This is a genomic window from Filifactor villosus, from assembly GCF_042652965.1.
Classification (GTDB): Bacteria; Bacillota; Clostridia; order Peptostreptococcales; family Filifactoraceae; genus Filifactor; species Filifactor villosus.
Map to the genome: position 1 here is coordinate 1 of NZ_JBHSHL010000020.1, position 57671 is coordinate 57671.

The window sequence follows — 57671 nt, forward strand, 5'->3', positions numbered from 1 at the left end:
CCGATGGTTCCAATGTTTACGTGTGGTTTACTTCTTTCAAATTTTGCTTTTCCCATTTTTGTATCCTCCTGAAAATTTACTCAAAATTTAATCTTTTGGTTTTATACAGTTTGATAAACTCATCTATACTCTATTGAAGCAAAAGCGACAATTTCGTAAATTTATACTTACTTTCCTTCTTCCATAATCTTCTTAGCGATGGAGTTAGGAACTTCTTCATAATGGTCAAATATCATGGTATAGGTTGCACGACCTTGAGTTGCAGAACGAAGATCTGTAGAATATCCGAACATTTCAGACAGAGGTACCATAGCATTGATCGCCTGTGCTCCACCTTGTCTCGCTTCCATTCCTTCAATTCTTCCACGGCGAGAGTTAAGGTCTCCCATAACATCTCCCATGTAGTCCTCCGGTGTTACGACTTCTACCTTAAATACAGGCTCAAGCAATACAGGGTTCGCCTTCTTCATACCGTCTTTGAACGCCATGGATGCAGCCACCTTAAACGCCATCTCCGAGGAGTCAACTTCGTGGTAAGAACCGTCATAGAGTTCAACCTTAACATCCACTACCGGATAACCCGCAAGGATACCCGATTCCATAGCACCTTGGATACCTGCATCGACAGGTCCGATATACTCTTTCGGAATCGCTCCTCCGACAACGCTGTTGACAAACTCGTAACCCGCGCCCGGTTCTTGTGGGAACATTCTGATCTTGACGTGTCCGTACTGTCCGCGTCCACCCGATTGCTTTGCATATTTGTTTTCGATCTCGACATTGTTGCGAATGGTCTCACGGTAAGCGACCTGAGGTGCTCCAACGCTCGCCTCGACTTTGAACTCACGCAGAAGTCTGTCTACGATGATCTCAAGGTGAAGCTCTCCCATTCCTGCGATGATCGTCTGTCCGGTCTCTTCATCGGTTCTGACTCGGAAGGTCGGGTCTTCTTCTGCAAGTCTTGCCAGCGCGACACCCATCTTCTCCTGTGCAGCCTTGGTCTTAGGCTCGATCGCAACCGAGATTACCGGCTCGGGGAACTCCATAGATTCCAAAATGATCGGATGAGCAGGGTCACACAAGGTATCTCCCGTAGTCGTATCTTTGAGTCCTACAGCCGCCGCAATATCTCCGGAGTATACTTCCGTAATCTCTTCTCTCGAGTTCGCGTGCATTTGAAGAATACGTCCGATCCTCTCTTTTTTGTTCTTTGTGGAATTCAATACATAAGAACCTGAATTCAAGGTTCCGGAATATACTCTGAAGAATGCAAGCTTTCCGACGAAGGGATCGACCATAATCTTGAATGCCAAAGAGGAAAATGGCTCTTTATCGGAAGAATGACGTACCTCTTCGGTTCCGTCAGGCAATATTCCGTTGATCGATGCTACATCCACCGGAGCCGGCATATAGTCTACCACTGCATCCAACAGAGGCTGTACTCCCTTGTTTCTGTATGCGGAACCACAAAATACGGGGTTGATCTTCGTTTCGATAACTCCCTTACGAAGTGCATTCTTCAACTCCTCATTGGAGATCTCTTCTCCTTCCAGAAACTTCATGGTCAGCTCTTCATCAAGCTCAGCGATCGCTTCCACCATGATCTCACGATATTCTTCCGCCATCGCCTTCATATCTTCAGGGATCTCGTCCTCATGAAGGTCTACTCCCAACTTGTCGCTGGATACATAAGCCTTCATCGTCATCAGGTCGATCATTCCTTTGAAAGTATCTTCCGCTCCGATAGGAAGCTGCATAGCTACAGCGTTCGCTCCTAATCTGTCCTTCATCATTTGAACAACTCTCAAGAAGTCCGCTCCGATGATATCCATCTTATTAACGAAGGCAATTCTGGGAACTCCATACGTGTCCGCTTGTCTCCAAACGTTCTCGGACTGAGGCTCTACTCCGCCCTTTGCACAGAAGACCGCAACCGCTCCGTCCAATACACGCAGAGAACGCTCCACCTCCACTGTAAAGTCAACGTGTCCCGGTGTATCTATAATATTGATCCTGTGATCCTTCCACTGAGCTGTTGTCGCAGCAGAAGTAATCGTGATCCCTCTTTCTTTCTCCTGGTCCATCCAGTCCATCGTAGCCGTTCCTTCGTGAGACTCTCCCAACTTATGAGTTTTTCCTGTATAGAACAGGATTCTCTCCGTCGTGGTAGTCTTTCCGGCATCGATATGGGCCATGATTCCTATATTTCTGGTTCTCTCTAAAGGAAATTGTCTTGGCACGAACCTACCACTCCTTTCTCAAAAAATATTTTCAGGTTTTTACCAACGATAGTGAGCAAACGCCTTGTTCGCTTCCGCCATCTTATGAGTATCCTCTCTCTTCTTCACGGATGCTCCCGTTCCGTTCGCTGCATCCATGATCTCTCTTGCGAGCTTGAGCTTCATACCCTTCTCGTTTCTTGCACGAGTGTATTTTACCAACCAACGAAGTCCCAATGTCTCTCTACGATCAGCACGAACCTCGATGGGAACCTGATAGTTTGCTCCCCCGACTCTTCTCGCCTTTACTTCCAACACGGGCATAATGTTGTTCATTGCTTTTTCAAATACTTCCAACGGATTTTCTCCGGTCTTCTCTTTGATCTCATCGAATGCTCCATAGACAATGTCTTGAGCGATTCCTTTTTTCCCGTCCAACATCACGTTGTTAACAAGTTTCGTTACAACCTTACTTCCGTACATCGGATCGGGCAAAACTTCTCTCTTTGGAATATTACCTCTTCTTGGCACTATTCTTCCCTCCTTAATAAATTAAATTAGATCAACGGTACTCGACATCTTCACAACTATGCCGACTGTGCCTCCATACGTTCTCTATATGAATGCACATTGCAATACAAGTTACTACTTAGCCGCTTTCGGTCTCTTTGTACCGTATTTTGATCTTGCTTGTCTTCTCTTTTCGATCCCTGCCGTGTCAAGAGTTCCTCTCACGATGTGGTAACGAACCCCCGGAAGGTCTTTTACCCTTCCTCCACGGATCAGCACAACGCTGTGTTCCTGCAAGTTGTGTCCCTCTCCCGGAATATAAGCGGAAACCTCGATTCCGTTTGTCAAACGTACTCTGGCAACTTTACGAAGCGCCGAGTTCGGTTTTTTCGGAGTTACGGTCTTAACCGACGTACAAACTCCCCTCTTCTGTGGAGAATTCAGGTTTGTACTTTTCTTTCTTAGAGCATTGAACCCTTTTTGAAGAGCCGGTGCTGTTGATTTGTACTCTACAGCTTCTCTTCCTTTTCTTACTAACTGGTTAATGGTTGGCATCTGTACACCTCCTCTTTATTATATTTTTACGCCGCCAACTGTATTGCCTGTGCTAAGTATCCTTAGCCGCCGATCGATATCCATCGATCCTCTTTGCAAACGTAGAGACAGTCCTCGACATTTGCATACTTGATAAGTGTACCACTTATTCGGGTGATTGTCCAGTTTTTTGTAAATAAATTTTCACTCAATTCCCCATCCGGGAGTTTGACAGTTTAAAAGGAAAAAAATCACTATAAACATTCTAAATGCTTTGTTTTTTGTCAAATTTTATAGTTTATTGTTGCGTGATGTTGCGTAATGTATTTTTATTTAAAAATAAGCACAAATGATACCCATCCGCTTTAACCAACCCCTTACATGAAGCATTCGGGTTTCCTGCTGACTATGAAATCGTGCTGGAAAGAGAAACATGAAAAAAATTTTTAAACTCACAAAAACAAAGAAAAAAGTACGCGAAAAAATTTAAAAAACAAAACCCGCCAAAACGTTTAGTTTCAATGTGTTTGGCGGGTTTTCATTTCTAAAACTGGCAAAGACGGGATTGTATTCCGATAGGGCTGAATTATCAAGTTCTCTCTTTCTTTGCATTGCGTGATCCGTGGTTTATGATCCACTTACACTCTTTACTCATCACTTCACTTTCCCACTTAGCGATGATTTCATAGAATTTCTTCGAATCCTCCTTGTACAGATCATTCATATTATTTGCTACGCTTTTTTGGATGTATCCGTCTTTGTCGTCCTTTAAATTTGTCAGTATTTCAAGATAACGATCGAAATATTCCAAAGCCGTATATAGACGCTTTGCCCACGGAAGCCTTATCCTCAAACATTCGCTCGAGAGCCTTCGGACCCTCTCGTTCGCATCCAAGCTCCAATCCTTCAAAACCTCCAGAGAACTTTCCGGATATTTTTTGATCAACGGCCTCATACAATATTCCGAGGTAAATCTCTTTGTGAGCTCCTTGCTAAAGTCTATGCTGACATCGAAATAATCTTCTCCGTAAAGTTCCACATATTTTCCGATCGGCCACAACCACCAACCCTTAGAAAAGGCTCCGCTGTTTCCTCTAAGCTCCGGACCCAAAATCTTATAGAACATCAAAACGGTGTTTTCATAGTCCAAATCGATAGATTCGTGAAGGGATCTTGCTATTCGTTCCTGTCTTTGATTAAATTCACATTTTTCAATGGAACTTTTTGTCCCTTCGAAAAACTTTTTCTTATCAAAGTCTTTGCATTGTTTCTCTATTACGGTTGCCAAGTTTTCAAGATATTCCAAATCGTAATAATCTTTCAGTTTCTTAGCCATTTTTCTTGATCCCTTCCAACATCATCCTAATCAAAACTTCCATCTCTTCAATATCGAATGAGGAAGAAATCGAAATGTTGATCGCCAACTCGTTTAATCCGCCCGAAATAAAACTTGTCAACTTCTCAACATCCACATCCTTGATCTTTCCCTCCGCCTGCAAAATCAACAGCTGATCTTTGAGATGTGATTCCGAATGTTCGCTATCCATTTGTTTCCATCTTTGCCATGAAATGACCGAGGGTCCATCAATCAACAATATTTTCAGCGTATCCTTATCGACGGCTTTTTCTACAAAGGCTACACAACCGAGAACAAGTTGCTCCCAGGGATCTTTGCTTTTCATGGCTCTCTTCTCTACATGATCGGCAACTTCACCTTGAATGATGCCTATGAGATCGTACAGGATGTCTTCTTTGTTCTTAAAATGATGATAAAAGGCTCCTCGCGTTAAACCGATTTCCTCAACGATTTCTTGTAAGGACGTGTTGTGAAAGCCTTTTGTTACGAACTTTTTCCTTGCAATCTCCAAAATTCTGCCCCTGGTCTGAAAAGAAGCCAATTCATTTTTATTCATAATTTCCTCTATACTCTTCTGAAGGCGGAATTACTTGAATCACATCTACCAGTATTGCGGACGGTCCCTCAACGATAAAATGCCTTTGACCGAAATCCTCGCTCTTTATATCCAAAATAACATTGTCCTTCAAATCCTTTTTCAACACTTCATAAACCTTGTCAACATCATCCACCTCAACATTGAGCAGTAAGCCGGAGATCGGCGACCTGAAGTTTGAAGGAACGGTTTCGTGTCTGTAATCCAAGATAGCGAGTTCATTCTTGTTTTCATCGATCAAACTGATGTACCAATCCGCTTCGAAAGTCGTACTGAAATCGAAGTATTTTATAAAAAACTCTGCACATTGTTTGACATCCTGTGTCATAACCACCGGATAAAAGCTGTTTATCTTCATAAGAATCCTCCTGATTTTTATTTACATACAGAATAACATACATTCTGTATGTATGTCAAGTAAGAAGGTTTTCTAAAGTATTAAATAACAGTTCTCGACTCCGGTTCTATATCTCATACTGTCATATCCTTGAGGAGAATACCCTACAGAAACAATTTTTTTGAACAAAGGATAACTCACTCCGGTAACCGAAGGCTCATTTTCAAAAAAGAAACCCTTGTAGATTCCACTGCCATCTCTCCATATTCAACAACAAACCCAAACACGAACTTAAGATTCGCTGCAAACGCTACCAAAACAATACTCTGTATTCCAATCATACTTGCTGTTAATCATACAATAGACACATCCTGTTTAATCTGATTTTTTACTGTCTATTCTTTTTTTCTCCTGACGAAATTTTCCACTCTTTTGATTTATTTTGTAAATTCCAGAGTGTATGATAAAGCCCTTCTTTCTTTAACAACTCTTCATGATTTCCTTCTTCTACAATTCTTCCTTCATCTAAAACAAGGATATGATCCGCATGTTTTATTGTTTTTAATCTATGAGCAACCATAACTACCGTTTTATTTTTTATCAAGTTTGATAGTGCTTTCTGAATCAATACTTCATTCTTGGCATCTAAACTGGAAGTAGGTTCATCCAAAAGTAAAATCGGTGCATTTTTAAGAATGGCTCTTGCAATGGATATCCTTTGTTTTTCACCTCCGGATAATGTAGATCCTCCTTCTCCCACAATTGTTTCATAACCCTCCGGCAGCTTTTTGATAAAATCGTGACACCCCGCCAACGTTGCAGCACGAATCATATCTTCTTCTCCTGTATGTTCCTTTCCAAAAATGATATTTTCTCTTATTGTTTCATGAAAAAGATACACATCCTGCAAAACCATAGAAACCTGTTCTAACCAATGATCCGGATGGAGTTCGTTTAAAGGCACATTCCCTATCTTTATACTGCCTTCATCAACGTCCCAAAACCTTGCAATCAGTTTCAACATGGTTGATTTCCCTCCACCGCTCGGGCCTACAATCGCAGTAAGAGAATTTTTCTTAAATGAGCAAGATATATCACGGATGATATTTTGACCTTCCAAATATGAAAAGCGAACCTTTTCAAAGTGGATATCCTCTATATCCTCTATTTTTTTAGTTCCAAGCAAATCTTTTGTTTTCATTACATTATCAATTCTGCTTGCACTTACATAGTGTGCCCTGAGTACCGCAGTGTACCTGATCCAAGTCAGAAGAGGACTGATAATTTTAGTACCGATAACAATAATACTCAAAAACGAAATTAAGTTTATCTCGCCGCCGATCAATAGATAAGAGCCGACAAAACACATGAACGGAAGCCCCGCTCTTGCAAATGTCAGTGCCAAGCCGAGAAGAGCACCACCTGCCGTTTCGCCTTTCATACCGGCCTCCATTAAATGTCTGTATGCTGTTTGAAGTTTTGAAAAACCCTCTCCTATCTGGTTGTAGCTTCTGAGAATTTTCATCCCCGAAAGATATTCATTTAATCCCTCCGCGGTATCATCTTTTGCAGATCGGAGGTCAACGCTCAGTCGTCCGAATACATTCATTGATATAAGGATGATGAGCCCCGAAACAGGTATTGTGATATAAAAAGCAAGAGCCATCTTGGGGTTAAAATAAAACATGAATACAGAAGTAACTATACAAGAGAAAACAACCCCAAAAAGACCGGTAAAAGTTCCCACCATACTTTGTTCAATCGCCAAAAAATCTCCCGTAAAGGTATTGATCAACTCTCCCGAACGTGTTTTGGAGAAAAAACCGAGAGGCAGTCTTTTGATTTTTTGAATAAACTCTTTTTTGTTATCCGTAGAATGGATCGCTCCCGGAAGAAATATTCTTAAAAAGGTAAGGGTACTGATAACCAATTGCAATAGAAATAAACCGAACATCCATAAAGCGATGTTCCAGTATCCTTTATCAAAAATCCTTTCCGGATGTTCAAAGTGTTCTATAAAGAGATTGATGACAAAGTAAATGGCGATAGCGGGAAAAGTCATCGTAAATCCTTCCAAAAAATGCCATGTTACCGGTTCGATTACCTGATTTGGATGACCCATAGTAAATTTTCTTATGATTTCTCTCACTGTGCTTCCCCCACCTTTCTCTCTATTTCCCAGCTTTCCGCTTCAAATTGTAAGTCCCATAAACTCTTATACTCTCCGTCTTTTTCCATAAGCTGTTCATGAGTGCCTTCTTCAATTATGTTTCCTCCTTTTAAAACAATGATGTTGTCCGCCTCCATAATGCTTTTTAATCTATGGGCAATAACAATAACCGTCTTGTCCTCGATTACATTTTTAATGGCTTCTTGAATGAGATTTTCATTCTCCGCATCGGTATAAGCTAACGCCTCATCTAAAATTATAATTTTAGAATCTTTTAAAAATGTTCTGGCAATGGATATCCTCTGAGCTTCTCCGCCTGACAGCTTTATGTTCCCGCTCCCAATAAGCGTGTCATAACCATTTGGAAGATTCATTATAAACTCATGGCATCTTGCCTTCTTAGCCGCTTTTATTATTTCTTGATCTGAAACGTGTCTATTCATTGAAATATTGTTCTTTACCGTGTCAGAAAAAATATGAGTATCTTGAAAAACAAAGGCAATTTTTTCCATCAAATCATTTGTGTCAATCGCTCTTATATCCTTCCCTCCGATTCTTATACTTCCTTCATCCACATCCCAAAAACGTAAAATCAACTGTCCGATTGTAGATTTTCCACTTCCGGATTCACCGACTAAAGCTGTCATTGCTTTCTCTCTGCACACAAAAGAAACTTTGTTAAGAGCAAGCTTTTTTAACGGATCCGCTGTACTGTCATAAGAAAAGGAAACCTGATCAAATGTGACATCGCTTCCTTTGATTTCATCCAAGCTATCCTTAATTGCAAAAGCAGTTTCATTTATAATGGTTTCGATTTGAAAAAGCCCTGCTTTGGTAAGGTTTATTTGAGTTGCGTAATCAATACAAGTCAAAAGGGGTTCGTATAAAGCCGGTGCAATAATAAGAGTCATAATGACCGCTAATACGGTAGATTCCGTCGGATCATTCCATAGCAGCAACCCTCCTACCGGAACTACAAAGGTTAAAAGAGATAAAATTATACTTTTATACATACTCATCGGAAAAGACGCTTTTTTATAATTTGTGATTTCCCATCGAAGACTTTCATCAAGGTGGTTTTCAAGGCTTTTTAACATACCTCCCGATTTACCGAACAGTTTCACTTCCGCCATTCCTTTTACATATTCGGAAAAACTGCTCGTAATATTATTGGAAGCTTCCATATAACTTGCATATCTCGCTTTTGCACTCTCACTTCCAAAGATCCTATACTGAAAAACAAAGGCTAGAACAACAGACACAAGGACGGTAATTGCCATGATTATATTCAGATAAGCGATACCTACAAAGAGCAAGAGTAACACAGCAAATGACCCTATTAAGTCCGGCATCATATGAGCGATGATCCCTTCCATCTTTTCAATAGTTTCATCCATGATTTTTTGAATACTGCCACTTGTATTTTTTGAAAAAAATCCTATCGAAAGCCTTCCTAAATGCTCCATAAGCTTCATTCTATAAAGATATAATGTTTTGAACGCCATTTTATGGCAACCCACCCCACCAAAAAAAGTAAAAATAAAATTAAGAAAAATAGAAATCCCTGCTATTACGATCCATAGCATAATCGTTTCTTTATTTTCCCCTTTGGATGTCAAAAAAACTTTGCTTATAAAATAAACGGATACATAGGGCACAACATTACATACCATACCTATAACAGATAAACAAATGCTGAGTATAAGAAACGATTTTCCTTCATTCGAATAGTAAAAAATATATTCCAATATTCCTTTCGATTTTTTATTCAAAAGAACATCCCCTTTCATTTACAATATTGTTAGGAAGAACTACTGCTATTCTAACTTATTTGATATCTCTTATCAATCCAATAATTCTTCAAATATAACAGTATGTTTTTTATATATCTTGAATTATAAATGCTTTTGCAGTATAATCGACTTTAGATAGAACAGAAAAAACTTCAAAAAAAGAAGGTGTGTCTATGAGGACTCTCGAAGATTACTGGAAGGATTTTGAAAAATTCGGTTTTATAAAACACTCTAAAGTAGGAAAAACCGATTTTATCTTGTCTGATGAAAAAGGGAAGGGTGGATTTTCTATTTTAGGAGACCTTTCATCATCCATGGTAACAATTAGTGATTGTACACTATATACTCCTTTTGTGATCAGAGAATATATTAGTGAACAAATCATTGAAATCGGACAATATTATGCGGGAGCTGCATCCTACTATCAAAAAAAAGACCGAATATCTGAATTTGAATATGGACTGAATGCTTATGTAAATACCAATACTTACTGTGGGTATAAGAGGATTGAACCGGATGTGCGACTTCTTAACATCGGCTTTGCCTTTCGGGAGCGCTTTTTCTCTTCACTGCCTGTAAAATTAGAAGATGATTTTTTTGAGAGAGCAGCCATGGTGCTTAATCCTAAGCCAATTTCCATACCTAGAATAACCGCCATTTGTAACGGCATTAAAGATTGCACCTTGGAAGGAAATGCCTTGAGTCTTTATATTCACGGAAAATCATTCGAAGTCTTTTCCCTCCTGTATGATTACATTTATAAAGAAACGCCGAAACCTATCGTTCATCTTTCCGCCAAAGATAAAGCTATCTTAAATAATGTGAAATCCTTTATAGAAAATAATTATGCAAATCACTTTACGATTGCCGAACTTACCAAAATCTTTGCCATCAATCAACAGAAACTGTTATCCGGTTTTAAATCTTCTTTTAACGCAACAATAAACGAGTATACAAAAAAATACGAATGACTAGGGCTCTTGAACTTCTTTATGATGAAGAATTATCCGTTGTGGACATAGCAAGATCCGTCGGTTACTACGGAGATGGATACTTTCAAAAAGCATTCAAGGAAACTTATGGAGTTACACCAAGTCAAATGAGGAAAGACTTGTGAGCAAAATATATAGCCGACAACCTCCTGAGTTTCTGAGTCAAATGAAAAAAACAAGAATAAAAAGTTGGAATTTCAAACAAAACTTCAACTTTTTTCTTTGTCGTCATGGGACTGCTCATTGATGAACACGCCATTCCCATCACCTTCACCGTATTTCCGGGATGTATAATGGATCAAAAGACAATGAAAACATCATGATCCTCCAAATTATTTTTCAACAATTATACTATTCGTCATTTAAATTATGGATAAGACGGATTTGTACTCCGTGAAAGAGGAAACAAACGGTTTGCAGTTTCAAGACGGATATAACCACACTTCTATCGAAAAATAGTATGATATATTTTTTATACCCGACATTTCAAACGGAGAATAGTATTAACATCAATCTGACCTCGAAAAAATAAGAGGACAAAAAACAAAGAAAGAATGTCCCAATTTTATTGAAATTCCAATTAAAATGGGCATTCTTTCTGTTTTTAACTCGGAAACTCAGGAAGATAAATTTTTATATAAATCTTCGGTTACCAAAATTTTAGGCAGCATATAAAAGCTGAATCTTTCCGCATCTCGATTGTAAAAATAATCAAAGTCCATCTTTCATCTCCCTCCCTTCTTTAAAATTTGCACGAAAAAAGACGATAGTTTTCTCGCTATCGCCTTTGGTAACCATTTTTATGAAATTTTTTATATTGATTTTATGGTTTCATTGATTCCTTGTAGAAATACTATGATTACAGCTCCGATCATCGGTATTCCGTAAGGACTTACTAAAAATCCGATAATGAGTGCTTCTATTGCTGCTCTTGTGTTGTGTAGCATAAAGAACTAGCCTATCGCCACAAATACACACATCAGCATGAGCAAGTACAGTATCGCAGTCCCTATACTCAGCAAGAATGTCAGAAATGCAGTGAGGATACTTAACAATAGGCTGATTGGAAACAAGATTATTTTAATAATCCATCTTATCATTTATTCATCCTCACTTTCTAAAGCATTTTTTGTATCTCTACACACCATATCAATACAAACATTCACATCAATGTAATTTTTAAGGAGTTTTTTTCGTCCACCTTCCCCATCTTCCACAAAGACAAAATGCTTATAAAACTGCTTAAAATGCAGGATTTTCACTATTTCACTCTTTGTAGCAACGCTATGGACTCCACATGCATGCTATGTGCAAACATATCGACGGGTTGCACTTCCTTCGCTTTGTAACCGAGTTTCTGCAAGATGGCCATATCCCTTGCCAAGGTCGCACTGTTGCACGATACATAGACGATCTTAGGCACTTCCATCTTTGCAATGGTTTGCAGTACGATCTCTTCACAACCCTTTCTCGGAGGATCCAGAACTACGACATCGGCTCTGATCCCTTCCTTGTAAAGTCGAGGCAATACTTCTTCCGATTTTCCGCAGATAAACTCGGCATTTTCGACCTTGTTCCCGGATGCGTTCTTCCTCGCGTCCTCGACAGCAGATTCCACGACTTCGACCCCGTAGACTTTTCGGCAGTGCTTGGCCATGGCAAGAGAAATCGTTCCGATCCCGCAATACAAGTCGAATACCGTCTCTCTCCCACTGAGATCCGCCCTTTCGATCGCTTGACTATACAGAACTTGAGTTTGCAGAGGGTTTACCTGATAAAAGGAGAGAGGAGAAATCTCAAATTCCAAACCGAGTAACCTGTCACGGATCACTCCTTCTCCGTAAAGAATTTTGTTCTCACGTCCCATGGTCGTGTTGGAAGTCTTGCTTTGAATGTTCTGTACCACGGTTTTTAAACCGGAAACCTTCTCTTTCAGAGCTTCCAGAATCCGATCCGCATAGGGCAGTTTCTTCTCTTTTGTGACAAGAACCACCATAACTTCGTTCGTATAAAAACCTACCTTTACAACGATCCTTCTCAGGTTTCCTGTGTGAGAAACTTCATCATAGATGGGAACTCCATAGGTTTCACAGACCTTCCTCACAGTGTTTACCGCAATATCGCTGACCTCCCTATGCAGGAGACATCGCTTGACAGGTACGATCTCATGGCTCCTCACCTTGTAAAAGCCGGTTACGATCCTTCCGTCCTGACAGGCGATCGGATACTGCCCCTTATTTCGATACTCAAAGGGATATTCCATGCCCAGTACATCCAAAACTTCGATATCCGTAATCTCGCCTATCCTCCTCATATGCTCCCGCACAATGGAGCGTTTCATCTCAAGTTGAGCGACATAAGACATCTCCATAATTTGACATCCTCCACAAAACGAAGAAACTTTGCAAGGAGAAGGTACTCGAATTTCGCTAGGCTTCAACAGCTTTACAATCTTTGCTGTGGCATAGTTCTTTTTGAAGGTCAAAATTTCAGCCTCGACAAGATCTCCCTTCAATCCTCCTTCAACAAAGACAGTCAAAGTATCTATCCTTCCTATTGCTTCGCCTTTGTGCCCCATGTCTTCGATTTGGATCTTATATGTTTTTCCTATTTGTATCTCCAATGTTGTTACCCTTCCTCCTCTGTCCGTGATCGGTATCGATCGGATATTCATTTCCATACAGAACCTTCTGCACACAAAAAGGGATATCTCAAAAGAGATATCCGCCACTGTCGACCCGGTCGACCGCTACCTTGTCATCTCAATAAAATACTCAAAAATCTTTCGGATCTCTTTTCTGGCATGTATCATTCTCTCCGGATGGAATTGTGTTGCAATCAAAGGGTGTTCGTCGCAGGATTCAATTGCTTCGATCAGACCGTCCGAAGATGTCGCCGCTACTTTTAAACCCTTTGCAAGCTCCTTAATCGCCTGATGGTGGTAAGAGTTGACCAACAATCTGTCCGTTTCGAATAATTTATGCAGAAAACCGCCTTCATGGAGGAGGATGGAATGGAATCCATGTTCCAGCGTGGTCTCCGACACATGTGCATTGACGTTCTCCAGTTGTCTGTCAATGTCCTGATAGAGGCTTCCTCCAAGAGCGACATTGATGAATTGTAGGCCCCTGCAGATCCCCAGTATCGGTATTTTTTTTTGGTAAGCTTGGTGAAAAAGAGCCAATTCCGAACGGTCGCGCACGACAGAAATTTCGCCGATCCCTTTTATCGGATCCTCCCCATAATAACAAGGAAGAATATCTTCTCCTCCGATAAAAACAATTCCGTCGACAAAGGACAACACATCCTCATAAGAGACCTCTTCGTCGGTCAAAGGAAGCAAAATAGGGACTCCGCCGGCACAAACGATAGAGTCTATATACGGATAATTGGTTATCACAGACTTATCGTTGTTCGAAGTATGGTGCTCCGTAGTCAAAGCAATAATCGGTTTTTTCTTCATAATCAAACACTCCTATTTTTTGTCTTATCACAAGGACAGAGTTTTATTGTTGTTATATTGTTTTTTTGAACTGTTTCTCTCGATAACTTATTCTTTGAGCCCAACTCATTCCCAAATGGGCTTCTGAATTCAACCCACACACCACAAAACTGAAAATCAACCTATTCATCCATATAACCGGATGCTGTCTTTGACAGACAGATGACAACAAACCTTTCCATTTGCAACGTTTTTTCGAGTTTGTCATAGAGAACTCGGATCGATGAGTGATGAAACAAGCCTTCTTGGAGGCATGATCGATACAGTTCGATCAGATAGATATGACAGTCCGTGAAAAGACCTTATACAATCAACATATTGCCGCCAAAAATCTTCAAAAGAACTCCTTTAACGAGGTTTCTTCTGTGTTGTGACATTGAAGAAAGACACATCCTATCTTTATACAATTTTTCTAAAGCATCTTTTTCAACCATTCCAGGATATCTTCCATCACAGTTTCCTTCTCATACTCATTGAGAACCTCATGTCTCATATTCGGATAGATCTTACACTCGACATTGTTGATATCAAAACTCTTGTACCACCGTACCAACAAGTGTACTCCTTTGCCGAAATTTCCCACGGGATCCTTGGCTCCCGACACCATAAAAATCGGGAGATTTCTGTTGACGTGAACCATATTACGCCTTTGAAAGTTCTCGCTGATGCCCTTGTAGACATAGTAATAGGAACTGACGGTATAGGGGATTCCGAGTTGATTGTCTCTTCGATACTCTTCAATCACCCGCTCATCCGAACAGATCCAATCGTACATCGTCTTTTTGTCTTTTATATTTCTGCTCAAAACACGTTGTTGCATAAAAAACATCGGAAAAGAACGTCGGTTGGACAGACCGAGCTTCTTTAGAGAATATGCCATATTTTTGCCCAGAACGGCTGCAGCCGCCTGATCTTTTCCCCCGCTTCCCGACAACAGCAGAGCATCGATCGTATTCGGATAGATCTGGATGTATCGCTGTGCCAAAAAAGAACCCATGGAATGACCGAAAAGGATCAGTTTATGTGCGGGATGGGCAGCACGTATCTTCAAAATCATGGTCCGCATATCTCTGATCATCTTGAGGTACACATCCGCATCTCCCAAATCGCCTATGCCTCTTTGGCAGGATTCTCCGTGACCCCTGTGGTCCATACTGTATGCTCCATAGCCGTTGTCATACAAAAAATTCATAAAATGTTGATATCGTACCGCCTTTTCATACATTCCGTGAACGATATATACAACAGCCTTCATATCCCGTTGAGGAATTAAAGAGTAACAGTGGATGTTCCACCCGTCCGTTGCGGATTCAAATCCATACTCTTTGATTTTCATCTCCATCCCTTTCCCATCCTATGGTACAATTACGCTCAACACATCACTTACGACCGATACTTCCACCGGCAACGAGGGACCCTCTTCTCCGTCAATACTCAGAACCATATCTTCGGGAGAGCTGATCTTAAAATATGCCGACTTCAGGTAGACTACCTGATTCGAATCCGTGATATCTTCCTTTTTTAGTATCTTCAAAAACAGATTTGCCGTTTCCACGGGAGAGCCTTCCTTTATGAGAATCATCTCCATTTTTCCGTCTTGAATATCGGTTTGCTTCAAAAAATTCGTAAAATTACCTACACTCCTACCGTTGAGAAGAAGGAAGAGATAGACATTTTCCGTGATCGTTTCTTTGTCCGTTTCAATGGTAAGAGGAAAACTCTTAACGTTTTTCAGCTCCGAAAGAGGCTTGATATAATAAGCCAACGGTCCTAAAGTTTCCTTAAGTCCCGCATCGGTCGCAAACGAGGTCTGAACAAAAACACCTCCCGCCAAACTGGACAGGAAATAGTCCTTGTTATTTACACAGCCTACATCGACCTTTTGTATGGAACCTCCCATAATTTCAGGAATGGCATGGATAAGATTGCTGTCCACATCCAAATTTGTGGTAAAGTTGTTGCAGGTTCCTCCCCCCAACGCAATATAGGGTTTGTTTATATTGTGTTCTATCATTGTTTGAGCAACCAAACGAATTGTTCCGTCTCCTCCCGCTGCAATGACATAATCTATTTTTTCGTGGTTTAAAAACTCGGTGTCGATTTCACCGCTTTCAGGAAGCCGATAAGCAAGTGCATCGACTCCGTTTGACTGAAACTGCTCCAACATTTGATCTAAATGATTGGGAACAAATCGATCTCCCGATACGGGGTTATATAAAAAGGCCGCTTTTTTCATAATGATTCTCCTCTATAAAATACGTTTACGGTCTGTGAAGAATTCATACCCGAATCAAAACCGAGGGTCGATTTCCATGCAGACATTCAACCTCTCTTCTTTTCTCTCCGATACTTGGTGCATACGAAGTGCGGGTCCTCTTCTTCCGTTTCCGGCTACCGTGCTATGGATTCAATGATCTCAACTACGGTATCGATTTCTTTCTTTCCTACATAATAATGTGTCACAAAACGCATTAGTCCGAACTCTTCAGGGTTGATCAAGATATCATGTTTCAAAAACTCCTCGGGTGCCATTTTCTTCTTCAGATCGTCATTTGTAATCTTAAAAAAGACCATATTGATCGAAGGTTCTTCCTCCACCGGTTCTATTCCGGGTATCTGCGAAAGTTTTTTCGACAAGTATTTGGCGTTTTCGTGATCCTGATCCAACCTCAACCTCATTTCCTTCAGAGCAATCAATCCGGGTGCTGCGAGAATACCTACCTGTCTCATCCCTCCTCCGAGGATCTTTCTCTTTATTCTGGCTTTTGAAATAAACGCCTCGCTTCCAACCAGAAGAGAACCGATCGGTGCACAAAGTCCCTTCGAAAGGCAGATATTGATCGAATCCACATACTTTGCCATCTCCTCGGGTTCTGCCTTTAGAGCAACCTGTGCATTGAAGTATCTCGCACCGTCCAAGTGTACACCCAGCTTATACTTTTTCGCCAGTTCATATACCTCCCTCATGTAGGAGATATCGAGTACACTTCCGTCAGAAAACGCGTTTTCCAAACAAATCAAAGAGGTCTTCGGATAATGGATATCCTCTTCCTTTCTTATTGCTTCCTCTATCTTCTCAAGAGGCATCCGTCCGTTTTTTGACTCGATGGTTCTCAGTTGAACTCCTGCAATCACCGCAGAGCCTCCCGCCTCGTGCTGCACGATATGACAGGAATCCGAGAGGATTACCTCTTCTCCCCTGTTACAGTGAGTAAAAACAGCCAACTGGTTTGCAAAGGTCCCACTCGGTGTAAACAGAGACTTTTCCTTCCCCAAAAGTTCGGCCGCATATTTCTCCAACTCGTTGGTTGTGACATCATCCTCATAGACATCATCTCCGACTTCGGCTTTAAACATCGCTTCTCTCATCAAATCCGTAGGATGTGTTACCGTATCCGAACGCAGATCAATGTATTTCATACCCATCTCCTCCTTATCTTTTCTTACTTTTCAATCCAAAAGCTTCTCCAACTTAAAATGCAGATAATCACAGCTTACCAGACGGTAGTCTATGCCTTCTCGCCGTCCTGTAAAGGCGGTTTCGTGCGAAGCTCTTCCGTGCAGATGTCCGTAACATACGATGTCCATCTTTTCTTCTCGTGCGATCCTTGTGAAATCGGACTCTTCCTTCTGCTCATTCATCGGAGGGTAGTGTAACATCAGGATCCTCTTCTTATCTCCTTGGAATGAACAGCTGTCGATCGAATTTCTGAGTCTTCTGACCTCTCTTTCGTAGATCTTTCTATCGTCATCCGAAAACTGTTGCTCATTCGGACATAACCAACCCCTTGTTCCGAATATGATATAGTCCTTTAACTCCACATGGTTGTTATGAATAAAGTGAAGTTTCGGAAACAACGCCTTCATCTTCTTTACGCTCGTCCACCAATAATCATGGTTTCCTCTTATTATCACCTTTGTTCCCGGAAGTTCGTTGAGGATCTTCAAATCCTCCTTTGCTTCTTCCAATCTCATCGCCCACGAAATATCTCCCGCCAACAACACGACATCCTCGATATGGACTCGATCCTTCCAATCTTGAATAATGGAATCCATGTGGTTGATCCATCCGAATTTGTCCATAGGCTTGGGAAATGCCGTAGACATATGAAGATCTCCAATTGCAAACAATGCCATCTCTTCTACCTCGTTATTCTGTCCTCTATGTCGGCTTCTTTGTAGAGTCGTAAAATGTCGCTACATCCCTTCTAAGGTTCAACAACTCATCGGTCTCCCTCTCCTCGTTGTTTTCGTCCAAAAGATTTTGAAAAAACACCGCTTCTTTTTTGTACCCGAGTTCTTCTATCTTTTTGATATAGAAAGCGATCTCTTTTACTACAATGGACTTGTATTCAAAAGCAACCTGAGCACTGACGATCTCTTCTCTTATCACCGACATCTCCTTGTCGAGCAGCGCCGCCGCATCCGCCGCCCTCGACAGCCTGTCCTGGATCTCCTGCGGTACATACTTGTCATACTTGTAATTTAAAGAGTGCTCTATCGTAGCCCAGAAGTTCATCGCCAGCGTTCTGATCTGAATCTCCGCCAAAATCTTCTTATGCCCGTAAATCGTCTGGATCGGATAGCGAATGATGATGTGATAGCTTCGATATCCGCTCTCTTTATGGTTTTCGATATAGTCCTTGACATATACGACCTCCATATCCTCTCTCTCCTGAATATGCCTTGCAATGATGTAGATGTCGTCCACCAACTGACACATAATTCGAATACCTGCAATATCTTCCATCTCTTCTTCGAGCTGTCCAATATCGATATCGAGTCTTTTGACCTTCTCCAAAATCGATGTGACCCGTTTTACTCTTCCCGTCACAAATTCAATAGGACTGTATTCTCCGTTGCTTCTTAGCTCCTTGCGCACATTCTTAAACTTTACCTTCAGTTCTTCAACTGCACATTCATAAGGCAACAGAGTTTTTTTCCAGTCACGCAGTTCCATAACATCCTCTACTTTCAACTTAAACTCTTAATTCCCATTTATTCTACCGACTGCTCAAGTCGAATTCTTCTTCTCTTCGGGCGTCTTTCTTGATCCTATCTGCGGTCATTCTTTTCTCAGTATGAAAATCGCGGACAAGATACAGACGCAACCGACAAGGGTAAGCAAACTGAAGCTTTCTTTCAAAATAAGTACTCCGAAAATAACACCCGTAATCGGTTCCAACATCGACAAAATCGCAGCCATAGAAGGGCCGATTTTACCGATCCCCATTTGAAGAAAGGTCAGGGCAAAGATCGAAGTCGACAAGGCAATCCCCGCCGAATAGATCCAAGCCTTTATATTTAGTGAAAAAGTAAGGTCTTTGCTCACAAAAGAATAGACCAACATAATAAGACTTCCGTAAAAACACACATAGAAGGAATATAAAAAGGGATACATGGTCTTCATCCCGCTTTTGTCCACATAGAGAAAATACAGGGCAAAGAGTACTCCGGATAGCAGGGCACTGAAAAAACCGAAAAAACTGCCGAGACCTCCCTGGAAAAACATTGCTATTCCGACTATACTGATCAACAAAGCTGCTATCTTACGCCGGCTGAATTTCTCCGAAAGAAACAGGACACTTCCGAGCATAACCAAAGTGGGATAAGTAAAATGTAAGACTGTAGCCGTGCCGACCGGTATATAAGGGTAAGAAGAGTATAAGGTCGCAGTGGTCGATGAAGTGAGCAATGCCAGGATAAACAGTTGAATATGCTGTTTCCCCGATATGGAAACGGACAACCCCTTCTTTTTAACCATCAAAAACAAGATCGGGAGAGGAATCAGATTTCTCAAGAAAGTCAACATAATCCCATTGCTTCCATTCGAATAGGATATCTTCGCATAAATGGGAGATATTCCATATATAATGGCTGATATTGCCGTTAAGAGCATCCCTGTTCGTTTCACATTCAACTTTATCATACTCCATCCCCTTGATCCTTCTATTGTCTTCTATTATATATGATTTTTGCTCCGATAGGTATAAAATTTTTCTTACATTCCCTCATTTTGTAAACCCTCTTCAAAAGAAAACAGGATATGGTATAATAGGTCATGGCAAAAAAACGGAAATATGACACAAAGAAAAAACCTAGCTTACACATATACAGAAAGCTTGTAAAAGAAGCAGGTTTAACCATTTCTTCAGACTTTGAGAACCGTTTTACGTCATTTTGTTGAAGATAAAATACCTTCTTGTACTATACCCGTTGCATTACCCTGTTATCTGTATGAGTATTTTTCAACCGGAACTCGGGGATGAAAGTGAAAAACAAAGAACGATCGCCTCTTTTTCTCGAGAGCAGGCAAAACTTGCGATCGATTGAAAAAAACAGACAGAGGAGCATCGCGTAAACCCTAAGGGGGAACGTAGTGAATGACGAAGTTTGCTAAGCCGTTCCAAACGAGTGAAACATATAAATCAGCTGTTTGAGCCTTAGCGAGTTCCGATGCTATAGTTCACGACTTGGTTTTCAGCTCCAAAAACGTCCTCGTTCCGTTTGCACTTGCATTTACTATAAATTCTGTTTTATCTCTATACCTCTCATACACCTGATATTTTAATTGGGTTTTAGTAATAAAAGCTGTCATATTTCTTGAAGGGAACAACTAATCTGATTTTTGAAAAGGAAGAGGATGCTATGGAAAATACCTATAACAAGATCATAACGCTAAAAGGATATTACTTTACCAAAGAATATGAAAAAACAAAGAAAAACACCACCAAAACGAGGACGATTTTAGAAGAGACCGTTCGAAAATTCTTTAAGCAGGGAAGCTGTGATATCCTCGTGATCTTTGAAGAAAGCGGGAAGCAGATCCGTTTGACCAAGGATTCTCCGAGAGAAGAGATCATCAAATACCTTGGAAAAAAGTTTTTGGGTTAGTACTATTCTCCAATAGAAGTGTGCTGATATCTACTTTATGACTACCAACATCCGTGTTATCTTCGGTTGAGTACAGGTTCCTGATGTCCATAGCTCAAAGGAAGAATAGTATAAGAAAATATCTCACACTTTAAACGATCATCACTCCTACTCTAAGAATAGCATAAACGAAAAAGGAACTTGAGGGTCGATATCTTTGTACATCAAAGATACCGATCTTCAAGTTCTCTTCCTGCGGATCATCTTGCAAAAATCTCCTATATTCGATTAGCCCTCAAGCATGATTTTTTCGAGTTTCAACGGCTCTACATATTCCCCGTCCTTATATGCCCTCATATTTCCGCCAGAGATCTCATCGATCAGAGCAATATGCTTGTCTTCTCCCACGCGTCCGAACTCGAACTTGATATCATAGAGTTCCAGACCTTTTTGGGACAACTCGTCTTTCACGATGGCTGCGATCTTTCTTGTCATATCCGCAAGAATCTCATACTCTTTTTTTGTCATAATACCGAGCATTTCCAGGGCTTCATCGGTAATAAGCGGGTCATTTCTGTCATCGTCCTTCAACGTAACTTCCACATAGGCATCAAGGCGGTCGCCGTCTTTTGCATATTTTCCGTATCTGCGGATGAAGCTGCCTACGGCCCTGTATCTACAGATCACTTCTACTCCCTCTCCGAAGACCTCCGCCGGAAGAACGGTCATTGTACGGTTGGAGATATCCGCATCCACATAATGAGTTGCAATGCCTGCCTCGTTGATCTTCTCAAAAAAGAACTTCGTAAGCTTAAGGCCTGCTTCTCCCGCACCTTCCATCGTAAGACCTACCGTATTTGCACCCGGATCAAAGACCCCGTCCACTCCTGTAACCTCGTCTTTGAACTTCAACAAGTAAGTTCCGTTTTCCAAATCAAATACATCTTTCGTCTTTCCTTGATATACGCTCTTCATCACATACCATCCTTTACTCCAATGATTTAAATTCTAAAACAATAATAAAGGATTTTAAGAAAATATTCAAGTTTTTTCTTTTTTATTTCGAATTTTATCGGTTTCAGGATAGTTTTCAGGCCTTATTTTTCAAAAAATCCGTACATTTACGTTATGCTTCTTTTGTTATATACGATTTAAATACACAAGATCTCCCGTACCCCTCTATCGTCGAATCTTACCCCCAAGGTAATTGCAGTTACAGCCCTGACGGAGCTGATGTTCTTCCATATATTTGACGATCTCATCCTTAATCCGCCACCAGGACATATTGAAGTTGCAGTCAAGGACATCCTCCTTGGGCGCACGACCTACCACCCTCTGTATCGAAATATCCGAAGAGAGATAACTGAGAAAGAGGGCCGCCCTTTGAACGTAGTCCTCCACCGTACCTGCAGTGTAACGACCCTCTTCAAACTCCTTTGCCATAAGACTCCCTCTGGGAACATAGAGCGAATGCAGCTTGACTCCGTCAATTTTCAAGGCGGACAAGACCTTGGCTCCTTCCAGTACATCTGTCAAGTCGTCGGTGGGAAGGTTTAAAATCATATGAGTAGTAACCAAGAATCCTCGTTGTTTGCACCGATTCACGCAGTCAATAAACTCCGCCAGACCATGTCCTCGATTAATAAGCTCCAAGGTTCGATAATTGACCGTTTGCAGTCCGAGTTCCAAATTGATTTCGATATCATAATGCTGTTTTATCCGCTCCAAAAACTCAAGCTGTTCTTCGCTCACACAATCGGGCCTTGTAGCGATCGCAATCTCAACCACATCTTCTCGAATCGCTTCACGGATATAGGCCTCAAAAGCTGTTTGCTCTACATAGGTATTGGTATAGTTTTGAAAGTAGGCAATAAACTTCTTTGCCTTATACTTTTTTCCGATGTAGGCGATGTTCTCTTCCAGTTGCTCTCTGACGGGCTTCGCACTGTCGAGGCTTTCAAACCCCGCCCCGATGTCCGCACAAAAAGAACAGCCCCCTACACCGATCCTTCCGTCCCTGTTCGGGCAGGTAAGAGGGAGGTTGAGCGGGATCCTATACACCTTTTCCCCGTACTTTTTTCTCAGATAGTCCGAGTACACATAGTATGGTTCATTCATCATTCTACCGCCTTTATAGTTTCTCCGTAAAAGAAATCTGGGTTTGAACATCGTTCCTCATAGCCTTTGGAGCTATGGGAATTTTTTTTGTTCTCGCAAACGAAAAATTCTCCTTATCTTCCTCATCTGCGAGCCTTGCCGATACGACCCTGTCCTTCTTACTTAACCTTGCTACCTGTATTCCCTGACTTCCGCGATTTAAGATTGGATTGATGTTCTGCATCGGAACAAGAAGGACCTTATCCAAGGCGGTTTTTATCAGGATCTCTTCCTCTTCTTCCATAAACAAGGCCTCTACCAAGGGGCTCTTGTCCGAATAGGCTCCGACCAGTTTCTTGCGATAGCCCTTGGTTTGGTAGGAAGAAAGAGGGATCTTTGCAAACTTTCCGTTTTCAAAGACAAAGACGAAGTGTCCTCTGTAATCCTTGGGATGCTGCATATAGATAATATGTTCATCCGCGGAAAGTTCCAAGTAGTTTTGAAGAAAGACTCCAAATGCCGACGCCTTTGTGTCTTCCATATCCGAAATTCGAAGTTGGTACATCTTGTGCTTGTCGGAGAGCAACAATAGGGTGTCGTCATTACTTGCCTCCAGAGACATAAACATCCTATCGTCGTCCTTGAGTTTCTGCTCGGAATAAGCTCTCAGCGACGTATCGGGGATCTTTTTGAGGTAACCGTGCTCCGTCAAGAATACCGTTACAGGATAGCTTTCAATCTTAGTATCTTCCACATGAACGATGACTTCCTCCTTCTTCGAGATCTCCGTCTTTCTCTCCTGTGCATACTGCTTGCCCACACGTTTGAGTTCTTTTATCATCAGCTTATCCTGCAAGGCCTCATCGGTATACAATTCTTTCAGATCCGAGACCTCTTTCTCCAACGTCTGCGTTTCTTCAATCTTGTTCAGGATGTATTCTTTGTTCAAATTCCTCAGTTTGATCTCCAGGATGTACTCTCCCTGTACTTCATCAATACCGAAATTCTCCATCAAATTTTTGAGCACATCCTTTTCTTTTTCGGTATCTCTTATAATTCGAATCGCCGCATCGATATCCAGCAGGATCTTCTCCAAGCCCCTCAACAAAAACAGACGGTGAAGTTTTTTGTCGATCTGATATGCGGTCTTTCTAAGGATGCAGGTCCTTCGAAACGAGATCCATTCATCGAGGATCTCATCGATGCCCATAACTTTGGGAGTATGATTGCAAAGAACGTTAAAGTTACAGCTGTAACTGTCTTCGAGCGGAGTATAGCGAAAGAGCTTCGCCATTGTCTTTTCGACATCGACGGTTTTTCTGACATCGAGGGCAATTTTAAGTCCACCGAGATCGCTCTCATCGCGGATATCCACGACCTCTTTCAGGCGTCCCTGTTTCATCATTTCGATGATCTTTTCGATGACGGATTCGACGGTTGCTGTATAGGGGATCTCGTAGATCTCGATAAGGTTTTCTTTTTTGAGATAACGATATCTTCCCCTCAGTTTGAAACTGCCCCTACCCGTTCGATAGATCTCTTCCATCTCTTTCTTGTCGAAGAGGAGTTCTCCCCCCGAAGGAAAGTCGGGTCCCGGTATAAAGTCGAATAGTTCGACCTTCTTCTTTTTGATTTTCTCCACCGTATAGTTGCACACTTCTCCGAGATTGAAGCTTGGGATTGAGCTGGCCATCCCTACGGCGATCCCCTTATTCGACTTGACAAGTATATTCGGAAAGGTAGTGGGCAGGAGCGTAGGCTCCTTCATTGTCGAATCGTAGTTATCCACAAGATCCACCGTATCCATATCAATCTCGGAGAACAGTTCGTTGCACAAAGGCATAAGCTTTGCCTCAGTATATCGAGGTGCTGCAAACTGCATATCGCGGGAGGACTGCTTTCCGAAATTTCCTTTGGAGTCGACATAAGGATGCAGAAGGCTTTCGTTTCCTCTTGCAAGCTTTACCATGGTTTCATAGATTGCCATATCCGAATGGGGATTGAGTTTCATTGTTTCGCCTACAATGGTTGCCGACTTCTTCCTGTTTCCCTTGATCAGACCCATCTTATACATCGTGTAGAGCAGTTTTCTGTGAGAAGGTTTGAACCCGTCGATCTGCGGAATCGCTCTGGAAACGATCACACTCATCGCATAGGGCATATAATTCTCCTTGAGGGTATCTACAATATCTTCGGTCTCGGCTTTCTTTTCAACATATTCCTTCTTAACTTCTCTCTTTGTCTTTCGAGGCAATGCTCTTTCCTCCTTATACTTCATCAAGCTTATTCAAGTACAAATGTCCGTACTGTTCTATATAGTCTTTTCGCCCCTGTAGATCCTCTCCCAACAAAAGGTCGAAGACGGCCTCCGTTTTTTCAGGCTCGTATTCCATTACCCGAATCAATCGTCTGGTCGCAGGGTTCATCGTCGTCTCCCACATCATCTCCGGCTCGTTTTCTCCAAGCCCCTTAGAACGCTGGATATGGAGTTTCTTGTTTTTTTTCTCAAACTTTGCTACAAGCTCGGTCTTTTCATTCTCCGAATATGCGAAGACGGTATGATCTCCCGCACTGATCTCATAGAGAGGCGACTCTGCAATATAGATGTTCCCGTTTTTTATCAAACTTGGTGTCAGCGTATAAAACAACGTTAAAAGAAGAGTCCGAATCTGAAAACCGTCGACATCCGCATCCGTACAGATGATGATTTTGTTCCACCTGAGGTTATCGAGGTTGAACTCTGCCACTTCTCTGAGGTGTTTGTTGTTGATCTCGACTCCCGTTCCCAAGATCTTTATGATGTCTGTGATGATATCGCTGGACAAAATCCTATTGTGATCCGACTTTAAGCAGTTCAAAATCTTTCCGCGAATCGGAATGATTGCCTGAAAATCGGCATCCCTTCCCTGTTTACAGGAGCCGAGAGCCGAATCCCCCTCCACGATATAGAGTTCTCTCTTTAAAGGATCCTTGCTTCTGCAATCCACGAACTTCTTGATTCTATTCAAAGGATCGAGACCTGTCTTGAGGTTTTTCTTGATCGCATTCCTTGTCTTTTCGGCATTTTCTCTCGAACGCTTATTGATCAGCACTCGGTCGGCGATTTTCTCCGCCTCCTCTTTCTTTTCGATAAAATAGATCTCCAACTGTTCCTTCAAAAAATCCGTAAGCGACTGCTGGATAAACTTGTTTGTGATCGCTTTCTTTGTCTGGTTTTCATAGGAAGTCATCGTCGAAAACGAGTTGATAACGAGGAGGAGGCTCTCTTCAACATCGACAAAACTTATTTTTTTCTCGTTTTTTTGATACTTTCCCTGACTTTTTATCAGAGCATCGACCGCCGATACAAAGGCGGATCTGGCAGCCTTGTCGGGAGAGCCTCCGTATTCGAGAAAACTCGAGTTGTGATAGAACTCGATAAAACTGCTCTCGGCCGAAAACGCAAAGCAGACCTCCGCCTTCAGCTTATACTCGGGCTTATCCTCCCGATCTCTTCCCTTGGTCTCCAAAGAGATCAGCCTGGGCTCCGTAAGAGAGCTCTCTCCTATGATCTCCCTGATATAATCTTCGATCCCGTTCTCGTAGAGGAAGATTTGCTCCGTTTCTTTCTCCTCATCGTAGAGCTTGAAACAAAGCCCCTTGTTGACGACTGCCTGACGCTTCAACGTTTCTTCATAGTAGCTTGAAGAGATTGCGATATCGGTAAACACATCTCTGTCGGGCTTAAAGCGGATCTTGGTGTAAGTACCCGGAGTGTCGTCCGCTTCTTTTTGCAGTTCTCCTACGCTGTAGCCCTTCTCAAAGCCTATCCGATAAATAAAGCCGTCCCTCTTGACCTCCACATCCATAAACTCGCAGGAGTATTGGGTGGCACAACAGCCCAGACCGTTAAGTCCCAAAGAATACTCGTAGTTTTCACCTTCGTTGGTATTGTACTTTCCGCCTGCATAGAGCTCTTCAAACACCAGTTCGTAGTTATATCTCTTCTCCACCTCGTTGTAGTCGAGGGGAATCCCTCTACCGAAATCTTCGACGCTAATGCAATGATCTTTGTGACGAATGACATTGATCACAGAACCGTTTCCTTCTCTCGCTTCGTCAATCGAATTGGACAGAATCTCAAAAAAGGCATGCTGACAGCCTTCTATTCCGTCCGATCCGAAGATGACGGCCGGTCTCTTTCTTACTCTGTCCGGTCCTTTCAACGAAGTAATGCTGTTATTTCCGTAGTTTGTAGCTTTTTCTTTTTTTCTCATTCAAAAACATCCTTACTTCCCTAAATAGGATAGGGATCTGTCTCTGCGTCCCTGTTACGTTGCAAAATATATCTCGTTTTGCCTTGTATTTTTTCCATTTTTATCCTGTTATCCCTTAATGCTCTTCTTCATTTATACTGTCATCTGTTAAAATTGACAGATTAAACTCTTTGAAGCATAAAGCCTTCCGAATGATTTTTCGGTAAGGATATATTGTGCATCTCCGGCATTTTCATAGTAGAATAGTATTATAAGCGTAATTATATACACATCCGGCACAAAAAATCCTTTTATCTCCCGGAGAGGGCATTGATATCAACATCGAACGGATAACAGTATCACTCCACCCTATAGCGGATGAAGTCGAAATGACGTTCCTATTTTATAATATAATCGCCCTTCTATCAATAGAGGATCCAAGAAAAAGGAGCGGATCTCTCCGCTCCCTTTCCTGTATTCACTCTTAATTCTTTTAAGCGTCTTCTCTTCCCGCCATCTTTGCATATCGTGCATATCTCTCTTCTGCATCGGCCTCCGCTTTCGCATAGAGTTCTTCTGCAATCTCCGGGAAACCCGACTTCAACGAAGTATAGCGAACCTGCTTATCCAAAAATTCTCTGAAGCTTGCTGTCGGCTTCTTGGAATCGAGAATAAACGGATTCTTTCCTTCCTGTTGAAGAAGAGGATTGTATCGATACAAGTGCCAATAACCGCACTCAACCGCTTCCTTCGTATTTTGCTGAGTCTTGCCCATACCTTCCTTCAAGCCGTGGTTGATACACGGTGCGTAGGCGATGATCAAGGACGGACCGTCATACGCTTCAGCTTCTTTGAGAGCCTTGATCAACTGGTTTTTATCGGCTCCCATACCTACCTGCGCAACATACACATATCCATAGGTGGCAGCAATCATTCCAAGGTCTTTCTTCTTGACCTTCTTACCCGAAGCGGCAAATTTTGCAACCGCTCCCGTCGGAGTAGCCTTGGACGACTGTCCTCCCGTGTTTGAATAAACCTCCGTATCAAAGACAAGGATGTTGACATCCTCTCCGGAAGCGAGAACATGGTCCAGACCTCCGTATCCGATATCGTATGCCCAACCGTCTCCACCGAAGATCCACATTGACTTCTTGACGAGGTAATCCTTTCTCTTGAGGATCTCATCGACAAACTCTCTTCCTTCTCCGTCGTAGGAAGACAGAAGTGCAAGAAGTTTCGCGGACGACAGCTTGCTCTCATCCCCAAGGTTCATTGTATCCAAATAGGTTTGCAGAGCCTCTTTAAGCTCGCTTGAGATCGCCTTCGTCAACAAAGCCTCGGCATTGTTCTTGATATGCTCCCTCATTACCTTGACTGCGGTATACATTCCCAAACCGTACTCGGCGTTATCTTCAAACAGGGAGTTGGCCCATGCCGGTCCTTGTCCGTCCGCATTGATCGTATAGACGGATGCAGGCGCGGAACCTCCCCAAATGGAAGAACAGCCTGTCGCATTCGCAATAATCATTCTTTCACCGAAAAGCTGAGTTACTACCTTGGCATAAGGCGTCTCTCCACAGCCCGCACAGGCTCCCGAAAACTCCAACAACGGTTGTGCAAACTGACTGCCCTTGAGCGATTGTCTATCGAGGATCTCCGGCTTGTAACCAACATTTTTATGAAGGTTCATAAAGCGGTCAAACTGCTCCATCTGTGTATCGATGGGTTTCATTTGAAGTGCCTTCGCACCCTTCTTGCCCGGACAGATATCCGCACAGTTTCCGCAGCCTGCACAGTCAAGCGGATCTACCTGGATGCGATACGTGTAGCTGTCCAAACCTCTACCCATGGCCTTCACGCCTGCAGCATCATATTTTTCGGATTCTTCACCGGTCATCAGGAAAGGTCTGATTGCCGCGTGAGGACATACGAAGGAACATTGATTACATTGAATACAGTTTTCCATATTCCACTCGGGAACATTGACAGCAATACCCCTCTTCTCATATTGAGAAGTTCCCGGAGGAATAATTCCTTCCTCTCGATCCACAAAGGCGGATACCGGTATCTTGTTTCCTTGAAGCGCCGCCATCGGTCTCAAAAGGTCTCGGATAAATTCCGGCTCTTCTTCAGATGCAACGGACTTCTTCTCTATCTCGACACTCTTCCAAGCGGATGGAACTTCGACCTTGTGCAGGGCTTCCTGCCCCTTATCGACGGCCATAAAGTTCATATCGACGATGTTTTGTCCCTTGTTTCCATAGGTTTTTTCTATCGACTTCTTCAAATGAGCTACCGCTTCTTCCACAGGAATCACTTCTGCAAGCTTGAAGAAGGCACTTTGCATGATCATATTGATCCTTGAGCCGAGTCCTATTTCTTCCGCAATGGACGTTGCATCTACCGTATAGAATCTGATCTCGTTGTCCGCAATATATCTCTTCAAATTATTGGGAAGGTTTTTGTCCAACTCTTCATCGTTCCACTTGGTGTTGAGTACGAACACCCCACCTTTTTTCAGTCCTTCCAACAACTCATAACGATGGACATAGGACTGGTTATGACAGGCGATAAAGTCCGCCTCGTCGATCAGATAGGTGGAGCGGATCGGCTCTTTTCCGAACCTCAAGTGAGATACCGTAATTCCTCCGGATTTCTTGGAATCGTAATCGAAATATCCTTGAGCATAGAGATCCGTATTGTCTCCGATAATCTTGATCGCAGATTTGTTCGCGCCTACCGTACCGTCGGAGCCCAGACCCCAGAACTTACATCTTGTCGTTCCTTTTGCCGAAGTATGAATCAGCTCGTCAATAGGCAGAGAAAGGTGGGTGACATCATCCACAATCGAAATGGTAAATCTGTCCTTGGGTTCAGCAACTTCCATATTCTTAAACACCGCCAACAGATCGGAAGGCGTTGTATCCTTGGAGCCGAGACCGTATCTTCCTCCTACGATCACGGGAGCCTCGGGATTTCTGTAATAGAGGTTTAACACATCCAAGTGAAGAGGCTCTGCCGTTGCACCCGGTTCCTTCGTTCGATCCAGGACGCTGATGACTTTTGCCGACTTAGGCATCACGTCAAAAAAGTATTTTGCACTGAAGGGGCGGTACAAATGCACCTTCAACACTCCTACCTTCTTGCCCTTTTCTCTTAAGTAATCAACGGTCTCTTCCAAAGCTTCGGTAACCGAACCCATCGCTACTACAACATGTTCCGCTTCAGGGTCTCCATAATAGTTGAACGGTTTGTACTCTCTTCCCGTTTCTTTGGAGATCTCCTTCATATAGTCATTTACAATATCGGGAATCGCATCGTAAAAGCGATTGATCGCTTCTCTGTTCTGGAAGAAGATATCCGGATTTTGTGCGGTTCCCTTCGTGTAAGGATGCTCCGGATTCAAGGAACGGTCCCTGAACTCCTGTACCGCTTTTTTGTCTACCAATCTGTCGAATACCTCGTAGTCAATCTGCTCGATTTTTTGGATCTCGTGAGAAGTTCTGAAACCGTCAAAGAAGTGAAGAAACGGTATCCTGGATTTGATCGCAGCCAAGTGTGCAATTCCTCCGATATCCATAACCTCCTGAACGGAACCGGACGCCAGCAAAGCAAAACCTGTCTGTCTTGCCGACATAACATCCGTATGGTCTCCGAATATTGACAAAGCGTGGCTTGCAAGGGCACGTGCCGACACATGGAAGACTCCCGGCAACAATTCTCCCGCAATCTTATACATATTGGGAATCATCAACAGCAATCCTTGAGAAGCTGTATACGTCGATGTCAATGCTCCTGCGGTCAATGAACCGTGAACGGCACCCGCTGCTCCCGCCTCGGATTGCATCTCCACGACCCTTACTTCCTGTCCGAAAATATTCTTCTGTCCTTTCGCCGCCCATTCATCTACCAATTCCGCCATAGGGGAAGACGGGGTGATCGGATAGATACACGCAACATCTGTAAACGCATAGGAACAGTATGCTGCAGCCGTATTACCATCCATAGTCTTCATGACTTTTTTTGCCATAATCGCAACGACCTCCTAAAATATAAAACTACAAAAATTTATTGAAGAACACCATAAACCGAAATCGTTCTTCATATAAATCATTAAACAAATATATAATGGCAAACTAAGAAAAACAAACACGACAAAAAACCTATATTTGTTTTTCTTGTTCTATTCATTTTAACACTTATAAAAACAATTGACAATATAATTGAACTTAATTATTTGTATAAAAATGTTGATTTTTCAATTATTTGATAACTGTTATTAAGTAATAACTCTCTTGCAGTTGAATATTTCCCGGTCAATTGAATCCTTGTTTTCCTTCTAAATTGAAAATATAGACGGATCAAAGTAACTCCTTTGTCCGAAAAAAGGCTACAATTTACCAATGCACTTTTACACCATCCTTCCTCGGCACTGTCTTCTTATAGATCCGTATTCGTTAGCTATAAATTGTTTCGGCATTTGTATCCTATGCATCTTCCCCAAGAGCAAGACTTGTGATCGTTTGAGAAAAATCAACTTGGATACGAAAACTGAACACAGTGAGTTACGAAGTTTTTCGAACTTATCGAAATATATCCAACAAAATCGCCTTCTCGTTACTTAAGGAAACGCCGCACAAAGGCAAACTTCCGATTTTCCCCGTTTTTACAAAATACGAAGAACTGTCCTATCAATATTTTCAACAATTTCACCCTTCGTACAAAATCGATTTTATGCTGATTTTCCGAATTATGCGGGATCGCCTTAATACTATTCTCCAATAGAAGCATGGATATACATTTTTTTGACTACGAAAAATTGTTCTATCTTCTATTGCTCACAGATCGTTTATATCCTCAACTCAAAAGAATAACAGTGTAATTTACTCATGGATATTCTTCTCCTTCACTAGCTTATCATTAATAAATACTTTCACTTTTTTCCCTCCATCATCAGTGCCAAATATGGTTGTAGCATCATATCGACTATTTCCATCCTCATCTAAGTAAGCAAAGTATTCCTTTTTTCTCTCTTCCTCCAGACTACGGTATTCATCCATCCTTCCGTAATAATCGTCTTCGGAAATCCCGTGCATAATATCCCCGTTATTTTGAACATAGTCTTCGAACTTCTCCTCTTTGACGACCATCAAATCAACGGACAAGTAGAGATTGCTCCCCAAGCAGGCTTCCGCAAACTTGTTTCCTATCCCCCACAATTCCCTGTCCGAAACCTCCTCCAGCTCCGAAGAGGGGATCGCAAGATCAATGCTAGGCATAAACAACCACCCTTCATCCATATGATTCGCAATCTCTTCAATCGGAATATCCTTGGTCAACTTTGATGAATACGCTTTATCTCGCTCAATTCGTATCGTAAAATAATATCGATTCAAGTACTTAGAGAATATCTTATCCAAATACTGATAATAACGTTTTTCAATCAACTGACCGAAATAGCCATCGATCAACACATATTCCCCCTGATAATATTCTCCGACTACCTTGGTCCATCCCTCCTGTCCCTTTGACTTCGGATAGACAAAGAACTCATCGTATTCTTTAAATATCTCTGCGAGATTGTAGGAGATCCCCACAAATTCCTCCCCGTATTTTTCCTGCATATAGTCTAATACCAGTTCCCTTTTTTCTTCCAATGTATACGTTTTCTTCACTGTGCACCCCGTTAATGCAACTACCGAAATACACAATGCAACTATTCCCACCTTAAAAAAATCAGTCCTCAATGCCTTTCCTCCTTGTACAACACAAATCAAGATTTATAAAACAGCTTGAACCAATTCAATCGTTTTCTTACATGATCGAGCATTTTTGTATAATTTTTCTCCATCTGTTTTATTTTCACCCTTTGATCGACCTTACCCCTTGTCATATACCCTCCCTCTCTGTTTTGAAACCTTTGTTCTTATCCAAACCCCTCTTATCCTGATCACTTTTCCCCAAAAAAAGAAGAAGGAACCCTTCCTTCTTCTGTATATCTACATTTTATACTATTCTTCGTCGTGATCGTGATCATGGTCGTGATCCTCAAGTACTCTGTCGGTCACTCCCTCGATCGTCAGGTTGTTCTTCTTTGCGTAGTCCTGCAAAGCCGCAACGATAGCTTCTTCAGCCAAAACGCTGCAATGCATCTTCACCGGAGGAAGCCCGTCCAGAGCCTCCGCGACCGCCTTGTTGGTTACCTCCAAAACCTCATCGATGGTCTTTCCTTTGATCAACTCGGTAGCCATGCTTGAGCTTGCGATCGCGGAACCGCAACCGTAGGTCTTGAACTTTACATCCGTAATGCGGTTGTCATCTATCTTGAGATACATCCTCATAATGTCCCCGCATTTTGCGTTTCCTACTTCTCCTATACCGTCCGCATTTTCAATTTCTCCTACGTTTCTCGGATTGTTGAAATGGTCCATAACTTTCTCTGTATAAATCATTGGTTTTCCCCCTTCTTTACTTCATCGTACAACGGCGACATATCCCTCAACCTTTGGATGATCGGCTCCAACTGCTCCACTACATAATCGACTTCTTCCTCCGTGTTGAAATCCGACAAACTCAAACGCAAGGAACCGTGAGCGATCTCATGTTTCAAGCCCAGAGCCATCAGAACGTGAGACGGGTCCAAAGAACCTGAGGTGCACGCCGAACCGCTCGAACCTGCAATTCCCTTCATATCAAGACTCAACAACAGGGCTTCTCCTTCAATATATTGGAAACAGAAACTTGCGATCGTCGGCAATCTGTGCTCCAAACTTCCGGTCACCAAGGTATATGGGATCTTTTCCGTTACGTCGCGGATCAACTTGTCCCTCAAAGCCTTGCAATGGCTCGTATGCTTTTCAAAATCCGACCTTGCGATCTCACAGGCCTTTCCAAGACCTACTATGCCGGGGACGTTCTCCGTACCTGCACGTCTTTTTCTCTCTTGGGCGCCTCCGTGGACCAGGTTGGGGAGGATAAGTCCCTTCCTGATATAGAGAGCACCCACTCCCTTGGGGGCGTGGATCTTGTGTCCCGACATGGACAAGAGGTCGATATTGAGTTTTTTGACATCGATATCGACGTTTCCTACCGCCTGAACCGCATCGGTGTGAAACAAAACCTTGTGTTCCTTTGCGATCTTTCCGATCTCCTCGATCGGCTGGATGCTGCCTATCTCGTTGTTTGCAAACATAACGGAAATAAGGATTGTCTTGTCGCTGATCGCCTTCTTCAGTTGCTCCAAGTCGATGATCCCGTCCTTGTCCACATCAAGGTAGGTCACCTCATAACCTTGTTTCTCCAAATATTCACAGGTGTGTAAGATCGCATGATGTTCGATCTTGGAGGTGATGATGTGATTGCCCTTTGTCTTGAACTTTTCCGCGACCGCCTTCAGTGCCCAGTTGTCGGACTCACTGCCTCCCGCTGTGAAGTAGATCTCTTCCGGCAAACATCGAAACAACTCGGCCACCTGCATCCTCGCCTTATCGACATAGACCTTCGCTCCCTGCCCGTAATGGTGGATACTCGAAGGATTTCCGAAGTGCTCCTGAAATGCCGGAAGCATTGCATCCAAGATCTCAGGTTTTACACGAGTTGTTGCCGAATTGTCCATATATACTTCTCTTCTACTCATATTACCGTTCTCCTCTTTATCTGATTACCTTGCAATTTCGTTTTTTTGTATATACCCTCAGTCTATAGAATCAATCAAAGAAACCTGCGTCTTTTTTTGATTTTTAAGCAACATATCTTCCAGAGTAATATTGTCTATCACCTCATCGACACTGTCCTTGATCTGTTTCCACACATCTCTTGTAGGACAGGTCCTGAGTTCAATGCAGTCCGTCTCTTCTTCCAACACACACATGGAAGGTGCTATCGGACCTTCCAAAACCCTTATAATATCTCCTACGGTTATTTCGGAAGGTTGTCGTCCCAACATATATCCACCCTGAGCTCCCCGTATGCTTTTGACCAGTCCGGATTTTTTCAATACCGAAAAAATCTGTTCCAAATACTGCTCGGAAAGATGGTTTTTCTCAGCGATCTGTTTGAGTGAGATCGGCTCCTGCCTCTCGTAGATCGTTGCAATATCAAACATCGCCTTTAGACCGTATCGCCCCTTCGTAGATAACTTCATAACACACCTCCTAATTCCTACCATATTGATATGGATTTATTATATTGCGAAACAAAACCCTTGTCAATCATTTGTTTTGTTTTATAAAAATACTGTTTCGATCGCAATGAAAGAGGTGTCGGGATCCATGCTTATCGGAGCCATGCACTCTTTCCAAAAAGGAATAATTGCAATTTCTTCTTTTACATTGAATTCTTTTATACTATAATAAATATAAATCTTTGAAATGACGGTAAATGTCCAATAAAATCGAAAGGAAGTTCGCATGAATTCAAAAGAACTTGGAACGTATGGGGAGGAAGCTGCCGTAGATTATTTACAAAAACACGGCTATCATATCATAGAAAGAAACTTTTACATAAAACTCGGCGAGATCGATATCATCGCTAAGAAGGGAGATGTCTTATCTTTCTGCGAAGTAAAAACCAGGACCTCATCCGAGTTCGGTCTGCCTTGCGAAGCCGTAAATTTCAAGAAACAAGCCAAGATCCGGCAGGTTGCCGCTCTCTACATTCAAACCCATTTGATTGATTTTGAAACCATTACCTTCGATGTGATCGAGGTTTACTTTTCGGAAAAGAGGATCGAACACCTGAAAAATGTGTTCTGAGTTTAACTCTCCAAACTCTCGGATATGCGAGTATATTTCTGACTTTGCCAACAGTCCGATCGGGTTTCGATATTGCTGCAACCATTTTACCGACAAAGGAGGAAGCATTTTGTTCTACAAAAGTTACAGTTCAGGAATTGAAGGTATCGAAGGATATATCGTAACCGTGGAGGCAGATGTATCCAAAGGAATCCCCAACTTCACTTTGGTGGGACTGCCCGATGCCACGGTAAAGGAATCGAAGGAACGTATCCGCTCCGCCATCTTAAACAGCGGGCTTAAATTCCCGAACAAAAAAATCGTTATCAACCTCTCTCCTTCCAGCATCAAAAAAGAAGGATCCCACTATGATCTTCCGATCGCTTTAAGTATTTTGTCCTGTGAGTACAAGTTTTTGGAAGAGCGTTTCAACAAAACGATGTTTTTTGGCGAACTTTCTCTGGACGGCAGGATCCAAAAAGCAGAGGGTACCATCCCCTACATCATCGCCGCTAAGGAATCCGAACTGATCGACAAGGTTGTTCTTCCCGTCGATAATTCTATGGAAGCCGAGGTTGTCCGGGGCATCGAGGTCTACTGCTCCTCAAGTTTGAAAGAGACAGTCGCCTATCTGATGGGATCGGATGAACTTATTTCTCTCTCCGCCAGGCCTCAGGTTTCACGCTCTTCCTCTGCCGACGATTTTTCAGACGTGAAGGGCAACCTTATCGCCAAGCGAAGTGCGGAGATCTGTGCCGCCGGATACCACAACCTTCTTATGATAGGTCCTCCGGGATCGGGGAAGTCAATGATTGCAAAAAGGATCCCCGGTATTATGACTTCTCTCGATGAGGATGAATACATCCAAGTCAGCAAGATATACAGCAGTATCGGAAAGTTTAACGAAAATATTCTGCACAGGATAAGACCCTTTCGCTCTCCACATCATACCGCTACGATGAAGGCGATCATAGGTGGAGGACAAAACTCTTCTCCCGGCGAGGTCGTGTTGGCACACAAGGGAGTACTCTTTATTGATGAACTCCTGGAGTTCGAAAAGAAGACTCTGGAGGCCCTGCGTCAACCCATCGAAGACAAGTATGTAAACATCAGCCGAATCAAACACAGCTATCGTTATCCTTGCGACTTCGTCCTTGTGGCGGCGACCAACCCTTGCCCTTGTGGAAACTACCTCAATCCTTTTAAGGAGTGTATCTGTTCTCAATACCAAATACAGAATTATCTTTCGAGAGCCTCCTCTCCTCTGCTCGATCGTTTTGATCTCTTTGCTGAAATGCTTCCGATCGACTTTGACGAGATCCACACCGAAACCCGTGAAGAGTCGAGCAAGGAGATCTTTGAGCGGATCCGAAAAGCTATAGAGCTTCAAAAACACCGCTATAAAAAGGAGGATTTCTCCTATAACTCCTTGATTCCCGCCCAAAAAATACCTATCTACTGTTCTTTGGGCGAAAAAGAAACTTATTTTTTGAAATCGGCCTTTGAAAAGTTCAGCTTCTCCTTGAGAAGTTACCACAAAGTTCTAAGAGTTGCACGAACAATCGCCGACTTGGACACAGAAGAGAAGATCAGCCTCGTCCACCTCTCGGAGGCTGTTTCGTTCAGAAAACCCTTGATCAAGTATTGGAGGTAAAGGATGAAAGATCTGTTTTGTGTACTCAATCTCGCAAATATCAGCCCTGTAAACGTTCAACATATGTGTCGGGAAGTGGGCTCTCTATCAGATGTCCAAGGTTTGACCCCTTCGGATATCGGATGTCTGTCTTCTCTGTCAAAAGAAAAAAAGAACGCTGTCATCAACTCCTTCGAGAAGTATGAAGAACTGATGAATGTCTTGGAAAAACATCGGATTTCTTATATTACCATCTTGGATAGCAGGTATCCGAAACATCTTCGTCAGCTTGCCGATCCGCCCTACATCCTGTTTTTTCAGGGAGACATTGATTTGATCGAAAAGTTTTCCATCGGTATCATCGGGAGCAGAAAACCTACCTCCTACGGTATCTTCTGTGCAGATTTTTTTGCCAAGAAACTCTGTGAACATCAGGTAGTAACGCTTAGCGGCATGGCAAACGGTATTGACGGAATTTCTCAAAAAACTACTGTACACTCCAACGGAAAGACGATTGCCGTTTTGGGATCTTCTCACACCGACATCTACCCCAAGACCAACCTTACACTTTCGCGGGACATCATCGAAAACGGAGGGCTTATACTCTCGGAGTACAGCCCCTTCCACCCGACGCTCCCTCATCAATTTATAGCACGAAACCGTATCATAGCTGCGCTTTGTCAGGGACTGCTCGTCATCGAAGCCAACTTTAAGAGCGGAACGATGACGACTGTGGATTTTGCCTTGGAACTTGGAAAGACCGTATTTTCAGTTCCGGGAAATATTACTTCCGTCAACAGCAACGGAACCAACCTGCTTATCAAAAACGGAGCAAAACTCACAACAAACATCGAAGATATTTTGGAAGAATTTCCGTTTTTTTCCCGCTCTGAAATCGAAAGAAAAGATGAGGGGCTCTCCGAACATGAGAGGGCCATTCTCTCCCTTTTGAAGAGCGAGTCTCCCCTGTACGTGGAGTTGATCTCCGGCAAACTCAAATTACAGATACAACAGGTCAGTGCCACCTTAAACATCTTGGAGATGAAGGGGCTTGTAAGCGAGATCGGAAACCGCTGTTATATAGCAACGACTTGATACCATCCTCGAATACACCGGTAATTTTCTTCATTTCGGTACGTATAAAGAGCCTGTAAAACAAGAGTTGTATTCACTCTTTGTTTTTCCGTTTGTTGAGACACGTCCTCATCGCATAGACATCGTTGCATCGAAAGAGCATGGACAGTTCCTCGAAAAAAATCCTGTTTCTTCTCAATTTCCACTGTTTTTCCGACAAATTTTTCAACAAAACAAGCGAGTTTGAATAAAAATAATTTGCAAATTCTTTTATTTGGTATATAATACTCAATTGTTACTATTATCTTAAAATTTTTTGTCCTTTGTTTAAGCATCCCCATATTATGGTATTTCTATGAAGGATGGCATAAGAGAGATGCTTTGCACGGGTTTGAAATAGTATGTGTTTACTTGTACGACAATAATTTGGAAAGGACTGTGGAATGTCGAAAAAATTAGTGATTGTAGAGTCTCCCGCAAAAGCAAAGACCATAGAAAAGTTTTTGGGCAAGAGGAACTACACGGTTAAGGCATCGGTCGGACATATAAGAGATCTTCCCAAAAGCAAGATGGGCGTTGAAATAGATAATGATTTTGAACCGCAATATATCACGATTCGTGGAAAAGGCGATGTGGTAAAAGATCTAAAAAAAGAAGCGAAAAAAGCCGATTTTGTCTACCTTGCGACCGACCAGGATCGCGAAGGAGAAGCAATTTCCTGGCACCTTGCCACCCTTTTGGGCTTGGATACTCAGCAGGAAAACCGAATTACCTTTAATGAAATTACTAAAGATGCGATTAAAAAAGCGATCAAATCTCCTCGAAAAATCGATATGGATCTCGTGGATGCCCAACAGGCGAGAAGAGTCATCGATCGTCTGGTCGGATACAACATCAGCCCCATCCTATGGGCAAAGGTTCGAAAAGGGTTAAGCGCCGGAAGGGTTCAAAGTGTGAGCACCCTGCTTATCGTCGACCGGGAAAATGAGATCCGTGCCTTTGTTCCGGAAGAATATTGGTCCATCCAAGCCAATGTCGCAGGCGACGATAAGAAGCTCGCCGAGTTTAAACTCGTAGAAAAAAACGGAAAAAAAATAAAACTCCATAACGAAGAAGAAGTTCGAAGCGTCCTTAACGAAATTGCGAAAAAACCTATGAAAATCGAGTCCGTCACATCCAAAGAGAAGTCTCGAACTGCCCCAAAACCTTTTACCACGAGTTTGCTTCAACAGGAAGCTTCTTCCAAACTCTCTTTTCCTACCAAAAAAACCATGAGTGTAGCTCAACAGCTCTACGAAGGAGTTGCAATCAAAGGTGAAGGAAGTATCGGTCTTATCACCTACATTCGTACCGATTCTCAGAGGATCTCGGACGAGGCAAGTTTTGCTGTAAAAGAATATATCGAATCCGTCTATGGAAAAAAGTATTACAAGAAATACGTCAATGCCAAGAAGAAAAACAGCTCAGTCCAGGATGCACATGAGTGTATTCGCCCCACCTCGGCACAACGTACTCCCGAGTCGATCAAAGAGTCCTTGACTCCCGAACAGTACAAACTCTATAAATTAATTTGGGAACGTTTTGTTGCAGCCTCCATGTCGAGTGCCGTCTTCCTCTCGAGCGTTGTGAGCGGAAACATAGAGTCTTATACCTTTAAGGCGAACGGAAGCACCATGATTTTTGACGGTTACCTCAAGGTATACAGTTACTCCCAAAACGAGGAAGTCCTTCTTCCCCAATTTACCGCTGAGAAAAGTTATCCCGTATCCAAGATCCTCCCCAAGCAACACTTTACACAGCCTCCGGCAAGATATACGGAAGCCAGCCTTGTAAAGGAACTTGAAGATCTCGGGATCGGAAGACCGAGTACCTACTCTCCTACAATATCGACCATTTTGCAAAGAGGTTATGTCGAAAAAGAAAAACACTTCTTAAAACCCACTGTTCTGGGAGAGATCGTAACCGATATTATGAAGGAACACTTCAATGATATTATCAATGTGGATTTTACTGCAAAAATGGAGCAGCAACTCGATTCGGTAGAAGATGGAGCTCTTGAATGGAAATCGATTGTCAGAACTATCTACTCCCCACTGATGACCGATATCGAAAAAGCGGAGGAGCAGTTGGAAAAAGTTCTCTTGGAAGAAAAAACGGACGAGATCTGTCCCGAATGCGGTTCCGAGATGGTAGTCAAATATGGTCGTTTCGGCAAGTTTATTGCCTGCAAAAACTATCCCGAATGTAAGGGGACCAAACCCTATGTCACAAAGATCGGAATTGCCTGCCCTGAATGTGAGGACGGGGATGTCATCGTACGTAAAAGCAAACGAGGAAGGACCTTCTACGGATGCAGCAACTTCCCCAAGTGCCGCTTTGTATCATGGAACAAACCCACAGGCGAAAAATGTCCCTCCTGTAATTCTCCCCTTGTAGAAAAGACCGGAAAGAAAGGGACTCAGATTCTTTGTTCCTCCAAAGAGTGTGGTTATAAAAAATGATGGAAGACAGTCGGGTTTTTAATATTTTAATATTTTCAAATAATATTGAAAATTCTTTTGGAATATGATATTATAGTTGTGAAATTTTGTACTTTTATATGAATTTCCAATAAAAGTACAGCTTATTTTTAGTGTTGATTAAATTAAGGTGGTGTGTGTATGTCAAGCGTGTTATTACAAAAAACGAGAAAAATCAATAAATTTCTCCAAAATTCCGGAAATAAACCCGTCTCATTCTCCGTATTAAGCGATACCTTAAACGAAGTATTGAACTCCAATATCTATATCCTGAGTTCCAAAGGTAAGGTGCTGGGGTCTTCCTTTACTCACGAGGCGGACAGTTCTATCATTTTAGATGAAAAATCCGGCGAAGAGAAATTGCCTCAGGACTATATCGACAATGTGAACAAAGCTTCCGAGACGATATCGAACCTGACAAAAGAAGCTCTGTTATCCGTTTTTAAAGGGGATATCGGAAGCTACAACAAGTATGCGACGATCGTTCCCATTATAGGAAGCGGAGAGAGACTTGGGACTTTGATCCTATCGAGGTATGACAAAGAGTTTAGTGATGATGATCTTATTTTGGCAGAGTATAGTGCAACGGTGGTCGGTCTGGAGATTCTTCGCTCCAAAAGCGAAGAATTTGAAGAAGAGATGCGAAATAAAGCCGTTGTTCAAATGGCAATAGGAACCTTATCTTATTCGGAGTTGGAGGCTGTGACCCATATTTTCAACGAATTGAACGGAACCGAAGGCCTTCTGGTAGCAAGCAAGATCGCAGACAGGGCCGGTATTACCCGTTCCGTCATTGTCAATGCCTTGCGAAAATTCGAAAGTGCCGGTGTCATTGAATCCCGTTCCCTTGGAATGAAAGGAACCCATATCAAGGTACTGAACGACAAACTTCTGGATGAGATGAAGAAACAGAAGATGTATTTAAAATAAATCAAGATCAAAAAGAATGTTCGGTCGATCACCGAGCATTCTTTTTTACCTGAAAAGATATATCCGCACCAAACATTGATCCCGCCTAATACCGGAATATATTTGAAAATCCGCTTCATCTCCTGTGGGCTACAAAGCGTTGATAAAAATAACGAAGCGGAGCATAACATAATACTACTGTTCTTTTGAATAGTGGATATAAACAATCTGTGACCCATAGAAGACAACATAGTTTTTCGTCATCGAAAAATAGATATATCCACACTTCTATTGAAAAACAGTATAAGACTGTGATTCGCTTGGATTTTTGATATCAATGCCCTTCTTCCCTATAGGCGATAAAATAATTTTTTGTGTTTTCAGGTAGATATAACAACACTTCCATCGAGAAATGGTATAAAACTTCCATATAGGATGGAAGATATGACTATGGATCATCCCTTCCGGAAATTAGAGAAAGGATGAATAATTGATATAAGGAGAACATCCCATGAACATACCTTTTGCCGAGCTGATCCGCCCCAAAGATATTTCTCAGGTGGTGGGACAACAACATATCATAGGCAAAGACAAGCTGATCAACCGTCTTGTCGAGACGAAAAAAATAATCAACCTGATCTTTTTCGGACCTCCGGGAACCGGTAAGACAACGGTGGCCGAGATCCTTGCCGCCAACTCGAACCTGAGCTATTACAAACTCAATGCCACCTACTCCAAAACCCAGGATATCCGGGATATCGCTTCCGAAATAAATACCCTGTCCGGCTACAAGGGCATCCTCATCTACATCGATGAGATCCAAAACTTCAATAAGAAGCAGCAACAACTCCTTCTCGACTACATCGAAAAGGGAGAAATCATTTTGATTGCAAGCACGACGGAAAACCCCTACCACTCAATCTACAAATCCCTCTTAAGTCGTTGCACCATCATCGAGTTTCATTCCCTTGATAACCCTGCCGTAAAAAAAGGGATCTACAATGCCATTGAAAACCTCGAAGAACAGGGATACCGAATCGAATACAAAGATGAAAACATAGGAAAACTGATTGACTTCTCGGGAGGAGACCTTCGCAAAGCGCTCAACACTTTGGGAACGATGTTGGAGTTTTACAGTAAAGACAATCAACTCAAGATCGATGAGGATACTCTGCTGAATGTATGCGGGACCAAGACCGTCCTCTATGACAGAAACTCCGATGAACACTACGATATCTTGAGTGCCTTCCAAAAGTCAATCCGAGGCAGTGACATCGATGCTTCCCTGCACTATCTCGCCCGTCTTCTGCGTTCGGGAGACCTGATCTCCGCTTGCAGACGATTGTTGGTCATAGCCTCGGAGGATGTCGGCCTAGCCTATCCCCAAGCTGCCGCGATCGCAAAAAGCTGTGTCGATACGGCGTTTTTCCTCGGTCTTCCTGAAGCGAGGATTCCTCTTGCACAGGCCGTCATTCTGCTCGCCGGAGTTCCCAAGTCGAACTCCGCCATCGTCGGTATCGATGCTGCTTTGAACGATTTGGACAAGGTTTCTCACTACCCTGTTCCCAATCATCTGAAGGACGCCCATTACAGCGGTGCAAAACTCTTGGAGCGAGGTTTGAACTACAAATATCCCCATGACTATCCGAACTCTTACATCGACCAAACCTACCTTCCCGAATCGTTGAAAGACGCCAAATACTATTACGGAAAAGACAATAAGATGGAAAACGGCATCGCAGAACATTTCAGAAAAATAAAAAAGTAAGGCGCTTGTAATTGAATTTGTACCGTTTATATACTATTATTGAAGTGATCGATACAAAATAATTGAAGTTGAAAGGAGTAAAATCAATGTCATTATTCAGTGATAAAAAAGATAAGGTCTTTCATTTTTTTGAAGAGATCTCAAAGATCCCGAGAGGTTCTTTTCACGAAGAACAGATAAGCAACTACCTCGTTGAATTCGCAAAGGATCGGGATCTCGCCTACATCCAAGATGAGTACTTTAATGTCATCATCTTTAAGGAGGCATCTAAAGGATACGAGAATGCTCCCACCGTCATCTTACAGGGTCATATGGATATGGTCTGGGAAAAAGAGCCTGATAGCCCTCATAACTTCGAGAAAGACCCTATCGAACTGGTCTTGGACGGAGACTTCTTAAAGGCGAACAAAACTACCCTCGGCGCGGATAACGGGATCGCCTTAGCCATGATCTTATCCATCCTCGATTCCGACGACATCGCCCATCCTCCCCTTGAAGCGGTTATGACCGTTCAGGAAGAAACAGGTCTTCTAGGTGCGACAAACCTCGACGCTTCCTTGCTGAGAGGCCGTTACTTCATCAATATAGACTCGGAGGAAGAAGGCGAGCTCTTGATCAGCTGTGCCGGAGGAATAAGAACGAAATTACATCTTCCTCTCGAATGGACGATGATAGAAGATGACTACAGTGTATGTAAGGTCGATTTTTACAACTTCAAAGGTGGCCACTCCGGAGGTGAGATCGACAAAGGAAGGGCAAATGCGATTCTTTTGCTTGGAAGGTTCCTTCACAAGCTGAATTCCACCTTCCCCTTCGAGATCTTCGAAATATCGGGCGGAGCAAAAATGAACGCAATTCCACGTTCCGCAAGTGCTACCATAGCAGTCGATACCAAAAACGTCGAGAAGCTAAAAGAGCTTTGCGAAGAGTGGAAGAACTTATACCGCAATGAATATACAAATATAGAAGATGACTTCAAGATGGAAGTCTCCGTGACGGAAAACCGGGAGACGAAGTTCGTCCTCTGCCAAAAGAGTAAGACTTCCCTCCTCCAACTGATGATGATCCTTCCAAACTCGATCCAGTCGATGAGCTTCATCATAGACGGTTTGGTGGAATCTTCACTAAATCTCGGAGTCCTCGTTACCACGGACGAATATGCGATCTTTGAACACTCGGTTCGAAGCTCTCTCACCAGCCGAAAAGAGCATATCGTCTCCCAACTTAAGGTCCTCGCGGATCTCTTCCATGCGAAATTCACATCGGAAGGGGACTACCCGGCTTGGCCTCCCGCAGTCGAATCCAAGCTGAGAAATCTCTTTGCACAAACTTACAAGGAAGTCTTCCAAAAAGAGATGAAGACCTCAGCCATCCATGCGGGAGTCGAATGCGGTATCTTCCAAGAAAAATTGAACGGTCTGGATATGGTTTCGTTCGGTCCGACGATGTACGACGTCCATACTCCAAGCGAAAGACTCTCCATATCTTCTACCGAAAGAACTTACCGCCTTCTTCTCGAGGTTCTCAAAAAAATAAACAAACCTCTGTAAGAAGCTCCCTTCTTTTGCAGAACTGTCGCATCATACGCTTGTTCTGCGACAATATTGCTACATTCAGTATCAAACCGGGAAAATCCATTTTGTTTCTTACAGAGCACGCATCGTTGATATCCGGATTCGTACTATTCTCTGTTTAAAATGACAGATATACGGGATCTATCATTGCCGAAAAATAATTTGAAAGATACTATACCTCAAATTACTTAACCTGCCAATGTTATACTATTATTCCTTTGAATAACGGATATCAACGATTTACACTCTATAGAAGAGAAAACGAATTTTCGCGGTTGCAAAACAGTATAACCATACTTCTATCGAAGAATAGTATTAATACACCGTTAAATGAATAATACTATGATTTGAAGCTTAAAAAACTCGATCGATTTCAAAGTACAGAGCCATCCTATAAGAAAACAGACTAGCAAAAACCTTCCCCCTTAAAAATAAGGTGAGGAAGGTTTTTGGTTTTCGCAAACTTCCATTTTTATTTTTCGCTATACAACGACAGATGCAAACAACAACACTTCTACAAATCAAGAGACAGGGGATAGATTTTGTTTTTAGGAAGGCCGGTCAGTTCCATTACCTTTTTGACCGCATCCTTTCTGCTAGATCCTTCTTCGATATGATGTTTTAACAGGGCGACGATCTCTTCCTCCAAATAGACTTTTTCCCCTTGAGTCGCACCTTCTATAATAAGGACAAACTCCCCTTTTTCCACCTTGTTTTCCAAGATGAGATACTCCGATAAGGTGGTGTGAAGGTATTCTTCATGTATCTTGGTCAGTTCTCTTAAGACCGCTATCTTCCGATCTCCCAAAACTTCCAGTGCATTTTTCAACGTCGATGAGACCCTGCCGGGCGCTTCATAGAGGATGAAGGGCACTTGCAGACCTTTCAAAACCTTCAGCCTCTGCTTTTGTTCTCCTGCCTTTCTCGGCAAAAACCCTTCAAAGAAAAACTCCTTGCTTGCAAGGTTGGAGGCTACCAAGGCGGTTATGGCGGCACTTGCTCCCGGAAGGACTGTGTATTCCAGTCCTTCTTTGACCGCCGTTTGAATAAGAAAATAACCCGGATCCTGGATCCCCGGCATTCCGGCATCCGAGATAAAAGCGACCTCCTTCCCCGACCGCAACAGGGACATAACTTCTTCGCTCCTTTTTTTTTCGTTGTGTTCATGCAGGCTGATCAGAGGTTTGCGGATCTCATAATAACTGAGCAGTCGCTTTGAGTGCCTGGTGTCCTCACAGGCGATCACATCCGCCTTTTTCAATACATTGAGGACTCGGATCGTAATATCTTCCAAGTTTCCGATTGGGGTGGGACAGATATATAGCAACTTACTCCTCCTCCAATCCGGTACTGTAATAGATGCTTTGAAGTTCTTCGTTCTCCATGCGGTTTTCATCATAGAGATAAAGCGGAGGCAACATCTTGAGATCCGGCCTGCCGTTCTTGACCATCTTCAGGAGCAACAGGTTCGCAGCCTTTCCCGGATAGGGATATATGAATCTCATCTCCTTGGGCTCCAAAGAATACTTTCTCGACAACTCGAAGATGTCACAAAGTCTGTTGGGGCGATGTACCAAATAGAAACTTCTCTGCTCCTTTAGAAGGTATGAGGCTGAAACGAAAACATCTTCCAAGGTACAGGCAACCTCATGCCTTGAGATCCTCTTTTTCTCATTTGTGTTTTGCATTCCGTCCGCCTTCATATACGGAGGATTGCTCACCACAAAATCCAAACTGGAAGGCTCGAGATAATCCGCCACCCTCTTTAGATTATCACAAATGACCTCTGCCCTGTCTTCCAGTGAGTTGAGTTCGAAACTCTTGCGTGCCATAGAGGCGACTTCCTCCTGGATCTCAAAAGCATAGATCTTTGCTACTTCGCTCTTCCCCAAGAGAAGAAGGGGGATGATCCCCGTTCCTGTTCCCAGATCGGCACCGATATACCCCTTTCTCATTTTCGTAAAATTGGCAAGAAGAACCGCATCGACTCCAAAACAAAAGCCGCTTTTGTCTTGAATAATTTTTAGAGAGCAGACACCCAAATCGTCCACCCTCTGTGTCTGTGACAAAACTACCTCTTCTATGATATTCACTCCTAATCTTCCAACAACTTCTTCAGTTCTTTCTCATCCACTTCTTCCGCATACTGCTTGTGCTTCCTTGTTTGACGTAAAATCTTGACATCTTCCAAGGAATACTTCCTCACTTCTATCGTATCATTTTTGCGATCTTCAAACTGCACCTTGACTTCTTCCAAGATGGTTCGTGTATCAACCACCTTTCCCTTTCCGTCCGGTGTTTCAACAAGACTTCCGATGTTGGGCATCCGTGCAAGGATCCCTTCGTAGGTTTCGTGTTCATAGTTCAAACAACAGAACAGTCTTCCGCAGATCCCCGAGATCTTTGTGGGATTTAAAGAGAGGTTCTGATCCTTCGCCATCTTGATTGACACGGATTGAAAATCTCCCAGCCATGTAGAACAACAAAGTTTCTTCCCACAACATCCGATTCCTCCAAGAGTTTTGGCCTCATCGCGCACTCCGATCTGTCTAAGTTCGATTCTAGTTCGAAACACAGCGGCAAGATCTTTTACCAGCTCGCGAAAATCGATCCTGCCTTCCGCGATAAAATAAAAGATCAACTTGCTGCGATCAAAGGTATATTCCGAATCGATGAGTTTCATATCCAACTGATGCTTGAGTGTCTTTTGGTTGAAGATATCTCCCGCTTGAATAGCAAGCCTCTTATTCTCTTCATCCTTCAAACAATCTTCTTGGGTAGCCTTCCTAAGCACGGACTTCAATTCCGTAGGGAATTTATTCTCCTCAATATCTTTTCCCGCTATTTCTACCGTCCCTATCTCGGTTCCTCGAACCGTTTCAACAATGACCTTGTCTCCCCGGACCGTTTCGATCCCTCGAGGATTAAAATAATATATCTTTCCCGCCTTTTTAAAGCGGATCCCTATCACTCTTATCAATCCAATACCTCCAAAATATTTAAAACCGTATAATCAATTGAAGCATTCATACTGACATTTGACTCTATATACTTTTTTGCCTTATCGAGAATATCAACGATCTCAATGAGAGAATATCCGTTTATTGCGTGTAAGAAAGAAGCTCCTTCTTCAAAACGCTCCGGCTGATACCTCTCCTTCAATACTCGTACAAAGAGGACGGTGAAACTGTCCAAGCACGAAGCAAGTTCCTCCCTCTGTTTGGAATACTGCTTTAAAACCTTTCTCATTCCCAGAGCATCCCTTTCTCGAATCTTTTGCAAAAAAGTGAAAAAATCCTCCTTTAACCTCTCGTCAATCCTGTTTTCCCGAACTCCCGCAAGAAGAGAACAGCGAGATATGACCGTTTCCAAAAGAGAAAGTCTGTTCTTACAAAGAAGGAAGAAGTAGACCTGATCCGGAGGATCTTCCAAGGTCTTCAACAAAGTATTTTGAATCCCGACACTAAGCTCGTCCGCTTCCAAAAAAACATAGATCTTCGCCTCTGAGTGCGCTTTGATTGAGACCCCTTGAATCAATTCCCTGATCTCTTGTACCTCGACGGTATAAGAGTCTATGACCTTAGCATCTACATGATGAAATACGGAATCGATGCCAAAACGTGTTTTTAAAAAAGCCTGAAGGAGTTGGAAGTTGGCTCCTACATCCCCTTCTATTAAGTAAGCGTGATTCAAGTTACCTTTTTCAAAAGGAAGTTCCCTCATACTATCCGTTCCTCTTTCAAGATTCTGACCAACTCCTGATGGATCTCTTCTCTTGTTCTTATCTCTCCATCCTTCAAACACTCGATCCTATGCCACGAATCGATTCGGCTGAAAAGTTCAGCACATTGATAAGATCTCTTCATATACTCCCTGTCCCTCTCGTGAATATCTTTGTCCGCTTGACCCGAAAACTTATTGTTCCTGTTTTCCATCAAGGCAAAAGATGCTTCTATGTCCATATGGAGATAGAAGACAAGATCAGGCCTTGGAAGAGAGAAAATGCCGTATTCGAGCTCCTCCAACCACCGCTTAAACGCAAGTCTTTCTTCATACAAATCAAGTTTTGCAGCCTGATGGATCAAGTTCGACATTACATACCGGTCCGTGAGGATGATACCGCTCTCACGATAACATTCTTCCCAAACCGTCTTCCACGATGCATAGCGATCTCCGGCAAAAAATATAGAAGCGATCTTCGGATCTACGGCATCGGCATTCTTGCCGAATTCTCCCCTCAGATACATCTTTACAAGAGCAGATGACTCGCTTTGATAGTTCGGAAATCCGATCTTCTTACATCTTACTCCCTCTGCGGACAAATATTCAAACAACATCTGTGCCTGCGTCTGCTTGCCCGAACCGTCCGTTCCTTCAATCGCAATCAACTTGCCCATTTCTATAAAACACTCCCGTTATAATCCAATATAGTCTTTACCGTTACCTGTTTGAACTGTCCGATCATATAATTCGGTATCGACCGATTCGCTTTGACCTTTATACCGCCTTTACATCCGGTCTCTAAATAAAATTTCAGCAGCATAGGTTTTGCGTCGATACTTCTCTGAAGTTCAGCTCATCGCGGTATCTTTTTCGTACCATATCATTATACTATAAAATACCTTCTTTATGTATATAAAAAAATTGTCAAAAAAAAGAAGTACCCCTAAGGACGACACAGATCTGTATCATCTTACGGGATACTTTTTGTACGTTTTCTTGAAAACCGAACGATTCGAGATAGGATGAAGAAAATATCTTTCAGTTCGATACCCACCCGGAAAGCCCGGCTTAGGACCTTCCCTTCTTCGACACCCCCCTCCTACAGCCTTAAGTCTTTAGGCATGGGCAACCGCTTCGATCTCCAGAACCGCGTCTTTGGGGAGTCTTGCGACTTCTACGCAAGATCTTGCGGGAGCGATTCCTTCAAAAAATTCGGCATATGCTTCATTTACAGTGCCGAAATCGTCCATATTCTTGATAAAAACCGTTGTCTTGACTACCTTGGACAGGTCGGAGCCCTCTTCCTTTAAAATCGATTCTATATTTTTAAGCGAAGCGACCGTTGCGGCTCTAACATCGGTCTCCATTTCTCCCGTTTCTACATTGATCGGAAGTTGCCCCGAGGTGTAGATCAAATCTCCCACACGAACAGCTTGAGAATAAGGTCCTATTGCCGCAGGAGCGTTTTTAGAGGTGATTTGTTTTTTTTGCATACGATTCATCCTTTCTGATTCTAATTTTGCTTTATATATGACAAAAAGCATATCTTTCAATATGCTTTCTATCATATATCATCATCTTTTCGATTTCAATCCGTTTTTTTAAAAAATAAGTAGTCCTTTATTTGTATCCTTGATCTCTTACTCCGAAAACTCTGAAACAAACTCATTTTCAAGATCTTCGGCGACCTCCAACCTCTCCTTTGCTTCCTCATAAGCCTTCAAAATCTCATCCTGCAATTCCTGCCTCATATCTGAATTGATTGGATGAACAATGTCTCTGTACTTTCCTTCCGCAACCTTTCTGCTCGGCATGGCGATAAAAAGTCCGTTTTGCCCTTCGATCAACTTAATATCATGGATCACAAAACAGTTATCCAAGGTAACCGATACGATACTTCTCAGTTTTCCTTCATCGGAAAGTTTCCTTACCCTTACGTCTGTAATTTCCAAAATGCGTCACTCCTTCACTTTTTGTTGAAATAAAAAATCCAAATGTCTAAGTAACTGTACCTATACTCCACCACAAAAAAGTACACTTTACTTAATAATTATATTTCTACAAAAAACAAAAAGTTCCTTCATTTTTTTATATATTTTTATTATTCTGTACTATTCTTTCTTCTACGATGAATTTTTCTATCTAATTGATTGAAATTTTACAAATATTAGAGGTGAACAAACAAGTCTTCGTTTACCCGGATGGTACGTTGTCCATCTTTTTGGATCATATGGATCAGGGAGGTGTGGTCTTTGATCTCCTTATCTTCTCCGGGGTTTACTTCCATAAATACTCCTTTCGCAACCACACGGGCATTGAACTCTTTCATCAATTCTTCCATCCCTTTCAAAGTCCCTCCCCGTCGCATCACATCGTCGATCAGGATAACCTTGGAGTTCGGTTTTATAGACTTCCTGGACAAAGACATACTCTGAATCGAGCCGCTGGTACCCGAAAGGTAGTTGATGCTCACAGTCGGTCCCTCCGAGACCTTTATATTCTTTCTTATGATTAACAAAGGAATATTCATAGCGGCGGCGGTCATATGTGCCATAGGTATCCCTTTGGTTTCAATCGTAACAACGTAATCCGTACGGCTGTAATCCAGAACCGAAGCAAAGACCTCCCCTATCTTGCGCGTATAGACGGGATCGTAGATCAGATCAATCAGATAGAGAAAATCTCCAACTAATTGGCGTTCGGGAAGCTCGATCTGTCTACAGAGTTCTTCCAAAAACGTCAGTGCCTTGTCTTTGGAAAGGTAAGGAATGTACTTGATCCCTCCGGCTGCACCGGCGATCGTTAAGATCTTTCCCAACTTCAGTTTCTCAAATATGTTCTTTACCACTACGATATCTTCGCTGAGCGTCGACTTTGCCGTATGAAACGTATCCGAAAAATAGCCCAGAGTATAGATGTTGTTAGGGTTATCCAAAAGCATCTTTACAATAGCGGCGATCCGTTCCGTTTTTTTTATCTTCATAACCTTCCACCTCCGAAAACACATTCGAAATCGATTTAAGAAATACTGCATTGATCGAAAATTCGGATGACGGTCCTTCCCCAACCAAACAACAAAACCTCCGAAACGCTTTATTCTACACAACTTTTGTTTTCCTCGAAAAAAAGAAAGCGGAAAAGATGCCATATTGTGTTTGTTCACAATCGGTTATTTCAACCTTCTCCTTTTATAAGCCTCGTATGTACATCGATGTTTCAAAGTTCAAAGCAAGGTACTTAAGGATTCGACCCCCTCTTCCTGTCATCTGTGACGAACCTCTTAAAACTCGATACTATTATTCAACAGAACACTTGTATCATCTATTGTGCGACTACAAAACCTCATTTCGTCTTCCACGAAGTACAAACTACCAATGCCAATACTGCAAGGAACAACAGTATTACACGTTACACTCGAAGAAAAATCTTTTTTAAAAGAATATTTCTTATATAATAGCACGAATTAACAAAAAATAGAAGCCGTATATTCACTTGTATTGACATCTTTTTTGTCTAAACTGTTTTTCGTAAGAAGGAAGAACAACACCCGAACTCTACCGAGGCGATAAGACCACTCTCTTTCATTCTCCTATTATCGCGAGACCTCTTTGCCTTTGAACGCATACCTTGTCTGAGCGTTATTCGGATCCGTTTTTCTTATTTTCAACGGAGATCATTCCTCTTATACTATTGTCCAATAGAGGTTTGGATATATTTATTCTGCGATTACGAAAATCCTTTTATTTTCTATCAGTTACACAACATTTATATCCACAACTCAAAGGAATCATAGTGTTATATTTCGGGCATTTCAACATAAGGATATCCAAAAAAATAACTTCTTATCGTTTGTAACTTTAGGAACTTGTTCTGTCAGTGTCTAAAATATAGGAAGAGAAACATAAAATCCCACAAAAACATACTATTCTTTTCTCAATTATGGTATAATAATTTGAAATACTTTAATTTATAGTAGTTGTACTGCAAAGTTACGAAACAAGCCCTTTCCTCTGACGGTCGTATCCTGTTTGCAAAGGCTTGTCTTTTTAGCGTTCGGTATATATTGAAAGGGTGCATAAAATCAATGAAGATACATTTTATCGGTATAGGCGGAATCAGCATGAGCGGTCTGGCTAATGTCTGCTTGAACTTAAACTACACTGTTTCAGGTTCGGATGTGCAAAACAGCCCTCTTGTCGAAGATCTGAAATCCAAAGGTGCTTTGATCAACCTTGAGCAGAAAGCCGACAATATTACAAAGGACATTGATTTAATCGTTTATACGGCAGCGATCCATCCCGATAATCCCGAGTGGATTGCGGCTAATGATTCGGGCATTAGGATGATGACGCGTTCCGAGTTTTTGGGGATGGTTATGAGTAAGTATTCAAATTCCATTGCGATCTCGGGAACTCACGGTAAAACTTCCACGACTTCAATGATCTCCGTGATCTATTCCAACTTGTCCATGGATCCCACCATTCTTGTCGGAGGGAACTTACAAGATATCAACGGCAATTACAGGATCGGAAACAGCTCCAACTTTATTACGGAAGCTTGCGAATACTGTGACAGTTTCTTGGATCTGTTCCCCACCTTCGCCTTGATTCTCAACATTGAAGCGGATCACTTGGATTATTTTAAGGATCTGGATCACATCATCTCCTCCTTCCACCGCTTTTCTCTAAATGTGAAACAAAATGGCTATGTGATTGCCAATGGGGATGATGAAAACGTGCGTTTGGCGACAAGAGATATTGAAAACACCGTCTACTTCGGTATGGAGGAGGGCAACGATGCCGTTATCCGTTCGATCCGTTTCAATGAACAGGGTCAAGCGACATTCTCCCTCGACTTTAGAGGGAAACTTATGGGTCCCTTTGAACTGCACGTTCCCGGCTCTCACAACATCTTCAACGCTTCCGCTGCAATCATGACTGCAATTTTAAACGGCTTGGAAGAAGAGGATGTAAAGAGAGGAATTTCGTTATACAAAGGTGTAGGACGCCGTTTTGAATACAAAGGTACCTATCACGGTGCCAGCGTCTATGACGATTATGCCCACCACCCCTCAGAGATCAAAGCAACTCTGTCGGCAAGCCGATATTTGAATGCAAATAAAGTCGTCTCTATTTTTCAACCTCATACTTACAGTCGAACCAGGGAGTTACTCTCCGACTTCGCCTCTTCTTTTTCGGATGCGGACGTTATCATCATCACGGATATCTACGCTTCAAGAGAAGTCGATGACGGTTTGGTTTCGTCTAAGCAGCTGGTCGACAAGATCGTAGAAAATGGAAAAGAAGCCCTGTATTTCCAAAACTCGGATGAGATCGAATCCTACCTCCGCTCCTTCATAGGAAACAACGATGTGATCTTTACCATAGGAGCGGGCGACGTATATAAGGTGGGAGAATATCTGACATCAAAGATTTAAATCAACTTGTTCAATGACATAAAATCATTTTGTAGAAAGGAGAATATCTTATTTTTGTCAAATACTATGATCCGATCAAAGGATAGAGATATCGACTTTAACTGTCACCAGAACATACTATTCCTTAGGGGATAAGTCACTGATATCGATCATTCAAACAGGTAATAGTATAAAAAATAAGATCGGGTAATAAAAATGGAAACAATCGCTATTATTCATATCTGTTCTGATTCCGTCAAGATGATCCAGATAAAACTTAATAAAAACAACGCTTATAATCTTGTGGAAGAATATACGGAAGCGATCAAGATGACGGAGCATCTTGATTCCAACGGGAACATCCTCAGCAACAACATCTCCTCGCTGATCAACATCTTAAAAAACTATAAAACCATCTGCGATTCGAAGAAGATAAGCCGTATCATTACGATCGCGGGAGATGCTTTGCGAAGTGCCACCAATTGCGATATCATTGTTGATCTGATCCAAAAGAGGATCGATCTCGATATACAGGTCATAAACCGAGAAAAAGAGGCGTATTACAATTATCTGTCCGTTTCAGCTTTTACAGGATATGAAAATGCGTTGATCATGGGCCTTGTAGGAAACCAACTACAGTTGATCCGGATGAAGAACCGAAAGCAGGAGGCTTATTTTTCCGTTTCTGTCGAAGCTCTCGATCCGAAAAACTTCGATCCTTCTTTTTCCGAAGAGCAGATCCGCTTAGAAGTCGCTTCCATCCTTTCGACCATTCCTTGGTTGGAAGATGTCCAAGATCTTCCGGTCGTATCGATTGGAGAATTTATGGAACAGATGGCCAAGATCTCCATCATCGAAAGCTCCTATCCTTTGGATATCCTTCACGGATATACCACTTCCCTCGAGCAGATAGATGACATGTATCAAAAGAGCGGTTCTTCTTCTCCTTCACAGTTGAAACACTGGGAGGGCTTTTTCGAACACAACCGAAACAGTTTTCGCTCCCAACTCTTCTTTGTTTCGGAACTGATGAAGGCTCTGAATAAAGGTTCTCTTTGTCTGTGCAGCAAGGATGTCAAATACGGGGTCTTCTACGACTATCTTCTGGAGAGCAAGATCCTGATTATACGCAGTCCCCTGATGCACTCAATCGAAAACATCCTCAAGATCATGGAGCTCGATGCCCTGCACGCCTTCCAGATCCGGTGGCTTTCCATGGAGATTTTTATGAATCTGAAGCCCTATCTCGATATGGATGACGTCAGTGACATTGACCTGAACAATATTGTCAATACCAGTGCCCTGCTTCACGACAGTGGAATCATCATCAACTACTACAACCATCATCATCACTCTTTCTGGGTGATTTTGAATGCACCGATCTGCGGTCTTTCTCATAAAGAACTGTTGATGAGTGCCTACACCGCTTCTTTCCACAGGAAAAACAACTCCTATGTCGACTTTGAAAAATACTCTTCTCTGTTGACAAAAAAGGATATCTCCATTATTGAAAAACTGGGAGTGATCTTAAAACTCTCGGAGTCCTTGGACAAAAGGATGGATAACGTTGTCAAAAATATCGACTTCACAATCACGGATACCGAGGTCATCATGGACTTGTCCGCTTCTACCTATCCCGATATGGAATTACGTGATGCGGAGCTTCTTTTGTCCGATTTTAAACGAGTCATAGGCAAGGATCTTATTCTTAAATAATTTTTCAAATGAACTGTTCAAACGGCCATTGTATGTACTTCAATGGCCTCCATTATATAAGGAGATTGATGCGCAATGACTTCTAAAACAATTCTTCGATCCTTTCTAAAAGCGATCGCCCTCCTACCCGCTTTGATCTTACTCTCTATGGCTTCCTACGGCTATTTTCTCTACTCTGAGATTGTCCAAAAGGAACCTGTGCTGTCAAAAGTTGAAACTCTTCGTTCCCAAAAAGACTATGTCCTTTATAAAGACATCAGTCCCGATTTTTTGAATGCCATCTATTCCATTGAAGACAGAAGGTTTTACAAACACGGAGCAGTAGATTATCTTGCTCTGATGCGTGCTGTGACCCGAAACGTACGACGCGGAAGACTCAGCGAAGGTGGAAGCACCATCACCCAACAACTTGCCAAAAATATGTATTTCAACCACAAACGAAGTTTATCACGCAAACTTGCAGAATTTTATCTTGCACATGAATTGGAAAATCTTTTGTCCAAAGAAGAGATCTTGGAACTTTATGTTAACATCATCTATTACGGAGATGGGTACTACGGAATCTCTCAAGCATCTCACGGCTATTTTCACAAAACTCCCAAAGAGCTCACTTTGAATGAAGCCAGTCTCTTAGCCGGGTTGCCTAACGCTCCCAGTCTCCTCTCCCTTTCCAAAAACTATACGGGAGCTCAAAGAAGACAGCAAGAGGTCCTCGAAGCCATGCTCGATACCCGAACGATATCCAAAGAAGACTTTGAAGGCTTCCGAAAATAAGAAAAGCTTGTTGTGGCGAATTTCAGGATCGACATCAACAAGCTTATTTTTCTGTGTTATACTATTTTTCAATAGAAGTGTGGATATATCTATTTTTCAATGACGAAAAACTATGTTGTCTTCTATAGCTCACAGATTGTTTATATCCACTATTCAAAAGAATAGTAGTATTATCTATTCTTCCACCAAGGTGGAACCTCCGATAAATTCTCTCAACAAAGAGGTCGGAGGAATGTCCCTCTCATCTTCTATAGGGTCAAAAAACTGCAAAAACTTCTCCAGACGTTTCGTCTCTACAAATACCGGATCATTGACCACGATAGACGAGAGCATGGGATAAACCGTCTTTTTTAAAACACAAAGTTCATAGATAAGTGCCGAGTTAAACATCACATCCGCATTCTCCTGATATGGGAAGATGTATTTATCTTCGCCCTTTCTTAGTTTATCAAAGGCACTGATAACGGTCTGTATACTCTTTCCCCTCGTTCTTGTATCTCTTGCCAGACGCCTGATCATTCTCAGGTCCGAAGTAGAGATTTTATTGTGGTCATCGAGGTTGAGCTGGGTCAATGGACTGACATAGATCCGAAACTTGTTTCCGTCGGGGATGTCTTTG

47 protein-coding genes and 1 pseudogene (1 of these 48 running past the window's edge) are annotated in these 57671 nt (G+C 42.3%); 13 read left to right on the forward strand and 35 right to left on the reverse strand.

The features are described 5' to 3' along the window. Positions 1–167: 167 nt before the first annotated feature. From fusA to ACFO4R_RS05680, 8 genes are all read right to left on the reverse strand, one after another. On the reverse strand, positions 168–2240 hold the full coding sequence (gene fusA, locus ACFO4R_RS05645; protein ID WP_379788076.1) for an elongation factor G: 2073 nt from the start codon (positions 2238–2240) through the stop codon (positions 168–170). Positions 2241–2279: 39 nt separating this feature from the next. Continuing rightward, complete coding sequence (gene rpsG / locus ACFO4R_RS05650) at positions 2280–2750, reverse strand: 30S ribosomal protein S7 (protein ID WP_379788077.1); 471 nt, start codon at positions 2748–2750, stop codon at positions 2280–2282. A gap of 114 nt (positions 2751–2864) precedes the next feature. Further along, on the reverse strand, positions 2865–3284 hold the full coding sequence (gene rpsL, locus ACFO4R_RS05655) for a 30S ribosomal protein S12 (RefSeq protein WP_379788078.1): 420 nt from the start codon (positions 3282–3284) through the stop codon (positions 2865–2867). A 568-nt stretch (positions 3285–3852) separates the two neighbouring features. After that, positions 3853–4599: a DNA alkylation repair protein gene (locus tag ACFO4R_RS05660; RefSeq protein ID WP_379788079.1), complete on the reverse strand. Its 747-nt coding sequence runs from the start codon at positions 4597–4599 to the stop codon at positions 3853–3855. Next, positions 4592–5176 carry a TetR/AcrR family transcriptional regulator gene (locus tag ACFO4R_RS05665; RefSeq protein WP_379788080.1) on the reverse strand — a complete coding sequence of 195 codons (585 nt, stop codon included), beginning with the start codon at positions 5174–5176 and terminating at the stop codon, positions 4592–4594. Before ACFO4R_RS05665 ends, ACFO4R_RS05660 begins: the two co-directional genes overlap by 8 nt. Continuing rightward, the gene (locus ACFO4R_RS05670; RefSeq protein WP_379788081.1) at positions 5169–5573 is read right to left on the reverse strand and encodes a VOC family protein; all 405 of its coding nucleotides are present in this window, start codon (positions 5571–5573) and stop codon (positions 5169–5171) included. Before ACFO4R_RS05670 ends, ACFO4R_RS05665 begins: the two co-directional genes overlap by 8 nt. Before the next feature lie 367 nt (positions 5574–5940). Continuing rightward, complete coding sequence (locus ACFO4R_RS05675; RefSeq protein ID WP_379788125.1) at positions 5941–7674, reverse strand: ABC transporter ATP-binding protein; 1734 nt, start codon at positions 7672–7674, stop codon at positions 5941–5943. A 23-nt stretch (positions 7675–7697) separates the two neighbouring features. Then, positions 7698–9494, reverse strand: coding sequence for an ABC transporter ATP-binding protein (locus ACFO4R_RS05680; RefSeq protein WP_379788082.1), 1797 nt, complete (start codon positions 9492–9494; stop codon positions 7698–7700). 194 nt (positions 9495–9688) lie between these two features. Between ACFO4R_RS05680 and ACFO4R_RS05685 the strand changes: the two genes are divergently transcribed. Both ACFO4R_RS05685 and ACFO4R_RS05690 read left to right on the forward strand, forming a co-directional pair. Further along, positions 9689–10486, forward strand: coding sequence for a hypothetical protein (locus tag ACFO4R_RS05685; protein WP_379788083.1), 798 nt, complete (start codon positions 9689–9691; stop codon positions 10484–10486). Further along, a complete protein-coding gene (locus tag ACFO4R_RS05690; RefSeq protein ID WP_379788084.1) occupies positions 10483–10632 on the forward strand; it encodes a helix-turn-helix domain-containing protein in 150 nt (49 codons plus the stop codon). The genes ACFO4R_RS05685 and ACFO4R_RS05690 overlap by 4 nt, the downstream gene beginning before the upstream one ends. Before the next feature lie 687 nt (positions 10633–11319). On the opposite strand, the pseudogene ACFO4R_RS05700 reads toward ACFO4R_RS05690, so the two are convergent. The 9 genes and pseudogenes from ACFO4R_RS05700 to ACFO4R_RS05740 all read right to left on the reverse strand — a co-directional run bounded on the left by ACFO4R_RS05700 (position 11320) and on the right by ACFO4R_RS05740 (position 19938). Next, positions 11320–11604 (reverse strand): annotated as a pseudogene (locus ACFO4R_RS05700) (CD1845 family protein). 164 nt (positions 11605–11768) lie between these two features. Next, a complete protein-coding gene (rlmD, locus tag ACFO4R_RS05705; protein ID WP_379788085.1) occupies positions 11769–13187 on the reverse strand; it encodes a 23S rRNA (uracil(1939)-C(5))-methyltransferase RlmD in 1419 nt (472 codons plus the stop codon). 69 nt (positions 13188–13256) lie between these two features. After that, on the reverse strand, positions 13257–13970 hold the full coding sequence (locus ACFO4R_RS05710) for a gamma-glutamyl-gamma-aminobutyrate hydrolase family protein (RefSeq protein ID WP_379788086.1): 714 nt from the start codon (positions 13968–13970) through the stop codon (positions 13257–13259). Positions 13971–14421: 451 nt separating this feature from the next. Further along, entirely contained in the window at positions 14422–15351 is a 930-nt protein-coding gene (locus tag ACFO4R_RS05715) for an alpha/beta hydrolase (RefSeq protein ID WP_379788087.1), read from the reverse strand. A 12-nt stretch (positions 15352–15363) separates the two neighbouring features. Then, entirely contained in the window at positions 15364–16245 is an 882-nt protein-coding gene (locus ACFO4R_RS05720) for a YegS/Rv2252/BmrU family lipid kinase (protein WP_379788088.1), read from the reverse strand. A gap of 155 nt (positions 16246–16400) precedes the next feature. Continuing rightward, positions 16401–17429 (reverse strand): low-specificity L-threonine aldolase, encoded by a 1029-nt coding sequence (ltaE, locus tag ACFO4R_RS05725; RefSeq protein WP_379788089.1) that lies wholly within the window; start codon positions 17427–17429, stop codon positions 16401–16403. A 30-nt stretch (positions 17430–17459) separates the two neighbouring features. Further along, positions 17460–18146 (reverse strand): metallophosphoesterase, encoded by a 687-nt coding sequence (locus tag ACFO4R_RS05730; RefSeq protein WP_379788090.1) that lies wholly within the window; start codon positions 18144–18146, stop codon positions 17460–17462. Between the two features lie 25 nt (positions 18147–18171). Beyond that, positions 18172–18969 carry a GTP pyrophosphokinase gene (locus ACFO4R_RS05735; protein WP_379788126.1) on the reverse strand — a complete coding sequence of 266 codons (798 nt, stop codon included), beginning with the start codon at positions 18967–18969 and terminating at the stop codon, positions 18172–18174. A 105-nt stretch (positions 18970–19074) separates the two neighbouring features. Beyond that, positions 19075–19938, reverse strand: a complete 864-nt coding sequence (locus ACFO4R_RS05740; protein ID WP_379788091.1) for a DMT family transporter — start codon at positions 19936–19938, stop codon at positions 19075–19077. Positions 19939–20657: 719 nt separating this feature from the next. Here ACFO4R_RS05740 and ACFO4R_RS05745 point away from each other — a divergent pair. Continuing rightward, positions 20658–20903 (forward strand): hypothetical protein, encoded by a 246-nt coding sequence (locus ACFO4R_RS05745; protein WP_379788092.1) that lies wholly within the window; start codon positions 20658–20660, stop codon positions 20901–20903. Positions 20904–21170: 267 nt separating this feature from the next. Here ACFO4R_RS05745 and ACFO4R_RS05750 read toward each other — a convergent pair whose 3' ends face one another. The 9 genes from ACFO4R_RS05750 to ACFO4R_RS05790 form a co-directional block, all read right to left on the reverse strand. Next, positions 21171–21857, reverse strand: a complete 687-nt coding sequence (locus tag ACFO4R_RS05750) for a phosphoribosylaminoimidazolesuccinocarboxamide synthase (protein WP_379788093.1) — start codon at positions 21855–21857, stop codon at positions 21171–21173. 204 nt (positions 21858–22061) lie between these two features. Then, positions 22062–23003: a tRNA modification radical SAM protein MnmL/YtqA gene (gene mnmL / locus ACFO4R_RS05755; protein ID WP_379788094.1), complete on the reverse strand. Its 942-nt coding sequence runs from the start codon at positions 23001–23003 to the stop codon at positions 22062–22064. 10 nt (positions 23004–23013) lie between these two features. Further along, entirely contained in the window at positions 23014–25233 is a 2220-nt protein-coding gene (locus ACFO4R_RS05760) for a DNA gyrase subunit A (protein WP_379788095.1), read from the reverse strand. 13 nt (positions 25234–25246) lie between these two features. Further along, complete coding sequence (locus tag ACFO4R_RS05765; RefSeq protein ID WP_379788096.1) at positions 25247–27235, reverse strand: toprim domain-containing protein; 1989 nt, start codon at positions 27233–27235, stop codon at positions 25247–25249. A gap of 472 nt (positions 27236–27707) precedes the next feature. Next, positions 27708–31244 carry a pyruvate:ferredoxin (flavodoxin) oxidoreductase gene (gene nifJ, locus ACFO4R_RS05770; RefSeq protein ID WP_379788097.1) on the reverse strand — a complete coding sequence of 1179 codons (3537 nt, stop codon included), beginning with the start codon at positions 31242–31244 and terminating at the stop codon, positions 27708–27710. Positions 31245–32097: 853 nt separating this feature from the next. Continuing rightward, complete coding sequence (locus ACFO4R_RS05775) at positions 32098–32961, reverse strand: hypothetical protein (RefSeq protein ID WP_379788099.1); 864 nt, start codon at positions 32959–32961, stop codon at positions 32098–32100. A gap of 264 nt (positions 32962–33225) precedes the next feature. Continuing rightward, a complete protein-coding gene (nifU, locus tag ACFO4R_RS05780) occupies positions 33226–33666 on the reverse strand; it encodes a Fe-S cluster assembly scaffold protein NifU (protein ID WP_379788100.1) in 441 nt (146 codons plus the stop codon). Continuing rightward, positions 33663–34850: a cysteine desulfurase NifS gene (gene nifS / locus ACFO4R_RS05785; protein WP_379788101.1), complete on the reverse strand. Its 1188-nt coding sequence runs from the start codon at positions 34848–34850 to the stop codon at positions 33663–33665. Before nifS ends, nifU begins: the two co-directional genes overlap by 4 nt. Before the next feature lie 57 nt (positions 34851–34907). Further along, a complete protein-coding gene (locus tag ACFO4R_RS05790) occupies positions 34908–35357 on the reverse strand; it encodes an RrF2 family transcriptional regulator (RefSeq protein ID WP_379788102.1) in 450 nt (149 codons plus the stop codon). Positions 35358–35622: 265 nt separating this feature from the next. Between ACFO4R_RS05790 and ACFO4R_RS05795 the strand changes: the two genes are divergently transcribed. The 7 genes from ACFO4R_RS05795 (at position 35623) to ACFO4R_RS05825 (ending at position 45399) form a co-directional block, all read left to right on the forward strand. Next, positions 35623–35967: a YraN family protein gene (locus tag ACFO4R_RS05795; protein ID WP_379788103.1), complete on the forward strand. Its 345-nt coding sequence runs from the start codon at positions 35623–35625 to the stop codon at positions 35965–35967. A gap of 109 nt (positions 35968–36076) precedes the next feature. Next, on the forward strand, positions 36077–37600 hold the full coding sequence (locus ACFO4R_RS05800; protein WP_379788104.1) for a YifB family Mg chelatase-like AAA ATPase: 1524 nt from the start codon (positions 36077–36079) through the stop codon (positions 37598–37600). Positions 37601–37603: 3 nt separating this feature from the next. Then, positions 37604–38674: a DNA-processing protein DprA gene (gene dprA / locus ACFO4R_RS05805; protein WP_379788105.1), complete on the forward strand. Its 1071-nt coding sequence runs from the start codon at positions 37604–37606 to the stop codon at positions 38672–38674. Positions 38675–39096: 422 nt separating this feature from the next. Continuing rightward, complete coding sequence (gene topA / locus ACFO4R_RS05810) at positions 39097–41154, forward strand: type I DNA topoisomerase (protein ID WP_379788106.1); 2058 nt, start codon at positions 39097–39099, stop codon at positions 41152–41154. Between the two features lie 159 nt (positions 41155–41313). After that, entirely contained in the window at positions 41314–42102 is a 789-nt protein-coding gene (codY, locus tag ACFO4R_RS05815; RefSeq protein ID WP_379788107.1) for a GTP-sensing pleiotropic transcriptional regulator CodY, read from the forward strand. A 490-nt stretch (positions 42103–42592) separates the two neighbouring features. Continuing rightward, entirely contained in the window at positions 42593–43849 is a 1257-nt protein-coding gene (locus tag ACFO4R_RS05820; RefSeq protein ID WP_379788108.1) for a replication-associated recombination protein A, read from the forward strand. Between the two features lie 86 nt (positions 43850–43935). After that, on the forward strand, positions 43936–45399 hold the full coding sequence (locus ACFO4R_RS05825) for an aminoacyl-histidine dipeptidase (RefSeq protein ID WP_379788109.1): 1464 nt from the start codon (positions 43936–43938) through the stop codon (positions 45397–45399). A gap of 538 nt (positions 45400–45937) precedes the next feature. On the opposite strand, the gene rsmI is transcribed toward ACFO4R_RS05825, so the two are convergent. From rsmI to purR, 8 genes are all read right to left on the reverse strand, one after another. Next, a complete protein-coding gene (rsmI, locus tag ACFO4R_RS05830) occupies positions 45938–46750 on the reverse strand; it encodes a 16S rRNA (cytidine(1402)-2'-O)-methyltransferase (RefSeq protein ID WP_379788110.1) in 813 nt (270 codons plus the stop codon). Position 46751: 1 nt separating this feature from the next. Next, positions 46752–47516 carry a tRNA1(Val) (adenine(37)-N6)-methyltransferase gene (locus tag ACFO4R_RS05835; protein ID WP_379788111.1) on the reverse strand — a complete coding sequence of 255 codons (765 nt, stop codon included), beginning with the start codon at positions 47514–47516 and terminating at the stop codon, positions 46752–46754. A gap of 2 nt (positions 47517–47518) precedes the next feature. After that, positions 47519–48403: a PSP1 domain-containing protein gene (locus ACFO4R_RS05840; RefSeq protein WP_379788112.1), complete on the reverse strand. Its 885-nt coding sequence runs from the start codon at positions 48401–48403 to the stop codon at positions 47519–47521. Continuing rightward, positions 48400–49146 (reverse strand): hypothetical protein, encoded by a 747-nt coding sequence (locus ACFO4R_RS05845; protein ID WP_379788113.1) that lies wholly within the window; start codon positions 49144–49146, stop codon positions 48400–48402. The genes ACFO4R_RS05840 and ACFO4R_RS05845 overlap by 4 nt, the downstream gene beginning before the upstream one ends. Further along, the gene (locus ACFO4R_RS05850) at positions 49143–49820 is read right to left on the reverse strand and encodes a dTMP kinase (RefSeq protein ID WP_379788114.1); all 678 of its coding nucleotides are present in this window, start codon (positions 49818–49820) and stop codon (positions 49143–49145) included. Before ACFO4R_RS05850 ends, ACFO4R_RS05845 begins: the two co-directional genes overlap by 4 nt. A gap of 441 nt (positions 49821–50261) precedes the next feature. Then, positions 50262–50639, reverse strand: coding sequence for a RidA family protein (locus ACFO4R_RS05855; RefSeq protein ID WP_379788115.1), 378 nt, complete (start codon positions 50637–50639; stop codon positions 50262–50264). Positions 50640–50786: 147 nt separating this feature from the next. Continuing rightward, positions 50787–51098: a septation regulator SpoVG gene (gene spoVG / locus ACFO4R_RS05860; RefSeq protein ID WP_379788117.1), complete on the reverse strand. Its 312-nt coding sequence runs from the start codon at positions 51096–51098 to the stop codon at positions 50787–50789. Between the two features lie 215 nt (positions 51099–51313). Beyond that, positions 51314–52129, reverse strand: a complete 816-nt coding sequence (gene purR, locus ACFO4R_RS05865) for a pur operon repressor (RefSeq protein ID WP_379788118.1) — start codon at positions 52127–52129, stop codon at positions 51314–51316. Positions 52130–53230: 1101 nt separating this feature from the next. Between purR and murC the strand changes: the two genes are divergently transcribed. The 3 genes from murC to ACFO4R_RS05880 all read left to right on the forward strand — a co-directional run bounded on the left by murC (position 53231) and on the right by ACFO4R_RS05880 (position 57052). Continuing rightward, on the forward strand, positions 53231–54583 hold the full coding sequence (gene murC / locus ACFO4R_RS05870) for a UDP-N-acetylmuramate--L-alanine ligase (protein WP_379788119.1): 1353 nt from the start codon (positions 53231–53233) through the stop codon (positions 54581–54583). 195 nt (positions 54584–54778) lie between these two features. Then, the gene (locus ACFO4R_RS05875) at positions 54779–56278 is read left to right on the forward strand and encodes a Ppx/GppA phosphatase family protein (protein ID WP_379788120.1); all 1500 of its coding nucleotides are present in this window, start codon (positions 54779–54781) and stop codon (positions 56276–56278) included. Between the two features lie 75 nt (positions 56279–56353). Then, entirely contained in the window at positions 56354–57052 is a 699-nt protein-coding gene (locus ACFO4R_RS05880; protein WP_379788121.1) for a transglycosylase domain-containing protein, read from the forward strand. Between the two features lie 174 nt (positions 57053–57226). On the opposite strand, the gene ACFO4R_RS05885 is transcribed toward ACFO4R_RS05880, so the two are convergent. Next, positions 57227–57671, reverse strand: the end of a protein-coding gene (locus ACFO4R_RS05885; RefSeq protein ID WP_379788122.1) for a nucleoside kinase. Its footprint extends 1196 nt past the window's final position; only the last 445 of its 1641 coding nucleotides appear in the window; its start codon lies off the right edge, out of view — the gene reads right to left on this strand; its stop codon occupies positions 57227–57229.

What these genes read in the sequence shown, in the direction of transcription:
- topA (WP_379788106.1), top strand. Translation starts at nt 39,097, where the DNA reads ATGTCGAAAAAATTAGTGATTGTAGAGTCTCCCGCAAAAGCAAAGACC.
- ACFO4R_RS05820 (WP_379788108.1), top strand. Translation starts at nt 42,593, where the DNA reads ATGAACATACCTTTTGCCGAGCTGATCCGCCCCAAAGATATTTCTCAG.
- ACFO4R_RS05850 (WP_379788114.1), bottom strand. Translation starts at nt 49,820, where the DNA reads ATGGGCAAGTTGATTGCGATTGAAGGAACGGACGGTTCGGGCAAGCAG.
- ltaE (WP_379788089.1), bottom strand. Translation starts at nt 17,429, where the DNA reads ATGAAATACATTGATCTGCGTTCGGATACGGTAACACATCCTACGGAT.
- rlmD (WP_379788085.1), bottom strand. Translation starts at nt 13,187, where the DNA reads ATGGAAATGAATATCCGATCGATACCGATCACGGACAGAGGAGGAAGG.
- ACFO4R_RS05735 (WP_379788126.1), bottom strand. Translation starts at nt 18,969, where the DNA reads ATGGAACTGCGTGACTGGAAAAAAACTCTGTTGCCTTATGAATGTGCA.
- nifJ (WP_379788097.1), bottom strand. Translation starts at nt 31,244, where the DNA reads ATGGCAAAAAAAGTCATGAAGACTATGGATGGTAATACGGCTGCAGCA.
- ACFO4R_RS05845 (WP_379788113.1), bottom strand. Translation starts at nt 49,146, where the DNA reads ATGAGGGAACTTCCTTTTGAAAAAGGTAACTTGAATCACGCTTACTTA.
- ACFO4R_RS05730 (WP_379788090.1), bottom strand. Translation starts at nt 18,146, where the DNA reads ATGGCATTGTTTGCAATTGGAGATCTTCATATGTCTACGGCATTTCCC.
- codY (WP_379788107.1), top strand. Translation starts at nt 41,314, where the DNA reads ATGTCAAGCGTGTTATTACAAAAAACGAGAAAAATCAATAAATTTCTC.
- ACFO4R_RS05765 (WP_379788096.1), bottom strand. Translation starts at nt 27,235, where the DNA reads ATGAGAAAAAAAGAAAAAGCTACAAACTACGGAAATAACAGCATTACT.
- ACFO4R_RS05665 (WP_379788080.1), bottom strand. Translation starts at nt 5,176, where the DNA reads ATGAATAAAAATGAATTGGCTTCTTTTCAGACCAGGGGCAGAATTTTG.
- ACFO4R_RS05670 (WP_379788081.1), bottom strand. Translation starts at nt 5,573, where the DNA reads ATGAAGATAAACAGCTTTTATCCGGTGGTTATGACACAGGATGTCAAA.
- ACFO4R_RS05825 (WP_379788109.1), top strand. Translation starts at nt 43,936, where the DNA reads ATGTCATTATTCAGTGATAAAAAAGATAAGGTCTTTCATTTTTTTGAA.
- purR (WP_379788118.1), bottom strand. Translation starts at nt 52,129, where the DNA reads ATGAAGATAAAAAAAACGGAACGGATCGCCGCTATTGTAAAGATGCTT.
- ACFO4R_RS05690 (WP_379788084.1), top strand. Translation starts at nt 10,483, where the DNA reads ATGACTAGGGCTCTTGAACTTCTTTATGATGAAGAATTATCCGTTGTG.
- ACFO4R_RS05660 (WP_379788079.1), bottom strand. Translation starts at nt 4,599, where the DNA reads ATGGCTAAGAAACTGAAAGATTATTACGATTTGGAATATCTTGAAAAC.
- ACFO4R_RS05795 (WP_379788103.1), top strand. Translation starts at nt 35,623, where the DNA reads ATGAATTCAAAAGAACTTGGAACGTATGGGGAGGAAGCTGCCGTAGAT.
- nifS (WP_379788101.1), bottom strand. Translation starts at nt 34,850, where the DNA reads ATGAGTAGAAGAGAAGTATATATGGACAATTCGGCAACAACTCGTGTA.
- ACFO4R_RS05855 (WP_379788115.1), bottom strand. Translation starts at nt 50,639, where the DNA reads ATGCAAAAAAAACAAATCACCTCTAAAAACGCTCCTGCGGCAATAGGA.
- ACFO4R_RS05745 (WP_379788092.1), top strand. Translation starts at nt 20,658, where the DNA reads ATGGAAAATACCTATAACAAGATCATAACGCTAAAAGGATATTACTTT.
- ACFO4R_RS05675 (WP_379788125.1), bottom strand. Translation starts at nt 7,674, where the DNA reads ATGGGTCATCCAAATCAGGTAATCGAACCGGTAACATGGCATTTTTTG.
- ACFO4R_RS05715 (WP_379788087.1), bottom strand. Translation starts at nt 15,351, where the DNA reads ATGGAGATGAAAATCAAAGAGTATGGATTTGAATCCGCAACGGACGGG.
- ACFO4R_RS05685 (WP_379788083.1), top strand. Translation starts at nt 9,689, where the DNA reads ATGAGGACTCTCGAAGATTACTGGAAGGATTTTGAAAAATTCGGTTTT.
- ACFO4R_RS05720 (WP_379788088.1), bottom strand. Translation starts at nt 16,245, where the DNA reads ATGAAAAAAGCGGCCTTTTTATATAACCCCGTATCGGGAGATCGATTT.
- ACFO4R_RS05880 (WP_379788121.1), top strand. Translation starts at nt 56,354, where the DNA reads ATGACTTCTAAAACAATTCTTCGATCCTTTCTAAAAGCGATCGCCCTC.
- ACFO4R_RS05790 (WP_379788102.1), bottom strand. Translation starts at nt 35,357, where the DNA reads ATGAAGTTATCTACGAAGGGGCGATACGGTCTAAAGGCGATGTTTGAT.
- ACFO4R_RS05740 (WP_379788091.1), bottom strand. Translation starts at nt 19,938, where the DNA reads ATGATAAAGTTGAATGTGAAACGAACAGGGATGCTCTTAACGGCAATA.
- ACFO4R_RS05750 (WP_379788093.1), bottom strand. Translation starts at nt 21,857, where the DNA reads ATGAAGAGCGTATATCAAGGAAAGACGAAAGATGTATTTGATTTGGAA.
- nifU (WP_379788100.1), bottom strand. Translation starts at nt 33,666, where the DNA reads ATGATTTATACAGAGAAAGTTATGGACCATTTCAACAATCCGAGAAAC.
- ACFO4R_RS05875 (WP_379788120.1), top strand. Translation starts at nt 54,779, where the DNA reads ATGGAAACAATCGCTATTATTCATATCTGTTCTGATTCCGTCAAGATG.
- mnmL (WP_379788094.1), bottom strand. Translation starts at nt 23,003, where the DNA reads ATGATGAATGAACCATACTATGTGTACTCGGACTATCTGAGAAAAAAG.
- rpsL (WP_379788078.1), bottom strand. Translation starts at nt 3,284, where the DNA reads ATGCCAACCATTAACCAGTTAGTAAGAAAAGGAAGAGAAGCTGTAGAG.
- dprA (WP_379788105.1), top strand. Translation starts at nt 37,604, where the DNA reads ATGAAAGATCTGTTTTGTGTACTCAATCTCGCAAATATCAGCCCTGTA.
- murC (WP_379788119.1), top strand. Translation starts at nt 53,231, where the DNA reads ATGAAGATACATTTTATCGGTATAGGCGGAATCAGCATGAGCGGTCTG.
- ACFO4R_RS05710 (WP_379788086.1), bottom strand. Translation starts at nt 13,970, where the DNA reads ATGAAGAAAAAACCGATTATTGCTTTGACTACGGAGCACCATACTTCG.